Source organism: Lysinibacillus sp. UBA6686 (assembly GCF_002455205.1).
In the GTDB taxonomy this organism is placed as follows: domain Bacteria; phylum Bacillota; class Bacilli; order Bacillales_A; family Planococcaceae; genus Lysinibacillus; species Lysinibacillus pakistanensis.
In genome coordinates, this window is record NZ_DKJS01000085.1 from 60620 (window position 1) to 118290 (window position 57671).

General features: G+C 36.7%; 58 protein-coding genes and 2 pseudogenes (2 of these 60 running past the window's edge). 14 read left to right on the plus strand and 46 right to left on the minus strand.

The window, feature by feature from the left end; translation table 11 throughout:
- Nucleotides 1-567, minus strand: partial view of a potassium-transporting ATPase subunit KdpA gene (kdpA, locus tag B2R82_RS23180; protein ID WP_286927314.1) — the 5' end (the start) only. The gene continues 1131 nt to the left of window position 1, outside the view; the window shows 567 of its 1698 coding nt (coding positions 1-567); its start codon is at nt 565-567; its stop codon lies beyond the left edge, outside the window.
- A 368-nt stretch (nt 568-935) separates the two neighbouring features.
- Here kdpA and B2R82_RS23185 point away from each other — a divergent pair, with 368 nt between their 5' ends.
- Both B2R82_RS23185 and B2R82_RS23190 read left to right on the plus strand, forming a co-directional pair.
- Complete coding sequence (locus tag B2R82_RS23185; protein WP_286927315.1) at nt 936-3626, plus strand: sensor histidine kinase; 2691 nt, start codon at nt 936-938, stop codon at nt 3624-3626.
- A 9-nt stretch (nt 3627-3635) separates the two neighbouring features.
- Nucleotides 3636-4340: a response regulator transcription factor gene (locus tag B2R82_RS23190; RefSeq protein ID WP_283868723.1), complete on the plus strand. Its 705-nt coding sequence runs from the start codon at nt 3636-3638 to the stop codon at nt 4338-4340.
- A 111-nt stretch (nt 4341-4451) separates the two neighbouring features.
- Here B2R82_RS23190 and B2R82_RS23195 read toward each other — a convergent pair whose 3' ends face one another.
- On the minus strand, nt 4452-6140 hold the full coding sequence (locus B2R82_RS23195) for a methyl-accepting chemotaxis protein (RefSeq protein WP_286927316.1): 1689 nt from the start codon (nt 6138-6140) through the stop codon (nt 4452-4454).
- Nucleotides 6141-6450: 310 nt separating this feature from the next.
- Between B2R82_RS23195 and vrrA the strand changes: the two genes are divergently transcribed.
- Together vrrA and B2R82_RS23205 are read left to right on the plus strand one after the other, a co-directional pair.
- A complete protein-coding gene (gene vrrA / locus B2R82_RS23200; protein WP_286927317.1) occupies nt 6451-6963 on the plus strand; it encodes a VrrA/YqfQ family protein in 513 nt (170 codons plus the stop codon).
- A gap of 74 nt (nt 6964-7037) precedes the next feature.
- Nucleotides 7038-8006, plus strand: a complete 969-nt coding sequence (locus B2R82_RS23205; RefSeq protein ID WP_286927318.1) for a 4-hydroxy-3-methylbut-2-enyl diphosphate reductase — start codon at nt 7038-7040, stop codon at nt 8004-8006.
- Between the two features lie 45 nt (nt 8007-8051).
- Here the strand turns inward: B2R82_RS23205 and B2R82_RS23210 are convergent, their stop codons facing one another.
- Both B2R82_RS23210 and B2R82_RS23215 read right to left on the minus strand, forming a co-directional pair.
- Complete coding sequence (locus tag B2R82_RS23210; RefSeq protein ID WP_286927319.1) at nt 8052-8753, minus strand: response regulator; 702 nt, start codon at nt 8751-8753, stop codon at nt 8052-8054.
- A 58-nt stretch (nt 8754-8811) separates the two neighbouring features.
- Complete coding sequence (locus B2R82_RS23215) at nt 8812-10392, minus strand: ATP-binding protein (protein WP_422655563.1); 1581 nt, start codon at nt 10390-10392, stop codon at nt 8812-8814.
- A 114-nt stretch (nt 10393-10506) separates the two neighbouring features.
- Here B2R82_RS23215 and B2R82_RS23220 point away from each other — a divergent pair, with 114 nt between their 5' ends.
- The 4 genes from B2R82_RS23220 (at nt 10507) to B2R82_RS23235 (ending at nt 14380) form a co-directional block, all read left to right on the plus strand.
- Nucleotides 10507-11556 carry a TRAP transporter substrate-binding protein gene (locus B2R82_RS23220; protein ID WP_286927320.1) on the plus strand — a complete coding sequence of 350 codons (1050 nt, stop codon included), beginning with the start codon at nt 10507-10509 and terminating at the stop codon, nt 11554-11556.
- 264 nt (nt 11557-11820) lie between these two features.
- The gene (locus B2R82_RS23225; protein WP_286927321.1) at nt 11821-13083 is read left to right on the plus strand and encodes a dicarboxylate/amino acid:cation symporter; all 1263 of its coding nucleotides are present in this window, start codon (nt 11821-11823) and stop codon (nt 13081-13083) included.
- Nucleotides 13084-13604: 521 nt separating this feature from the next.
- On the plus strand, nt 13605-14141 hold the full coding sequence (locus B2R82_RS23230) for a tubby C-terminal domain-like protein (RefSeq protein WP_286927322.1): 537 nt from the start codon (nt 13605-13607) through the stop codon (nt 14139-14141).
- 68 nt (nt 14142-14209) lie between these two features.
- Nucleotides 14210-14380 carry a hypothetical protein gene (locus tag B2R82_RS23235; RefSeq protein ID WP_286927323.1) on the plus strand — a complete coding sequence of 57 codons (171 nt, stop codon included), beginning with the start codon at nt 14210-14212 and terminating at the stop codon, nt 14378-14380.
- 131 nt (nt 14381-14511) lie between these two features.
- Here B2R82_RS23235 and B2R82_RS23240 read toward each other — a convergent pair.
- The 13 genes and pseudogenes from B2R82_RS23240 to B2R82_RS23300 form a co-directional block, all read right to left on the minus strand.
- A pseudogene (locus tag B2R82_RS23240) lies at nt 14512-14670 on the minus strand (PhzF family phenazine biosynthesis protein); the annotation flags it as partial.
- Between the two features lie 20 nt (nt 14671-14690).
- Nucleotides 14691-15257: a signal peptidase I gene (lepB, locus tag B2R82_RS23245; RefSeq protein ID WP_286927324.1), complete on the minus strand. Its 567-nt coding sequence runs from the start codon at nt 15255-15257 to the stop codon at nt 14691-14693.
- Between the two features lie 235 nt (nt 15258-15492).
- Nucleotides 15493-15971, minus strand: a pseudogene (locus tag B2R82_RS23250) (NADPH-dependent FMN reductase); the annotation flags it as partial.
- A gap of 24 nt (nt 15972-15995) precedes the next feature.
- The gene (locus tag B2R82_RS23255) at nt 15996-16244 is read right to left on the minus strand and encodes a DUF2164 domain-containing protein (protein ID WP_286927326.1); all 249 of its coding nucleotides are present in this window, start codon (nt 16242-16244) and stop codon (nt 15996-15998) included.
- Between the two features lie 177 nt (nt 16245-16421).
- Nucleotides 16422-16643, minus strand: coding sequence for a hypothetical protein (locus B2R82_RS23260; RefSeq protein WP_286927328.1), 222 nt, complete (start codon nt 16641-16643; stop codon nt 16422-16424).
- Between the two features lie 15 nt (nt 16644-16658).
- Nucleotides 16659-17780: a Nif3-like dinuclear metal center hexameric protein gene (locus B2R82_RS23265; protein ID WP_286927330.1), complete on the minus strand. Its 1122-nt coding sequence runs from the start codon at nt 17778-17780 to the stop codon at nt 16659-16661.
- Nucleotides 17781-18473, minus strand: a complete 693-nt coding sequence (locus tag B2R82_RS23270) for a tRNA (adenine(22)-N(1))-methyltransferase (RefSeq protein ID WP_286927332.1) — start codon at nt 18471-18473, stop codon at nt 17781-17783.
- A gap of 164 nt (nt 18474-18637) precedes the next feature.
- On the minus strand, nt 18638-18991 hold the full coding sequence (locus B2R82_RS23275; protein WP_286927333.1) for a c-type cytochrome: 354 nt from the start codon (nt 18989-18991) through the stop codon (nt 18638-18640).
- A gap of 468 nt (nt 18992-19459) precedes the next feature.
- Complete coding sequence (locus tag B2R82_RS23280) at nt 19460-20023, minus strand: hypothetical protein (RefSeq protein WP_286927334.1); 564 nt, start codon at nt 20021-20023, stop codon at nt 19460-19462.
- 318 nt (nt 20024-20341) lie between these two features.
- Nucleotides 20342-21469, minus strand: coding sequence for an RNA polymerase sigma factor RpoD (gene rpoD / locus B2R82_RS23285; protein ID WP_283868738.1), 1128 nt, complete (start codon nt 21467-21469; stop codon nt 20342-20344).
- Between the two features lie 32 nt (nt 21470-21501).
- Nucleotides 21502-23331 (minus strand): DNA primase, encoded by a 1830-nt coding sequence (gene dnaG, locus B2R82_RS23290; RefSeq protein ID WP_286927335.1) that lies wholly within the window; start codon nt 23329-23331, stop codon nt 21502-21504.
- A 209-nt stretch (nt 23332-23540) separates the two neighbouring features.
- On the minus strand, nt 23541-24353 hold the full coding sequence (locus B2R82_RS23295; protein ID WP_283868739.1) for a pyruvate, water dikinase regulatory protein: 813 nt from the start codon (nt 24351-24353) through the stop codon (nt 23541-23543).
- A gap of 18 nt (nt 24354-24371) precedes the next feature.
- Nucleotides 24372-25004 carry a helix-turn-helix transcriptional regulator gene (locus B2R82_RS23300; RefSeq protein ID WP_054770938.1) on the minus strand — a complete coding sequence of 211 codons (633 nt, stop codon included), beginning with the start codon at nt 25002-25004 and terminating at the stop codon, nt 24372-24374.
- Between the two features lie 425 nt (nt 25005-25429).
- Here B2R82_RS23300 and B2R82_RS23305 point away from each other — a divergent pair, with 425 nt between their 5' ends.
- Nucleotides 25430-26815, plus strand: a complete 1386-nt coding sequence (locus B2R82_RS23305) for a glycine--tRNA ligase (protein WP_286927336.1) — start codon at nt 25430-25432, stop codon at nt 26813-26815.
- Between the two features lie 83 nt (nt 26816-26898).
- Here the strand turns inward: B2R82_RS23305 and B2R82_RS23310 are convergent, their stop codons facing one another.
- Complete coding sequence (locus B2R82_RS23310; protein ID WP_286927337.1) at nt 26899-28629, minus strand: HD-GYP domain-containing protein; 1731 nt, start codon at nt 28627-28629, stop codon at nt 26899-26901.
- A gap of 783 nt (nt 28630-29412) precedes the next feature.
- On the opposite strand from B2R82_RS23310, the gene B2R82_RS23315 reads away from it, so the two are divergent.
- Complete coding sequence (locus tag B2R82_RS23315; protein ID WP_286927338.1) at nt 29413-30825, plus strand: S-layer homology domain-containing protein; 1413 nt, start codon at nt 29413-29415, stop codon at nt 30823-30825.
- A gap of 25 nt (nt 30826-30850) precedes the next feature.
- Here the strand turns inward: B2R82_RS23315 and recO are convergent, their stop codons facing one another.
- The 13 genes from recO to rpsU all read right to left on the minus strand — a co-directional run bounded on the left by recO (nt 30851) and on the right by rpsU (nt 42136).
- Nucleotides 30851-31645, minus strand: coding sequence for a DNA repair protein RecO (recO, locus tag B2R82_RS23320; protein WP_286927339.1), 795 nt, complete (start codon nt 31643-31645; stop codon nt 30851-30853).
- 118 nt (nt 31646-31763) lie between these two features.
- Complete coding sequence (gene era / locus B2R82_RS23325) at nt 31764-32681, minus strand: GTPase Era (RefSeq protein ID WP_286927340.1); 918 nt, start codon at nt 32679-32681, stop codon at nt 31764-31766.
- Nucleotides 32668-33081, minus strand: coding sequence for a cytidine deaminase (locus B2R82_RS23330; protein WP_286927341.1), 414 nt, complete (start codon nt 33079-33081; stop codon nt 32668-32670). The genes era and B2R82_RS23330 overlap by 14 nt, the downstream gene beginning before the upstream one ends.
- A gap of 75 nt (nt 33082-33156) precedes the next feature.
- Entirely contained in the window at nt 33157-33507 is a 351-nt protein-coding gene (locus B2R82_RS23335) for a diacylglycerol kinase family protein (protein ID WP_286927342.1), read from the minus strand.
- A complete protein-coding gene (gene ybeY, locus B2R82_RS23340; RefSeq protein WP_054771148.1) occupies nt 33508-33981 on the minus strand; it encodes an rRNA maturation RNase YbeY in 474 nt (157 codons plus the stop codon).
- A gap of 8 nt (nt 33982-33989) precedes the next feature.
- A complete protein-coding gene (locus B2R82_RS23345) occupies nt 33990-36116 on the minus strand; it encodes an HD family phosphohydrolase (protein ID WP_286927343.1) in 2127 nt (708 codons plus the stop codon).
- Nucleotides 36117-36415: 299 nt separating this feature from the next.
- Nucleotides 36416-37372, minus strand: coding sequence for a PhoH family protein (locus tag B2R82_RS23350; RefSeq protein ID WP_283868748.1), 957 nt, complete (start codon nt 37370-37372; stop codon nt 36416-36418).
- Nucleotides 37373-37374: 2 nt separating this feature from the next.
- A complete protein-coding gene (locus tag B2R82_RS23355) occupies nt 37375-38487 on the minus strand; it encodes a sporulation protein YqfD (protein ID WP_286927344.1) in 1113 nt (370 codons plus the stop codon).
- Entirely contained in the window at nt 38477-38737 is a 261-nt protein-coding gene (locus B2R82_RS23360; RefSeq protein WP_283868750.1) for a hypothetical protein, read from the minus strand. The genes B2R82_RS23355 and B2R82_RS23360 overlap by 11 nt, the downstream gene beginning before the upstream one ends.
- Nucleotides 38738-38792: 55 nt before the next feature.
- Nucleotides 38793-39284 (minus strand): hypothetical protein, encoded by a 492-nt coding sequence (locus B2R82_RS23365; RefSeq protein WP_286927345.1) that lies wholly within the window; start codon nt 39282-39284, stop codon nt 38793-38795.
- Between the two features lie 27 nt (nt 39285-39311).
- Entirely contained in the window at nt 39312-40316 is a 1005-nt protein-coding gene (floA, locus tag B2R82_RS23370) for a flotillin-like protein FloA (protein ID WP_286927346.1), read from the minus strand.
- 3 nt (nt 40317-40319) lie between these two features.
- On the minus strand, nt 40320-41648 hold the full coding sequence (locus tag B2R82_RS23375) for an NfeD family protein (RefSeq protein ID WP_286927347.1): 1329 nt from the start codon (nt 41646-41648) through the stop codon (nt 40320-40322).
- Between the two features lie 314 nt (nt 41649-41962).
- Nucleotides 41963-42136: a 30S ribosomal protein S21 gene (rpsU, locus tag B2R82_RS23380; RefSeq protein ID WP_004227078.1), complete on the minus strand. Its 174-nt coding sequence runs from the start codon at nt 42134-42136 to the stop codon at nt 41963-41965.
- Nucleotides 42137-42356: 220 nt separating this feature from the next.
- On the opposite strand from rpsU, the gene B2R82_RS23385 reads away from it, so the two are divergent.
- Together B2R82_RS23385 and B2R82_RS23390 are read left to right on the plus strand one after the other, a co-directional pair.
- Nucleotides 42357-43694 (plus strand): TrkH family potassium uptake protein, encoded by a 1338-nt coding sequence (locus B2R82_RS23385; protein ID WP_286927353.1) that lies wholly within the window; start codon nt 42357-42359, stop codon nt 43692-43694.
- 25 nt (nt 43695-43719) lie between these two features.
- Nucleotides 43720-44376, plus strand: coding sequence for a potassium channel family protein (locus B2R82_RS23390; RefSeq protein WP_286927356.1), 657 nt, complete (start codon nt 43720-43722; stop codon nt 44374-44376).
- A 57-nt stretch (nt 44377-44433) separates the two neighbouring features.
- Here the strand turns inward: B2R82_RS23390 and B2R82_RS23395 are convergent, their stop codons facing one another.
- The 9 genes from B2R82_RS23395 to B2R82_RS23435 form a co-directional block, all read right to left on the minus strand.
- Nucleotides 44434-45003: a manganese catalase family protein gene (locus B2R82_RS23395; protein WP_286927358.1), complete on the minus strand. Its 570-nt coding sequence runs from the start codon at nt 45001-45003 to the stop codon at nt 44434-44436.
- 26 nt (nt 45004-45029) lie between these two features.
- Nucleotides 45030-45293, minus strand: a complete 264-nt coding sequence (locus B2R82_RS23400; protein WP_283868756.1) for a spore coat protein CotJB — start codon at nt 45291-45293, stop codon at nt 45030-45032.
- Entirely contained in the window at nt 45286-45513 is a 228-nt protein-coding gene (locus tag B2R82_RS23405) for a spore coat associated protein CotJA (RefSeq protein WP_283868757.1), read from the minus strand. Before B2R82_RS23405 ends, B2R82_RS23400 begins: the two co-directional genes overlap by 8 nt.
- 175 nt (nt 45514-45688) lie before the next feature.
- Entirely contained in the window at nt 45689-46873 is a 1185-nt protein-coding gene (locus tag B2R82_RS23410) for an MFS transporter (RefSeq protein WP_286927360.1), read from the minus strand.
- Nucleotides 46874-46963: 90 nt separating this feature from the next.
- Entirely contained in the window at nt 46964-47512 is a 549-nt protein-coding gene (locus B2R82_RS23415; RefSeq protein ID WP_286927361.1) for a MarR family winged helix-turn-helix transcriptional regulator, read from the minus strand.
- 299 nt (nt 47513-47811) lie between these two features.
- Complete coding sequence (gene speD / locus B2R82_RS23420) at nt 47812-49317, minus strand: adenosylmethionine decarboxylase (protein ID WP_286927362.1); 1506 nt, start codon at nt 49315-49317, stop codon at nt 47812-47814.
- A gap of 370 nt (nt 49318-49687) precedes the next feature.
- Nucleotides 49688-50359, minus strand: a complete 672-nt coding sequence (gene deoC / locus B2R82_RS23425; RefSeq protein ID WP_286927363.1) for a deoxyribose-phosphate aldolase — start codon at nt 50357-50359, stop codon at nt 49688-49690.
- Nucleotides 50360-50878: 519 nt separating this feature from the next.
- Nucleotides 50879-52228, minus strand: coding sequence for a tRNA (N(6)-L-threonylcarbamoyladenosine(37)-C(2))-methylthiotransferase MtaB (mtaB, locus tag B2R82_RS23430; protein ID WP_286927364.1), 1350 nt, complete (start codon nt 52226-52228; stop codon nt 50879-50881).
- A gap of 199 nt (nt 52229-52427) precedes the next feature.
- Nucleotides 52428-53129 (minus strand): hypothetical protein, encoded by a 702-nt coding sequence (locus B2R82_RS23435; protein ID WP_286927365.1) that lies wholly within the window; start codon nt 53127-53129, stop codon nt 52428-52430.
- 312 nt (nt 53130-53441) lie between these two features.
- Here B2R82_RS23435 and B2R82_RS23440 point away from each other — a divergent pair, with 312 nt between their 5' ends.
- Nucleotides 53442-53789: an IS110 family transposase gene (locus B2R82_RS23440; protein WP_286927366.1), complete on the plus strand. Its 348-nt coding sequence runs from the start codon at nt 53442-53444 to the stop codon at nt 53787-53789.
- A gap of 66 nt (nt 53790-53855) precedes the next feature.
- Entirely contained in the window at nt 53856-54050 is a 195-nt protein-coding gene (locus tag B2R82_RS23445) for a hypothetical protein (RefSeq protein WP_286927367.1), read from the plus strand.
- Between the two features lie 214 nt (nt 54051-54264).
- Here B2R82_RS23445 and B2R82_RS23450 read toward each other — a convergent pair whose 3' ends face one another.
- The 6 genes from B2R82_RS23450 to B2R82_RS23475 form a co-directional block, all read right to left on the minus strand.
- The gene (locus tag B2R82_RS23450; RefSeq protein ID WP_286927368.1) at nt 54265-54852 is read right to left on the minus strand and encodes a hypothetical protein; all 588 of its coding nucleotides are present in this window, start codon (nt 54850-54852) and stop codon (nt 54265-54267) included.
- Between the two features lie 104 nt (nt 54853-54956).
- Nucleotides 54957-55439, minus strand: coding sequence for a M15 family metallopeptidase (locus B2R82_RS23455; protein ID WP_286927369.1), 483 nt, complete (start codon nt 55437-55439; stop codon nt 54957-54959).
- A gap of 200 nt (nt 55440-55639) precedes the next feature.
- Nucleotides 55640-55900 (minus strand): phage holin, encoded by a 261-nt coding sequence (locus B2R82_RS23460; RefSeq protein WP_286927370.1) that lies wholly within the window; start codon nt 55898-55900, stop codon nt 55640-55642.
- A 14-nt stretch (nt 55901-55914) separates the two neighbouring features.
- Complete coding sequence (locus B2R82_RS23465; protein WP_286927371.1) at nt 55915-56160, minus strand: hemolysin XhlA family protein; 246 nt, start codon at nt 56158-56160, stop codon at nt 55915-55917.
- Nucleotides 56161-56242: 82 nt separating this feature from the next.
- Nucleotides 56243-57019 (minus strand): CsxC family protein, encoded by a 777-nt coding sequence (locus tag B2R82_RS23470; RefSeq protein WP_286927372.1) that lies wholly within the window; start codon nt 57017-57019, stop codon nt 56243-56245.
- A 142-nt stretch (nt 57020-57161) separates the two neighbouring features.
- A protein-coding gene (locus B2R82_RS23475) for a BC_2427 family protein (protein WP_286927373.1) crosses the window boundary here: on the minus strand, nt 57162-57671 show its end. Its footprint extends 825 nt past the window's final position; the window shows 510 of its 1335 coding nt (coding positions 826-1335); the start codon falls outside the window, past its right edge; the stop codon is at nt 57162-57164.

The window sequence follows — 57671 nt, forward strand, 5'->3', positions numbered from 1 at the left end:
CTGTGATACCAAAATAATAGAAACTACTATAGAAAGTGGTATTAATATCCTTGTAAGGATACGAACAAAATCTACAAAGAAGTTACCAATTGTATCCGTTTTAGCCACAATACGACGACAGAATGCCATACACGCTGCATAACCTGTAGCTGCTGATGTGAACATCATAAAAATAATGACGAGCATTTGTGATAAATAACTAAGCCCTGATTCACCACTATAATGCTGAAGATTTGTATTTGTCATAAATGAAATAATAGTATTAAAAGATAGTGATGCTTCCATATTGTCAATCTTATTGGGATTTAAAAACAAGATTGCCTGAATTCGTAATAGAATATAGCCAATTAACACCATACAGGCATTTGATAGGATTAAAGAAAGCACATATTGTTTTCCTGTCATATCCACTCTTTTAATACCACAAAGTTTATAAATAAACCCATCCAATCTATCCATGATTGGATCAATCCATGTTCCTTGTTGCATTGCCACCCGATATAAATAATGACCTGTAACGATAACGAGTGGTACATACATAATTAAAACAATGGCTATTTGCCACATAGTGCAACCTCCTAAAGCCTATTAATAATTTTCAGGATATAGTAATGCATGCCCTAGATAACCAAAAAGGAATACAAGTACAATTCCTATAAAAATCCACATTCAATTCCCCCCTTACTTTTCTTCCACTAGCTTAAAGCACCAAGCAGCTAACCCATAAAGACCTACAAAGCCGATAATTAGTAAACCAATCATAAATAAGTCCAACCATCAAAACCCCCTTCGTTATTAGGATGCTCTCATCATACTTACTTTCAGATTAATGTAGTGTTAGGAAATCGTTTTTTCTATTAAGAAACTATAAAGGGCGTAAATCTTAATACTTTCTTAATGGAAGATAACGCTATAATACAAATATGAGGTGAAGGATGATGGAACAAGAACGACCTGCTCCAGAGACATTTTTAGCGAGGCTTCAACAGGTGGAACACGTTATTGGAAAGCTCAAAATTTTTCTTGGCTATGCTGCTGGCGTAGGGAAAACCTATGCAATGCTAGATGCAGCACAACAGGCTCAAACGCTTGGTAAAGATGTGGTGGTTGGCTATGTAGAGCCTCATCCTCGTCCAGAAACATTAGCCTTACTCGAAGGGCTTGAGCAAATTCCTACAAAAAAAATAAGATATAAAGAGAAAGACTTTCAGGAATTAGATATTGATGCTGTATTAAGTCGTAAACCAGAAATTGTTCTTATTGATGAATTAGCGCATAGTAATGTACCAACAATGCGACACAAGAAGCGCTTTGGAGATATAGAGGAATTACTTGCAAAGGGAATTCATGTCTATACAACAGTAAATATTCAACATATTGAAAGTCTTCATGATTTGGTAGAAGAAATAACTGGTATCAAGGTTCGGGAACGTATACCAGATTACTTAATAGATCAGGCCGCACAAATAAAAATTGTAGATATTGAACCCGATGAGTTAATTCAACGTTTACAGGATGGCAAGATTTATAGCAAGCAACAAGCTGAGAAAGCCCTACAATCTTTCTTTTCTAAGCAAAATTTAATAGCTCTTCGAGAAATTGCACTACGTAGAGCTGCTGATACGATTACCTATAAACAAATTAACAGCAACGAATCGATGAAACATTCTGTACAGATTGAAGAGCATATTCTTGTCGGTATTAGTAGCTCTCCTACAAATGCTAAGGTTATTCGAAATGCCGCACGACTTTCGCAAGCTTTGCATGGCAAATTCACTGCCCTTTATGTACAAAAGGTACAGGAAAGCGATAGGACAACCGCAAACTCAGAGCGATTGCAGCAACATATAAAGCTTGTTGAACAGCTTGGTGGTCACGTGGTCATTGTTCAAGAGGATGATATTGCAGCAGCTCTTGCTAATTATGCTCAAATTAGCGGTGTGACAAAATTGGTCATCGGTAGAACAAGCATGAGAAAAAGATGGTGGCAACCAAGTACAAAAATTAGCGATCAACTGACTGAATTTGTACCAAATTTAGCTATTCATATAGTACCAGATCAGGAAAATGAACAATTCTATCTGCCTAAAATAAATATACAATGGTCATTTGACTGGCTTGACTTGTTAAAAATGATTTTCATATTTGGCTTTGTATCCATTATCAGCTTGTATTTATATTCACTTGGCATTAGTGAATCAAATGTTATTACGATTTATATTCTAGGTGTTTTAATGCTTGCTATCTGGTCTTCCGGTTGGATAATGAGCATTATTAGCTCCATCACTGCTGTACTACTCTTTAATTACTTATTTACTGAACCACGATTCTCATTTGATGCCTATCATCGAGATTATCCAATGACCTTTGTAATCATGTTCCTTTCAGGGCTCATCACAAGTAGCTTAACAAAAAAAATAAAAAAGCAGACGCTGATAGCTGTGCGTAAATCCTATAGAATGGAGGTGCTTCTTGATGTAAATCGGAGGCTCCAACATGCTAAAACGATTGATGATATTATTACGGAGGGTATGGTACAAATTGTTAAGCTAGTAGAAAAGCCCGTACAATTCTTTGAAATAGAAAATAACGCCATTGTTAAATCAATTTTTTTTCATACGGAAAGCATGTCAAATAGTGAAAATAAAAAAGCAGCCTCCCTTTTTGGAAATCCTAATGAGCATGGAGTGGTGAGTTGGGTTATTAATAATAAGCATGTAGCAGGTGTTTCCACTGATATATTTCCAGAAGTAAGTGCCTACTATTTACCTGTTATGTCAAATGGGTATGTGAAGGGTGTTATTGGCATTGCATTGTCAAAGGAATTACCATTACCTGCATTTGAGCGTAATATTTTGCATGCTATTATCAATGATTTTTCGTTTGCGCTCGATAAATGGTATTTACAGAAGCTCAATGAAGAAGTAGCCAGAGAGGCTGAAATGGAACAAATGCGTGCTAACCTTTTGCGTGCTATCTCACATGATTTAAGAACACCGCTAACAGCTATTTCTGGAAATGCAGATATTTTATTGACGAATGCAAGTTATATTCCAGATAATGAAAAAAACAAATTGTATGAAGATATTTATAAAAATTCAAAATGGCTTGTACAAATGGTTGAAAACTTACTCGCTGTTTCAAAATTAGAAAATGGACAATTCGCTTTAGAGATGCATTTGGAACTTGTAGAAGAAATAATACAAGAGGCACTTTGTCATGTCGTTCGTCTAAATAATACTCATAAAATATCCTATCAAATTGAACCAGAATTCTTATTTGCTTTTATGGATGCACGACTAATCATTCAGGTTCTGATTAATATCATTGATAATGCTTTGACCTACACACCTCCCGGTAGTGTGATTACGTTACAAGTAAAAGAATCTTCTGGTTTAGTAGATTTCATTATTTCTGATGATGGGCCAGGTATTGATGATGCTATAAAAGACACGCTTTTTGAGCCATTTACAACCGGAAAAAAACAGCGCAGCGATAGTCGAAGAGGTCTAGGATTAGGCTTAGCACTTTGTCAAACCATTTTAAAATTACATGGCAGCGTAATTCATGTATCAAATAATCAACCTCAGGGCACAGTCTTTCATTTTTCACTAAAAAAGGAGTAATGATGTTCCATGAATAAACGAATTCTTGTAGTCGAAGATGACCTAGCCATTGGCAATTTACTCAAGATGACATTAGCTACACAGCACTATGAATTCGACATCGCATACAACGGGAACGGTGCATTACAAAAGGCTCTTACTATGAAGCCAGATGTAATCATTCTGGATTTAGGACTACCAGACATGGATGGTGTAGAGCTTATTACAAAGATTAGAAGCTGGACCCAAACCCCTATTATTGTTGTCAGTGCGCGTGGGGAAGAACAAGATAAAATAAATGCATTGGATGCTGGTGCAGATGATTATGTCACTAAGCCTTTTAGTGTAGAGGAGTTACTAGCACGCATACGAGTAGCACTGCGAAGAATGATGTATGAGCATCAGCTCGAAAATGAACCCTCTATCTTTGAGAACGGCCATTTACAAATAAACTATTTAGCAAATACAGTGTTTGTCAATGGGAAAGAGGTGCATTTAACACCTATAGAATATAAGCTGTTGGTCATTTTATCTAAGCATGTTGGCAAAGTATTAACACATAATTTTATTTTAAAGGAGATTTGGCATAATGTTCTCCAATCGGATGTCCCTAGCCTTAGGGTTTTCATGGCAACACTTCGAAAAAAAATAGAGAACGATCCAACTAACCCAACATTAATACAGACCCATGTTCGTGTAGGGTACAGAATGCTACGTTGTTATGATGAAGAATAATGTGTGCCGAAGATATTTTCTAAAAAATATAGTGAGGAGGCTCCAAAATATTTGGAACCTCCTCGCTTGTATAAAAAGCAATAACAGACTTTTGTAGTCTACAATCCTCACTTAAATTTTAAATTTATTGATTTCTTCCTTCACTGTCAGAGCTTCTTCGCTTAATGATTTTGCAACGGCATTTATTTCTTCAATCGTTGCTGCTTGCTCTTCAATTGTTGAGGCAATTATTTCTGATTGCTGTGCAGCTTGAACGGCAGAGTTAGACATTTCATTGACCGATGCAGCCATTTCTTCAGTGCTTGCAGATATTTGCTGTGTGGAGGCTGAAACATCTTCAATTTGCCCTGTCATCTCACGAATGGCATGTAGAATTTCATCAAAAGACTTTTGCGCATTTTGAATAAATGTGACACCCTCATCCACATTTAATACCGTTACACCTACAGCTTTATCTACTTCCTTCATTTCCTGCTGAATATTTGCAATCAAATCAACAATTTGATTGGCAGATGCTTTCGATTCCTCTGCTAACTTTCGTACCTCATCTGCTACAATTGCAAAGCCTTTACCATGTTCACCAGCACGCGCTGCCTCAATAGCAGCATTTAATGCTAGAAGATTCGTTTGTTCAGTAATATCTGTTATTACTTTTGTAATATGAACGATTTCTGCTGATTGTCTATTTAACTGCTTAATACGCTCATTTGTCTTATTAGAAGATTCCTGAATGATTGCTATTTGATTTTCTGCGATATGTAATGTTTTTTCACCATCATTCGCAATAGTTTGGGTTTCTATAGCCTTTGAATGAAGCACTTGCGTAGCCTCCGCTATACGTTGCACCCCTTGGGCTGTTTCATCCATTGCAATTGAACTCTCACGACCAGTGGCTGCTGCTTGATGATCATTTGTTGCCATTCCCTCTACTAAATTTGCAACATCATTGGAGGAATGAGAAATGACATCTGTACTTGCAGCTAATTGTTCAGCTGCGGAAGTAGTATGCTCAACATTGGCAGTCATACTATGTATCAAAGAATGTAAATTAGTTTTCATTAAATTAAAGGAATCTGCTAAAATCCTAATTTCATCATTTGTTCTGACCTCTATATCCTTTTGACATAAATCACCTTTAGCAATTATTTCTGCAGCAGATGTTAATTTATGAACAGGAACAACAATGGAACGTACAAGAATAATGCCGACTACGATACAAATCAGGACAATAATGCCGAATATCCATAAAAACCACTGCTTATTATCATCTATAAGCTTTTCAATATCGACTAAAGATTTTTGCATTTGTGTAATGCTTTCTTGTTGGAACATCTCTACTTTTTCATTGATTTTAATAGATGTCGTATCAAATTCTAGCATTATCTTATTGCCCTGTTCAGGTCCCCCTTGAATATAGCTTTTAGCCATTTCTTGACCAGTGCTATAATAATGATCAAATGCTCTTTTAATCGCATCTAGTTTTTCCTGTTTTTGAGGATGCAAGCTTTTCAGCTGATCTAAATTTTGATTAAAAATTTTACTATATTTTTCTGCTTGCTCAAATCCATCATCTAAATTATCTAATGCTCTTGTAGCACTAATATCTGTCAAGTATTGCTGAACCTGAACCACTGCTAGCTTCATCTCATCTGCTAGTAGTGCTGATTGCAATGTCTTTTCCTTCATTAAGTATATTTGCTCTAATTGGGATTTGGCATTTTGTTGCTGAAAAAACCCCATCATTAGCACTAATAATACAATAATACCAAAGGACACCATACTCCTCACTTTAATTGACACAAAATACCCCCTATACAAGATTCCTCTATAATATTCTAACAAAAATACCTTTTCGTAATATCTACATAATAAATTCAAAACACAGGTATTAATAATCCATTATACCCCTGCATGCAGCAGAAAAAGTGTAAAAACTGTGACGTTTTAAGAAATTTTCCTATTTATTGGTACGTACTAGGTAAAACGAACAAAGCCAATTCCTGATCACGTGTTTTCTTTGTCTTTATCGAACGCTAGCATAACCATCTGCATATCATATCTATAATCAGGTATGTCATCAATGATAAACAAGTATTGAAAGGAGATCATTATGGTATTTCGACCACCCTATCAGTTTCCAATGTATCCCGGCGGCATGAGAATGCCCATGCAAATGCAAATGCCAATGCCAATGCCACCACAACAGATGTCACCGCAGTCCTTTTTTCCTCCTGGAGGCTTCCCAATTCAACCACGAATTCCGGGTGGCCTTCCAATGTCTAGTGGAATAGGGACTTTTGGAGGGCAAATGCCGATGCCACCAGTTCAGGGAGCCTCTAAAATCGGCTCATTTTTAGAACAAGCAAATAGCTTGTTTAACTCGGCCAAAACCTATACACCCTATATACAGCAAGCGATGCCTATGGTTAAAAATATTCCTTCCCTATTAAAATTGTATAAAGGGTTTCAAGGTCTTCCGTCTGCAAAGGATGGGGCCTCTAAAGCGACAGCAAGTGAAGGAACAGGTTCTGCAAAAAGTGCAAGGTCTTCTCGGCAAAATGCATCGTTCACTGCGCCAGATCCAATTCCATCCAAACCACGTATTTTCCAGCCACCTATGTAGATGAACGTTTCTTTGTATTCATCGTCCCCGTCCGTTATAATGTAGGTAGGTAAAGCTTGAAAGGAGTCACAACCATGCAAGTATTAAAAATTAATCCACGTGGCTATTGCTACGGTGTTGTTGATGCGATGGTTATCGCGCGTAACGCCGCACTCGATAAAACATTACCAAGACCTATCTACATTTTAGGGATGATAGTGCATAATAAACATGTCACAGATGCCTTTGCAGAGGATGGCATCATCACATTAGATGGTGATAATCGTTTAGAAATCATAAAACAGGTTGAAACTGGCACAGTTATTTTCACAGCGCATGGCGTTTCACCTGAAATTCGTGAAATTGCGAAGCAAAAAGGTTTAGTATCCATTGATGCTACATGTCCTGACGTAACCGTTACCCACGATTTAATTCGTGAAAAATCAGCAGAAGGCTATGATATTATTTATATTGGTAAAAAAGGACATCCCGAACCTGAAGGAGCAATCGGCGTTGCACCAGAGCATGTACATTTAGTGCAATCTTCCAACGATATTGATGCATTACATTTATCAAATGATAAATTACTGGTAACCAATCAAACTACTATGAGTCAATGGGATGTTGCTCATTTAATGGATAGTTTAAAAGAAAAATTCCCACATATTGAAGTGCATAAAGAAATTTGTTTAGCAACACAGGTGCGTCAAGAAGCAGTCGCTAAACAAGCAGGGGAAGCCGATTTACTTATTGTTGTTGGTGACCCAAAATCCAATAACTCAAATCGTTTAACGCAGGTGTCTGTTGAAATCGCAGGGACACCATCCTATCGAATTGCAGATGTTTCTGAGCTAAAAGTTGAATGGTTATCAGGCATTAATACCGTTGCTGTCACAGCAGGTGCTTCAACGCCTACACCGATTGTCAAAGAGGTCATTTCATTCCTTGAGCAGTTCGATGAACATGATGAAACTACACACATCATTAAACGTACAGTTACATTAGATAAAATTTTACCAAAAATCAAGACACCAAAGCCTGTAGAAAAAATTATGCCCTACTAAAATACTTAAAACCTGATTGCTTAAACACAATCAGGTTTTTTTCAATTACTTACTAAAATAATAATTGATCGGTCGACCAATGCCTCCATAATGCACATCCATCGTAATCTCTTCTTGCTTCTCTAAATAATCTAAATATCTCCGAGCTGTAACCCGTGCAATGCCCACACCACTTGCAACTTCTTCAGCCGAGGCTCCCTCTACAGTATGCAAATAGTGCACAACTTTTTCGAGTGTTGCTCGATTAAAACCCTTTGGTAAGTTTTTTTCAACATGTATCATAGATGGTTGCTCAGCCTCTTTTTGTCCACCCTGATAATGGAATAATTGATCAAGTTCTCCCTGTGTTAGCTCACGCTCTTTTTGCATTTGTTTTTTAAAACGCAAATAATTTTCAAGTGTTCCTTGCACGCGTTCAAACGAAAAGGGCTTCATTATATAATCGAAAACTCCTAAATGCAAGATCTGTTTCACCGTTTTCATATCATTTGCAGCAGTTACAGTAATAACATCCACTGGCAATTTAAGTTCACGTATTTTTCGCAAACTTGTAATCCCATCCTGCTCTGGCATAAAAATATCCATGAATACTAAATCAGGTACAAGCTTACGTATTTGAGTTATTCCCTCGATACCGTTTGAGGCTTGACCTATCACCTCAAACCCCGCTACCTTTTCAATAAATTGACGATTCACCTCCCGCACCATCGGATCATCCTCTATTAAAAGCACTCTTATCTGTGTCACTGTCAACCCTCCATATACTGAAATTATATTTTCATTCACTACTTTTTCACAGGCGACTTTAAGAATAATAAAATGTTATCAAAAAGCTGGTTCCTTTATGAGGCTCACTAGTAACCTCAATATCCCCCTGCCCCTTGTGTACAATTTCTTGAATTAAATACAGGCCAATTCCTCGCCCCTTTTTCTCTTTTGTCGAAAAGCCATTATCAAAAATATGTGCCCTTACCTCTTCTGTCATGCCAATACCATTATCTGTGACTAAAATTGCCAATACATCTTCATCCTCATCAACAGATACATGCACAATTTTTTCATCAAGTTGTGTATCTTTTAATGCATCAAAGGCATTTTCGATTAAATTGCCAAATAAAATGACAAAATCATGATGATCTAAATTTTTTGGAAATACTGTCAGATGACTTTCTCGATCTATCTCCAACCGAATTCCCTGCTCTTTTGCATAAGAAATTTTACTAAGTAGTAAGCCTGAGATATTTTCATTTTTAATTCGTTCATTTAAGAAATTTGTAATTTCATCATGTTCTTCCTTCACTTGTGTTAAATAAGAAAGTGCCTGTTCATGATGTCCTAGCTGTAAAAGTCCTGCAATGGTGTGTAATTTATTTTTATGCTCATGGGTTTGTACACGCAATGCTTGTACAAATGCCTTTACACCTGTTAACTCCTCCGCAAGCTTTTTCACTTCTGTACGATCCTTAAACATGGCCACAGCTCCAACTGTTTTTTCATTGACTTGTATTGGGATACGATTACTCATAATACTGTGTCCATTAATATAAAGCTCACGATTGAAAAGTGGCTGATCAAGCTCCAGAATTTCTGGTAAGCGTGTGTCAGGTAATACCTCATAAATTTTCTTTCCAATTAATGTTGACGGTTGTTCATAAACCCCTAATATATCACATGCTTTTTCATTAAATATGGTAATCGTTAAATCGTTATCTATCGCAATAATTCCTTCATGCATGGCATTAAAGGTTTCTGTTCGCTCCACATACATTTTAGCTATTTCATGCGGCTCTAACCCAAACATTTGCTTTTTCATATGAAGCCCTAAATTATGGGCACCCCATGCACTAAATAGAAGGGACAAGAAAATTGTAATAATTAACTCCTTTTGGATAGATTGTAGTAATTCTGCAATCGTTAAAACACTATACCCTACAATTACAACACCTACTTGCTTACCCTCACTACTCATAATAGGTACAAATGCTCGTACCATATCACCATGCTCTCCATGTGCAATTGATGTATAATAATGTTCAGAAAAGGCGGCATTTAAATCTCCAGATTGCGAAATTTGACCAATTTCTGCTGAAATCGGATGTGAATATTTGCGTCTTTGCATATCTAGAACAACTATATATTGTGCACCATTTATATCACGGATTTCCTCTACAATAGGATTAATATGTGTTGTTGCTTCATTAAAATCACGGCTAGTAATATACGTTTTTAATTCAGGAAGCTGTGATACGGTTTTTGCCACAAGCAATGCCTGATTTCCAAGCTTATCCTTCTGCTCATTCATCACGAATCCTAGCAAAAATGTACCACCAATACTAAAGGAAAGCATGAGAATAAAAAAAGTCAGAGACATGATTTTTCTTCTCATTGACAGCTTTTGAAATTTCAAGATGTAAACGCCTCCCTCTACCTATATTTTAGCTTACTTCATATGTTAGAATAACAAAAACATCAGAAAATACGAATTAATTGGGTGTAATAGATGAAAAAATTTATTATTGGAACAATAACAACCGTTTTACTATTAACAATCACGATTGGTGTACAACAAGGTCTACTATTCGCTACCCCTCTTCCCTACGACGATGAACAAAAAGGCTTGGATACACAAATTACTATCCATTTAAGTCATGTAGTAGCAGAAAATACGCCAAAGGGACAAGCTGCAAGTAAATTTGCAGAACTTGTGGAGGAAAAAACAAATGGTGAGGTTAAGGTACACGTCTACCCAAACTCCTCCTTGTTTAATGATGAAAATGAATTTCAAGCATTACAAAATGGAGAAGTAGAAATGATTATCCCCACTTTCTCTAAAATGACAACCTATGTACCTAACTGGCAGGTTCTAGATTTACCCTATCTTTTTAATACGGATGAAGAAGTCCATGAAGTTCTTACTGGCTCAATTGGTGAGCAACTTCTAAATGAGCTTGAACCCTTTCAAATAAAGGGGCTTGGCTTTTGGCATAATGGCTTCAAGCATCTAACCTCTGTTGATTATCCTATTCATACATTCGAGGATTTAAAAGGCTTACGTGTCCGAACAATGCCAAGTAAAACACTTGAGAAACAATTTGAGGCAGTTGGAGCAACACCTATTCCAATTTCCTTTAGCGAGGTTTTTACGGATCTAGAATCACATGCCATTGATGCACAGGAAAATACAGCGTCTAATATTTATTCTAAAGGCTTTTATAAGGTACAAAAACATATGACTTTAACAAAGCATGGGATTTTAGGGTATGCTGTTCTCATGAATGAAAACTTTTGGAAGTCACTGCCTGTAAAGTTTCAAAAGCAGATTATGGAGGCTATGAAGGAAACAACAGACTGGCAATTTGAACAAGCCGTTATGATGAATGAAAAGGATTTACGAAAGCTAGAGCAGCAAGAAGGCTTTGAAATTTTCACGATGAGTAGTGAGGAACGTCAACGATTTAAAGAAAAGCTTGCACCTGTCTATGATTTTTATAAAACCAATATACAAAATGACGATGTATTATCGAGAATCGAGAAAATCGTTTCTCCTTAAATACTTTTGTTCATTTATGATAGATCCTCACAAATCGTGAGGTTTTTTTCTTTTGTATTATAATAGATTCTTCAATTTCAAATCTACTATAAAACAGCTATTAATCCTTGCAAACACTGGTTTCATACCCTCTTCAACTAAGAATGAACAAAATGAACAATAGAAACATTACGGACATAAAAGCTATTGTCGGAAAATTTCAGCTATGATAACCACATGAAAGCGTTCACACAATATTCACTAATGTTGTAGGGGGAGAACTTAATGCGTATAAATTTTAAAAACTTAACCGTACAAGTATTGATAGCTATTGTACTTGGTATTATTGTCGGTGCAACGTTCCCAGAGTTTGGAGCGAAGTTGAAAATACTAGCCGATATTTTTATTAAATTAATTAAAATGCTAATAGCTCCTATTATTTTCTTAACAGTTGTTATTGGAATTGGTAGTATGGGTGATGTAAAAAAGGTTGGGAAAATCGGCGGTAAAGCCTTAATTTATTTTGAAATCGTCTCTACTTTTGCACTTGCGATTGGCTTACTCGTTGTCAATATTGTACAACCTGGTAAGGGCTTTAATACTGCTGCTGCAAACGCCGCAGATGTGTCTCAATATACACAACAGGCAGCTGCTGCGGAGCATGGCTTCGGTGCATTTATTATGCAAATTATTCCTGATAATGTTGTTGGTGCCCTTGCAAACGGTGAATTACTACCAGTCCTGTTCTCAGCAGTTTTATTTGGGCTAGCTGCTGCTGCGATTGGTGAGCCAGCAAAACCTGTTATTAAATTTTTTGAACAAGTCGCAGATATTTTCTTTAAAATTGTCAATATGGTCATGAAAATTTCCCCTATTGGTGCATTTGGTGCCATGAGCTATACTATCGGAAATTTCGGTATTAAATCACTTGGAAACTTAGGTTTTTTAATGCTGTCTGTTTATATCACGATGTTTATTTTTATCGTTGTCATTATCGGTCTAATTACACATTATTTTGGCTTTAATATTTTTAAATTTATCAAATATCTTAAAGATGAAATTTTTATTGTTATTGGAACATCCTCATCAGAGTCAGCCTTACCTTCAATGATGCGTAAGCTAGAAAACTATGGCTGCTCCAAACAAGTAGTTGGTCTTGTTGTACCAACAGGGTATTCCTTTAATTTAGATGGTACGTCTATTTACTTATCCATGGCAGCAATATTTATCGCTCAAGCTTATGGCGTCGAATTAGATATTTGGCATCAAATTACACTATTAGCCATTTTAATGCTGACATCTAAAGGTGCAGCTGGTGTAACGGGCTCTGGCTTCATTACGCTCGCAGCAACTCTAGCAGCATTCCCTATGATCCCAGTAGAAGGGATTGCATTGTTAATCGGGGTTGATCGTTTTATGTCAGAGGCTCGTGCCGTAACAAACTTAATTGGGAATGGTGTTGCAACAGTTGTTGTTTCAAAAATGGAAAAAGAATTCGATCCAGAGCAAGAAAAACGCGCTCTTGCAGGTGAAGTAACTATTCAATAAGATCAATGATGCCTCGGCATAATTGCGTCTGGAATCGGCTTTGTGCTTAGGCCTGCGTGAGGGCCGACACGATGTCGGTCATTTCGGTAAAGCCACAGGACGTGGCGTTTTTTACCGATGCAGGTCAGTTAGCCGTTATCGCATGGATGCGATGATTTTAGGCTAACATCCTTTATTAACTCCTTTCCAATTCCGTGACATCCGCCGGAGGCTTTGGGCCAACAAGATGTTGGTCACTCAGTCATTGCCACAGGACGTGGCGTTATTTGACTGAGTTCCTCTATTTCAGTAGTTGTTGGATACCCACTAAAAAGGAACCAAAGCCACGTTCATCTCTCCATCTGTAGAGGTGAGAGTCTTCTGCTGAATGAAGATAAAAAGCTGACCATCGATGTAATTTTCACTTCAATGGTCAGCTATTTTTTTCATTGTTCTTACCTGTTATGTCAAAATAATTTTTATAAAATAATGAAACCTTGGATTTGGCTTCCCCGTATAATCTAGTAGATTGGAGGCTTTTTATGGCTACATTTACACTTACCTTTCCGAAAGCATTTGAAAGCTTTACATATATCCCTATTATTAATGAACAAAATGAAACAGTATGTGTATTGCAAAAGGTTGACCGTTCATCCGTTGGAAAAGTTATCAATGCTGTTATGCTAGTAGCTGCACAGCAATCTTTACCACATCATTATGAAACACGCACTACCTTAGGAGCACCTCTTTTTCAAGTGCAATCAACTCTCTTAACGAAGGGGGTTAGCCATCAACTGGTGATGCCAGATGGAACAACCCTACCAATTCAACGTAAGACCGTGCAGTTACTTGAATCCTCCTATTCATTTACAATGGACGGACTCGTTTTCCGCTTTGAAAAGGATTTTACATCAACTGCCTACCTATATTGCAATGATGAAAAAATAGCAAGCGCCAGTAATATAGAAACGGAACTCGTGCGTACTGGGATAGCTTTTAAACTTTTTGACTCAGATGATACGCTATTTGTCGCTTTACTAGCAACCCTTTATCAGACATTGTTCTTATTAAATAATTAAAGTAGATAAGGGAGCATACAGTCCCTCGAAAATAGGAGTACACTTGAAGAGTAGTTTTACTTTACTTTTTGAGGAGTTTCATATGGATTCAAAGGCAGTTAAATCTTCTTGTTCAAATCTTAGAGGAACGTGGCATTATGACAGATCGCGAGTTAAAAGAACGTCTTACAAATAACGTTAAGCTTTCTTCTATGGATGCCGATTTAAAAGAAAAAGTCATTGAAGAAATCAAACATTAATGGGTAATAAGTCAAAGGGAGTAGCTCTAAGCACTAAGAATACTTAAGCTACTCTCTCATTTAATCAATTTTAACCAATATTTTACGTTATTCTATTTTGAATATAGAATGATTAAAACGAATTAAATTCATTTTAGGGCAAATGCGGTTTCATTAAAGCCTACTTGCTTCGCAATCGCCTGCATCTCATCATCGCTATATGAATCTCCCTCTACCACAACACCTGCTGGATTTCCCTTATTAGGGATTGTACTAAATGCATCATAATGATAGACCGTCACCATTTTTATCATTTCCTCTTTTCTACTAGCTAGTGTGTACTACCAATTCGATCAAATGGCCATAATACAAAACCTGCTGTCCCCAAAATTTCATTTTGTGAAACAAATCCGACAGTTTGATCTCGACTATCAATACTTCTTCGACGATTATCACCAAGAACGAAAAAATGCCCTTCTGGCACAATCATTTCACCTAATTGCTCCTCTAAAGTGAAATCATATGTAAAATCGCCTTTATCCAGCAATGCTTCTTTATACTTTGTTAAATAAGGTTCTTCATAGGCCTTGCCATTTATGTACAGAACATCATCTTTATAGGCAATATGATCTCCCGGTAACCCGATAATTCTCTTAATATAATTTTCTTCTTCATTCGCTTTAAAGACAATCACATCAAAGCGTTGATAACTTGAAATTTTCGGTCCTACTTTATTTATGATAACTTTATCACCATTTTCAAAAGTTGGCATCATGGAGGCTCCTTCTACAACTACAGGAGAAAAAATGAAATAACGGATCCCCATTGTAAAAATAATGGCAAATCCAATTGCTTTAATCCATGCCCAAAGTTCATTTTGATTTTGTTTTTGCGCCACATCTAACACTCCATTTTCATCTGATTATCTTACACTAATGAATACGAATCCACTACGGGGAAAGTTCCATGAATTTCTAAAAAAACTAAAATTCAGCGTTATTTGCGCTAAATTCTAGTTTCTCAATCCTTCTATACAGCCATATTTTTCAAATAACTGTTTATAAAAAATCATTTCTAAAGTTCATTGTATTTAAAAGCATTAAGTATGCGTCCAGTACAATCTACTTATGTGCTTAACGAATTGTTTTTAATGCCGTTGCCCAAGGAATTAATTGATCTAGCATTTGATTTACAGAGTCTACCTGTACCTCTTTTGGTTTATATGTTGTGCCATTTTCAAAATCTGTAAATAATGAAAGTGCAGGATGAACCTGAACATCTGCTACTAATAATTCACCTAGAATGCCTCGTAAATGCTCTGTGGCCCAGCAGCTTTGTTATTCCATTCCTTACGTAAAAAATCTAACGCATTTTTTAATGCCCCCGTAATGGAGTGATTATATTCTGCAACAACAAATACAAAGCCATCCTGCAACTCTTTGAGACCATGCAGCTACTCAGATGCATCTCCTCCTGGCTCACCTAGAAATGGTAGCTTAAAATCTGCAATATCCATATTTTCATATTCTACGTCACTGTGTTTTTCAGCCACATTCTTAACCCATTCTCCTACCTATGGATTTAAACGCCCCCCACGCGTACTACCTAAAAGACGAAATCAACAAAAGATCTCCATTTATTTTATCTTGATGGGTCTTTCTAATACTGCAAGCTCATCCTCCATCGATGCATATTGTCTTTCTATCACATATTTTGCATCAGAAATAGCGGCATTATAAATATGCGGAGCGATGTATTCCTTTATAAAATCCAAAACTCTTTCCGCCTCAAATTCTGAAATATCCTCATCTCGATTGTTATAGAAGAATCGTTGTATATCTGTTATAACTAATTCTTGCTGCTCTTTAGTCAATCGAATAAACATATCAAACACTCCTCTATTGTTTTCTCACATATCATATCACTAAGGACTTTATCTGTAATATACACAAAAAAACTGAATTAAATAGTTTCTAATTCAGCCTTTTTAAATTTTGAAAAAAGATTATATATATAGCATTAGCTAGTCATTCGTCTTGCTTAATACATCTTAACGATATTACTATTCACATTTAAAAGAATAGCTTGTTGATAGAAAATTCTTTTCCTTGGAGACAATAGCTTCTCCACCCTCTTTTTCACACTGCTCTGTCATGGCATCCATTTTTTTGGCATTTATCGTATTTGTCATAAATGTCATCCCAACACCAAATACAGCAATCAGTAAACCAATCATTATCCACAGCTTTCCAGCCTTATTGCCTGCAGGTCTTTCACTTGCCACATTTATTCCCCTCTCTTATACGAATAGAAATGGTTCTGTATGAATAGTAGATTGTACAAATTCGACCGTATATTTTTTATCTTCACACATTTTCGCCATCTTTTTCGCTACGCCCGCAATCATCACTTTTTCAACATGATGACCAGGATCTACAATCTGCAAGCCCAATGCCTGTGCATCTTGTGCTGTATGGAAATACATATCTCCCGTTAAAAAAACATCTGCGCCCGCACGCTTAGCAGCATAAATATATTTATTGCCATCCCCGCCAACAAGCGCTACTTTTTTTACTTTCGATTGTAAATCACCGACAACACGAACAGCGGGTACATCTAGCTGCTGCTTCACAAATTGTGCAAAATCGTGAAGGGATAGTTCCTGTCGCAAGTTGCCTACTCGTCCTAATCCCATGACATTTGTCTGCTGGTCTAAGCGAATAATATCATAGGCTGGTTCCTCATATGGATGTACATGTAACATAGCTTTCAATACACGGTTTTTAATAGATTCCGGCAATACTACTTCTACCTTTACTTCTTCTTCCACATGGGTTTCTCCAATTGAGCCTACATACGGATTGGCATGTGTTAGTGCACGAAAACGCCCTTCTCCCATAGTTGTGTAGCTACACGCTTCATAATCACCTATACGACCTGCTCCCGCCTTCGCTAATGCTTCACGCAAATCTTCGGCATTGGCTGTTGGAATAAAAACTGCTAGCTTTAACAAATCTTCCGCATACGTTTCCTCTAAAATGGAACGGTTTTCAAGCTGCAGCGCATCTGCTAATAAATCGTTGACACCGCCCTCAGCTACATCTAGATTGGTATGGGCTGCGTATACAGCAATATCGTTTTTTAGGAGCTTCTCATATAAACGTCCAGCCGGGTGATCTGTACGAATATTCGCTAAACGTCTAAAAATAGGAGGATGATGGGCTATTATAAGCTCGCAGCCTTGTGCAATGGCTTCGTCTGCTACATCTTCATTCACATCTAGTGTAACTAATACTTTATTTACAGGTTTGTTTAAGGTGCCGATCGCAAGCCCAATAGGATCATTGTCCATACAAGCAAGCTTTTTAGGTGACCATGATTCAAATAATTGAATAATCTCTTGTCCATTTACCATTTTCATCTACAGAACTCCCTCCACTAAATGAATTAAAGTTTCTAGCTCTGCACGCTTTTCGTCGATTTCAGGCGTTTGATCTGCCCCTTCAATAGACTGTAATACACGCTGCCAATTTTCCTTTTCACGCGTCCATTTTTTTATAAAAGTTGCTGATTTTCGCTGCATTAATTTGGGTCCAACTAAAATTTCCAGCTCCGTTAGCTCCATTTGACTTCTTTGCAAAACAAGTATTTCATAAATTTTATCATCTTCCTCTAAAATCTCTTCGTCAAGAATTGCCCAATTATGCGCTAAAGCCCATTCCCGAATGACCTTTGCATGAATATTTGGTTGTAATATAAGACGAGTAATTCCCTGTAGCTTTTCTGGATGTTTTTCCAAAATAGATACAATGAGAGGACCACCCATTCCTGCAATTGTGACAGTGTCAACGTGATCTTCTTTTTCTACTGCCGCTAAGCCATTAGCAAGTCGTACTTTAACTTTTTCTGATAATCCTTCTTTTTGTACCTGTCCAACTGCTGATTCAAAGGGTCCTTTTACAACTTCTCCTGCTACGACATAAGAGGCTATTCCCTTATGAATTAAGTAGCATGGTAAATAGGCATGGTCACTGCCAATATCAGCAACAACCGCACCTGTTGGAACAAATTTCGCTACTGTTTCTAATCGTTTTGATAACTTTTGTGCATTCATGTTTTCCCGCCTACCTTAAATAGAGTCCTTTAATAGTATGTATGAAATCAAGCAAAAAAACAAATGGAGTTGTCTCTTTTATGAGCAACTCCATTGTTTATTTACAAAAATAAATATAGCTGTACCAATTACGTTAAACGCTTTCAGTACAGCTACTTTTCAAATTATTTTAGAGTTGAAATGTACTCAGCGATTGCTTTTGCTTCCGCTTCGTTTTTCATTCCAGGTGTCATTGGTGTACCTTCAATACCGTTTGTTAAAACGTCTACGATACGAGCCTCATCTAAGCCATGTAGGTTTGGACCCACTGCACCACCAGATAAGTCACCACCATGACAGCTAACACAAGATTGTACTAATGCAGAACCATCATCAGTAGCCTCTGTTGCTTCGCCACCGCCTTCTTTTTCAGCAGCAATTTCTTTTTTGTTCTCTGCGCCTGTTAAAGACATGAAGAAAATAAGACCAATACCAAATGCCAAAATTAAAATGTAAGGAACGACTGGATTGTTTTTCATATGTTTCCCCTCCTCATTGTAAATCTACTTCTATTATAATATAGAATCAGTCAACATCTAATATTGTACTGCATTAACTAAGAAACGAAAAGCCCTATTCGCTAAGTTTTCCTTTGTTTGTAACAAATTCGACATTTCTGTATCTATTGGATAAAATATGTCTTGCTATCGCCAATTTTTGGTCTATTTAAAACCATTTAACAATGTTAATTTTGCTCTCCATTCTCGTAGTTAGCTTTCCACTATGTGCTCTTACCTATACTAAAAAATATATTTTTCTTCAACGAACATTTCTTTATTTGTCCTAAAATTCATCAAAATGAATAAGCCATACTATTATCTTAATATATTTTAAATTCTCCTATTTTAAAAAAGTCATACTACTTTTTTAGAAATATCAACTACATCACTTATAAATCTACATAAAAAAAGAATCTATCGCTAAAAGCGTATAGATTCTTAAATAGTTCATAATAAATTTATGATATAATAACCAATCAATGCTAATAGTCCTAAAACTCCAGAGACTGTATAATACAGTAGCTTCATTTTAATGCCAGACCAAAGCCAAACTCCACAATTTGCTGCAATTAAGCAAAATAAAGCTATATTATTCCCATTGAAATATGTAGTGTAAATTCGAATAGACATACTAAATAATAAAATAGCTGCTAACAAGTGAAAAATGGGTGTTAATAAATTATTTTTTTGTGCCATTCGAAATGCCGTAATGAATAAGATAAGTGCAGCTATTCCTACAATAACCGATAAAACGAACGTTAAAGAGGAGATTGTAAAATAGATCGATAGAAGAGCAATTATGGCAATACATATACCCACTATTAAAAGATACATTTTTCTCTTTTCTGAGGGTAACACTGCTTGCTTATGATGTACAGGATCTAACTCCTCTACATCCGCTCCCTCTGCATAAAGAGCTGCTAAAAAGTCACAGTAATGCTCTGGTAATAGCTTATTCTGCTTCCAAAACAAAATCTCATTTAAGATTATTTTTTTCCGTGGATTTGTCATAGTATTTGCTCCAAACATTGCTTAATAATGGTTGTTATTACAATTTTATCTCACAATTCTTGAAAACACATCTGTAGAAAGTAACAAAAATAGTTGATTTAACTCATGCTAATTATGTATTTTTAAACGCGCTTGATTTATCAATTTATTATTACTTTCATACAAGCTTAAACGCCCCAGCGTAAAAGCTCCCCTTCAAAATCCATAACCTCCAGATGATTTGAAAAAACTCAAAAGTAATGTGTACCTACCGCTTCGCAAAATAAAAAGAAGCTAGCCAAATAGTTATCACTAATCAGCTAGCTCCTTTTTTCAAGTTTATTCTAAGAAATCTTTTAAACGTTTACTGCGAGAAGGGTGGCGTAATTTTCTAAGCGCCTTTGCTTCGATTTGGCGAATACGTTCACGTGTTACACCAAATACTTTCCCTACTTCCTCTAATGTACGTGTGCGGCCATCATCTAAACCGAAACGTAAACGAAGAACATTTTCTTCACGATCAGTTAATGTATCCAACACATCCTCTAATTGCTCTTTTAATAATTCATATGCTGCATGGTCAGATGGAGATTGAGCTTCAGAATCCTCAATAAAGTCGCCTAAATGTGAATCATCTTCTTCTCCAATTGGTGTCTCTAGAGATACTGGTTCTTGTGCAATTTTTAAAATTTCACGTACTTTTTCAGGTGTTAAATCCATTTCTTCTCCAATTTCTTCTGGAGATGGTTCACGACCTAAATCCTGTAATAATTGGCGTTGTACACGAATTAATTTATTAATTGTTTCTACCATATGCACTGGTATACGAATTGTACGTGCTTGGTCAGCAATTGCACGAGTGATTGCTTGACGAATCCACCATGTAGCATATGTGGAGAATTTAAAGCCTTTACGGTAGTCGAATTTCTCAACTGCCTTAATAAGACCCATATTCCCCTCCTGAATTAAGTCCAGAAATAGCATACCTCGGCCTACATAACGCTTTGCAATCGAAACAACAAGACGTAAGTTTGCTTCCGCCAGTCGTTTACGAGCTTCCTCGTCTCCTTGCTCAATACGTTCCGCTAATGCAATTTCTTGCTCTGCGGACAGTAAATCAACACGACCAATTTCTTTTAAATACATTCGAACAGGGTCATTTATTTTTACACCTGGTGGTACGCTCAAATCATTTAAATCAAAAGTCTCTTCATTTGCTTCTTCTTTCATTAAGCTTTCTTCTTCAAATTCTTCTTTTCCAATAATTTGAATGTCTTTATGCTTTTCAAGATCTTCAGCAAAATGAAAAACCTCTTCATTTTCTAGTTCATATTGCGCTAACTTCTCTGAAATTTCTTTCATTGAAATTTCACCGTCTGTTTTCGCTTTTTCCTGTAGTAATTTTTTGGCTTCATCTAATGTGATTTCTACTTCTATCTCTTTTGAACGTTCTGACTTGTCCGCCATAAACCTTCCTCCTTCTAAACAACCGAATCGGGTTAAATCGCCGATAACGATTTTCTTAAATGAATAATCTGTTGGGCGATTTCAAGTGCACGTGCATACTCATGCATCTTCTCCGCTTCCTTTGACTCATGCATCTTTTGTTGAATTTCTTGCTCAATTCTATATTTTTGCAACTGGCGTATAGAGTCTGTAACCTCTGCGTCAGCTTGGTCTGGATCTCTCTCTACTAAAGCTGCTTCCATGACAATTTTGCGTAATTCAGCGTCATCTAGTATCTCAACAAACCGCTGATAATCGGGATGACCGTATTCCTCATAAAAGCCTACTAGGCGAACAAAAACAGCCATATAGGCATCTCGGACAAATGGCTCCTTTTGCTCACTGCGTAATAACCTGTCCACTACATCTATATTATGAAGCATATGAGCGAGTAATAAACGTTCGGCACGTTCGGCTGCGTCCATAGGCTTTTGCTGCTGCGTGACTGGCATTGAAGGTAGAACGGGCATTTCTACTTTTGCAGAACGTACCTGACTAGCCTCTAACTTTCGGAATTGCGCATATATCGCTTCTTCCGAGATATTTGTTTCAGTAGATAGCTGCCGTATATACAAATCTCGTTCAACTGGGGAGGATCTACCAATCAGTTGTTCAAGGACCTCTTGAATATATTGAAGCGTATCATTTTCAAATTGAAAGTTCTTATTTCGTCTAGCATGCATCATCATAAAAGCAATATACGCATGTGGGTTTTCCAAAATTTGTTCCTTAAATGCTTGTCCACCTAAACTACGAATGTATTCATCAGGATCTAGCTTATCTGGTAACACCGCAATATTTACTTTCATTCGTTCTGCCTGTAGTAACTGTGCCGCTCTTTTTGCTGCGTCAAAACCAGCATTATCACCGTCATAGCAAATCGTAATCTGCTCTACTAAGCGCTTTAGCTTTGTGATATGCTGATTCGTCAGCGAGGTACCCATTGTAGCTACAGCATTCGCTACACCAACAGAAGTTGCTGCTAAAACATCCATAAATCCTTCCATCAATACTACTTGACGATTTTTTCTGATTGAGGTTCGTGCTTTATCTAGGTTATATAGCACTTCGCTCTTTTGAAAAATTGGTGATTCTGGACTATTTAAATATTTTGCCTCCTCACCAGTCGATGAAAGTATTCGTCCAGAGAAGGCAATAATTTTACCGTTCTCATCTCGAATGGGAAACATAATACGTCCTCTAAATCGATCAAAATAGCGTTCCTCCCCTTCTCGCTTGATGACTAAACCACTTTCTGCGATTTCTTGTAAGTTATAACCTTTCCTTTCAAGCAATATCGTTAATGCATCAAAGCTTGGGAGAGACCATCCAATGCTATTAGATTCGATAAGTTCCCTTGTAAATCCTCTTTCTAGCAAATAATTTAAAGGTTCTTCACCATCTTCTGTGTTCAATAGTAAATGATGGAAAAAATCAGCTGCAAAAGCGTGTGCTTCTTTCATCCTTTCTTCCGCTTTAGATATCTTTTTTGTTACGTCAGGTAAGGTTGGTCCAACATCTAAATGTATGCCGGCACGTTCACCAAGTTTCACGACTGCGTCAGGGAACGAAATCCCTTCCATATCCATGATAAAGGTAATAGCATTACCACCTGCACCACAACCAAAGCAATGAAAAATTTGTTTGTCTGATGACACAGAAAAAGACGGTGTTTGTTCTCCATGAAAAGGACAGAGACCAAACCAATTGCGCCCACGTTTTGTAAGCTGCATGTATTCGCTTATGACATCAACAATATCCGATTGTGTACGAATCTGTTCAATCACTTCTTCTGGAATCTTCCCTGCCAAATTCATCACCATCTTTAATTTACGTTCTAAAACACAATTCGCTATCCGTTTTAAAAATCCTTTAATTCTCGACAAAAAAATAGGATTTTTCTCTTTTTAAATATTTTTACCACAATTTTATTATTATAAAACAAAAATTAGTTTTTATCTATACTATTTTCTAAAAGCGACTCAAAAAAACCGCCCCATACTACCGAGGTGGTTTTATCTAAGATCCATGCTTATTTACAGGTCGAGATATGTTCAATAATAACATTTGCTGTTTCTTCTACAGCCTTGTTCGTTACATCAATAACCTTACAGCCAATTTTCCCGACAATTTTTTCAAAATGCTGGATTTCTTCTAATATACGATTATGCTGTGCATAGATAGCATCATCATTCAAGCCAAGAGTCATTAATCTTTCTTTTCTAATCGAGTTTAATTTTTCAGGAGAAATAATTAAACCGAAACATCTTTTGGCATCAATTTGGAATAGTTCTTCAGGTGGTTCCACTTCTGGTACTAATGGAACATTCGCCACCTTATAGCGTTTATGTGCTAAATATTGTGATAAGGGTGTTTTAGAGGTACGTGAAACACCTACAAGTACAATATCCGCCTGTAATAATCCACGTGGATCTCTGCCATCATCATATTTTACTGCAAATTCAATAGCCTCGATTTTTTTAAAATAATCATCATCCAACTGGTGAACTATCCCTGGTGCCTCTAACGGGAATTCTTCCATAAAGGTAGCCATTGTTTTTAATGCAGGTCCTAAAATATCAACAGCATGTATTTTTTCCTGCTCACACAGCTCCTGCATCAGTAAACGCATTTCCTGTCGAACTAGCGTGTAAACAATAAATGCCTGTTGTTTTGCTGCAAGACAAACAATTTTTTGGATAAGCTCCTCTGATTGAATATATGGAAAACGTCTAATAACTGTGTTCTCCAAACCAGGCCGAAACTGGCTAATAACTGCTTTCGCTACTTGATCACCAGTTTCACCGACTGAATCAGATACAACAAAAACGCGTAATCTTTTCATGCTGCACTCCTTCAAAATTTAGACATTCTGTGCGAGTGATAAGAAAGCACGTGTAATCGTCGTTTTTGTAAGACGGCCTACAATTGTTAAGCCACCTTCCTGTGGTTCTACTACAGGTAGCGAATCAACTTCTCGCTCAATTAACTTATTTGCCGCCACAACTAAAGAATCTGATCGCTGACAGTACGAAATATTGGGCATGCGCGTCATAATAATATGTACAGGAATTTTGTTTAGATCCTGCGTGCCAATACTTGTACGTAGTAAATCCTTACGCGATAGTACACCTGTCAGAAACTCATTCTTATCCACGACAAAGAGTGTACCAACATCCTCCGAAAACATAAAGCAAATCGCATCATAAACAGTCATTGTTTCCGGTACAACTACGGGTCCTGAATGAAAATCTTTCACTTTTAAATTGTTAATACTATCCGTTAATGTAACGGATGCTTTTTTTCCTGAATAGAAATAACCAACTCTTGGTCGTGCATCTAAAAAGCCCGCCATTGTGAGAATAGCCAAATCTGGTCTTAAAGTCGCTCTTGTCAGATTGAGACGCTCTGCAATATGTTCGCCTGTAATTGGCCCATTTTCTTTCACAATTTGTAAAATGTCTTCCTGACGCTTATTGAGTTCGATTGGACTCACCGCCTCAAATCTAATAGTGTTATACTTATGCTCAATTATTATATACTATTTTAATAATTATTGCGAATTAAAGAACTACATGCTACAATATTGACACATACGCTTGCTCTATATGTATTTTCGAGCATTATTGCGTTCTATACAGGCGATGATGGGAAAAAAGTATCTGTTCCATTTAATAGCGAGTAGAAGATGGTGAAAGTCTACACAGCGACAGAGAAAAGGCACTCCCTGAGCTAACTTTTTAAAAAGAGGTTTTAAACAGTTTGTTTAAAACAATCAGGGTGGAACCGCGGGTATTAGCACTCGTCCCTGGGCATCTATTGTGCCCGGAGACGGGTGCTATTTTCATTTAGGCTTAGTCTAAATGAAAGAGACTTTGGCGTTTTAAAAGACAAAGTGAAAAATTTGAAGGAGGCTATATTATGGCTAACAAATCAATGGAAACAATCGTATCATTAGCAAAGCACCGGGGTTTTGTGTTCCCAGGGTCTGAAATCTACGGAGGCTTAGCTAACACTTGGGATTATGGTCCATTAGGTGTAGAACTAAAAAATAATATTAAAAAAGCATGGTGGCAAAAATTTGTTCAAGAATCTGAGCACAATGTCGGACTAGACGCTGCCATCTTAATGAATCCTAAAGCTTGGGTGGCTTCTGGTCATGTTGGTAACTTTAATGATCCAATGATAGATTGTAAAGCGTGTAAGGCACGTCATCGAGCAGATAAAATCATCGAGGACGCTGCGTTAGCAAAGGGCGATGAAATCGTTGTCGATGGTATGACATTTGATCAAATGAAAGAAACAATGATTAAGTATGATGTGGTATGTCCTGATTGTGGTAAGACTGATTTCACAGATATTCGTCAATTCAATTTAATGTTTAAAACATTCCAAGGTGTTACAGAGTCTTCTACAAACGAAATTTATTTACGTCCTGAAACGGCACAAGGTATTTTCGTGAACTTTAAAAATGTTCAACGCTCTATGCGTAAGCGCACTCCGTTTGGTATTGCACAAATCGGTAAATCATTCCGTAACGAAATTACTCCAGGTAACTTTACTTTCCGTACTCGTGAATTTGAGCAAATGGAGCTTGAGTTTTTCTGTAAGCCTGGCGAAGACCTTGAGTGGCACGCATACTGGAAAGAATTTTGTAAAAACTGGTTATTGAATTTAGGAATGAAAGAAGAGTCTATGCGCCTTCGCGATCATGAGGAAGATGAATTATCACACTATTCGAATGCTACTACAGATATTGAATTTAAATTCCCATTTGGTTGGGGTGAGCTTTGGGGTGTAGCTGATCGTACAGATTACGATTTAAAACAGCATATGGAGCACTCTGGTGAGGATTTTACTTACATTGACCCAGCCACAAACGAACGCTATGTTCCATACTGTATTGAACCTTCTTTAGGTGCTGACCGTGTGACATTAGCATTCCTATGTGATGCATATGACGAGGAGGAGCTTGAAGGTGACGATAAGCGTACCGTTTTACGCTTCCACCCTGCTCTTGCACCATTTAAAGCAGCTGTCCTTCCACTTTCTAAGAAGTTATCTGACGAGGCTACAAATATATGGGCAGAACTTCGTAAGGCATTCCCAGTTGACTTTGATGAATCCCAATCAATCGGTAAACGTTACCGTCGTCAGGACGAGATTGGTACACCATTCTGTATCACATATGACTTTGACTCACAAGAAGATGGTCAAGTAACAGTACGTCATCGCGATTCTATGTCTCAAGTTCGTATGCCAATTGCTGATGTGAAAGCATACATTGAAAAACAACTACAATTCTAATATCAATTTTTCCTTGGCGTAATAACGTCTGGATTTTGATAAAAGCCTTATAAAAGGGAGCTGAAATTTCAGCTCCCTTTTGGCTATGCCTTTAATTTAAAAAACAAGCGCTCCTGCATCTTCTCCTCAAAGGAGAACCGTTTCATGCTCATTCCCACCAAACTTACTAATAATTCCTCAATATCCGAAAGAGAATAATAAAGGAATGTACCCTCTCGCATAGGACGAACTCGTTTTTCTACCGTGAGCTCATCTTCAATAAAATAAGCTACATTTACATCACAATGTTCCATTAATTGCGTAATTCGCTGATCGTCCCCTGGATTTATGAAAAATGGAACGATTTTATCAATATACAAAATACTCTGTACAAGTTTTATGAAAAAGTTTTCACGAAGCGAGGTTTCTACAACTAAAATAGTTGTTTGCTCATGATGATAATCCATGTATAAAACATTTAATTGTTCTTCCAATAATTTTTTAAGAATACTAATAGAGTTTCTATATTTTGTCATATCCGTCTGAATTTCTCTAGTCAATAAACGTAGAATTCGAAAGGCAGGTAAGAAGATTTTTAAGACTATCTCTTTTGGATGTAAGTGATCAATTAGTTTTTTGAAGTGTATTCTTAAGTTAGTCTCGTCGCAGCGGATTAATTGCTCAACAAATAAATTAAATATTTCCTCAAAGCTATCTGCACGATAATCAATCATTTTCACAATTTTCACACTATAATTTAAAGGTAGATTCATAGATGTTTGCTCATCCAATAATTTAACTTTCGGCAATGTGGGGAATAAATCATAGACGAGCTCAACTTGAGCACTTCGATTATCTGATAATAAGACTACTGAGTTAACAGGATAGATCCCTAAACATTCCACGAATTTATGCATGAACTTTTCGTTATATAATTGCCGATCGCGATATAAAACGGCTAATGCATCCGTTGCTGCATACCCTGTATGATAAACACGTTTTGATGTCATTGCTGAATATACGTCAATGATTTGCAATAATTGAACCCCTTCACTCATTTCATCTGCGCATAGTTTATTTGGATAGCCTTTACCAGCAAAGCGCTCATGGTGATCTCGTGCCAAATAGGCAATCTCTTCTTCTCCATTTTCAACAAGTAATTCATACCCTTTAGTTGTGTGTGTTTTAACAACCTCAAATTCATCTTCTGATAACTTTCTTTTTAGATTTAGAATTTCTTGAGGAATAAAGACTTTGCCAATATCATGGAACAAATACCCCCGTGCTAATGTTTCGATATCTGCTAACCCTAGGTATCGTGCAAAGATAGTGCCTAAAACAAATACATCAAATGAATGGACAAAGGAATACTCATCCCATTCTCTTAATCGCATAAGTAAATCGTAGCGATGTTTCTCTTCTAAAATTTTTTCAAAAACACCCCGTACATAAGCCGTGTCCTGCATACTTTTTAAAATTTGACCATAGCGTAATTCATGGACAACATTCTCCAATGTCGTCATAAATAGCGTACTTACTTTTTCTTTATACTCATCTACTTCATTTTCTTTAGCCATTAGTGGGGCAAAGACATCCTCATACTCCCTTGTTCGCTGAACACTTAAATCATGGACAATCCGAACTGAATCTGATGGTAAATAGACTGCTAATTCATCTACTTTTCTAAGTTTAAGTAAAGCAATAATCCGATCCGTTAAAACTAACTCTTTTTTAGCTAATAATTGATACTCGGAAAAAATATCCTCAGCCAAAATATCATTTGCTTCAACTTCATCAATACTTAATGTTACTTTTCTTAGCATATTTTTTGCCACATACGCAATGTTCTAGCATTATGTGACTCCCTCCTTCTTCCATAGGACTGCGTTGTTCTAAAAAACATCTTTGCTGATAGAGGCATGTTTTACATTTTATATGCATGTCAGATCTATATGAATTGGACTAGTTTTATATGGATATTAAATGTATAAATTATACCGAAATAGTTTTAATGTCATAACCTATATTTATTACAATATCATAGGTTAAAATGCCTTTTCAACTAGTATATGGGTCTTGAATGATTAGTTAATACTATGACTATATTAAAAACGATTCAAAAAATAAATCTTTAAACCTAATACCTCCATCTAATATCTGCTATTAATGACATGGTTATAATGCTAAAAGAACTATAAAAGTCGAATTGTAAATACATTTATATAAAGTTTAAATAAAAATATCTCAAAAATTTTATTTCTTAAAAAAACTAAATTTTTGTTTTTTTATGCTATTTAAGCTAGCATATTACTCAATTTATCCTACTATTTTCTGTCAAATATTTCATATGACAAAATAATTACAAATTATCCCCTTTTATAAGTGATTGAGTATTCACTTAAAGGATAACATTTCCTCTATTCTCACTACATACATTTTGATATAAATAAAGTATTATAGTTAATCTTAATTGTTAATGAACAAGAATTTAACATTGCACGATCATTCCAGCTTAAAATTATTCACTCGTCCGGAAGTTTGAATTTATAATGGAAGGTTTTTCAAAAAATAAGATAATACTATAAAAATTTTATTTTCACTATTTTGGAGGAAATCACTTGAAGACCCATCGTTTCTATCAAATTGCAATGGCCTCAGCATTAGTCACAAGTGCCATTGTCATTACACCCTCAGTAAATGCTGCGACTATTTTCCCTGACATCAATGCTTCAACAGAAGAAGGCCAAGCCATCATCAATTTAGCACAGCGTGGCATTATTTCAGGTTACCCAGACGGCACTTTCAAACCTGCCAACCCAATCACACGTACTCAAGCCGCAAAAATTTTAGCCGGTATGCTAAAGTTAGACACCATCCATGTAAAAAATCCTCAATTTAAGGATATCAAACCTGGTGATGAGAATTATGGAGCCATTGCAGCTTTAGCTAATGCAGGCATCATTAGTGGCTCGAATGGTTATTTTCACCCAGCTAATAATATTACACGCGGGCAAATGTCAAAAATGATTGTAAAGGGCTTCAATCTACCCATCACTGATGACATCGACATTCCATTTTCCGATGTAAAGGCAGGTAGTGAATATGAACCGTTTATCAAAACACTTTTTGCCAATAGCATCACAAAAGGTACAACGTCTACTACCTTTAGTCCACAAAGCCATGTGAAACGCTCCCAATTAGCATCGTTTGTAGTTCGTGCAGAACATGTACAGGGGAACGCAACTGTTTTTGCTAGTCAATACAGTCAGGACTATATCTTTGCTTCTTACGGCGGTATTGAGCCTGCAGAGGATATTTTCACATGGGATGAAGAAGAGGACATGACGGAGTCCATCACTATAAAACCGTTAAAAGAGGGAACAGGAAAATTAGTCATAACAGGCTTTAATGAAAAAACAGAGGAATTTATAGATATCTTTTACATTGTGCATGTGAACAATGTAAATGGAAAACTACAAACAACTTTACAAGAAGTAGAGGAAGAAGATTATGTAGAGAGCTTACCACTTAACTTAATGGAAAGCGATTTGAATTTTATCCCTACTGAAGTTAGTATTCAAACTACAGATGGACAAGCTTTATCACCAGCAGCCTATGAATTCAAAACAAACAACCAATCGGCCTCCCTTTCCATCTTTAAAAATGGGCAATATTTATTAACATTTTCCAACGGCACTCAACAACAAGTGATGGCAGCTGAAGTTACTACGTATGATTTTGTACGAAGTATCGATTTGTATCAAATGGCAGATGAATTAGTTTTTTCAAGCGATCAACTATCGTTTGAGCCAAAAAATGTTGCTTTAGAAAAGTTAGATTTAGAGTCTTCAGCAGTAAAAGCGACCGTAGAGGATAATCAAGTAAAGGTTACACCATTAGCTGAAGGCACCGCTATTTTACATATTACAGGTAAAAACGGTGAAACAGTCTACCTCTATATAGAATTTACCAAAATTGCTGATAAATGGGCAACCTATTATGAGTTCAATCATGATGAAGAAGAAATTTAATCTATAAAAATGCCACAAGATCCAATTATGGGTCTTCTGGCATTTTTTTTGCATCCACATTAGTTCTCAATTGTAATTCTGGCGTTCTTTCAAGCTGCTCGATAAATTTTTTAGTCTTAAAGCGAATACCTGTTTGTTCCTCATAAATGGTTGTAATAATTTTTTTGATAAAATATTTTGTTTCCTTTTTTAAGTCTAGCTTCCCAATCTGATCAATAGGTACAGTGTAGAACATTCGAATGAGCTTCAATTGTGTTGGTGTTAGACGGATAATGTAAGGATCATGCTGATAACATCGATGACATAAAAAGCCCCCCTGTGCAAAGGAAAAAGCAAATTCTCCATCTACTGCCCCACAAGTAGAGCAAGCATGTAAGATAGGCTGTACACCTGTATACGGTAACATTTTCCATTCAACGAACAATGTAATAGCTTCAGGATCATAGCCTTCCTCAATTGCTTGCAATGCGTGTAAAAGGACTTCAAATGCATATGGTTCAGCCTTTCCTTCTTCCACTACTCGCTCAACAAGCTCCATGATATAACTTGCATAGGCTGTTGCCATGATATCTTCACGTATATGTCGCATTGAATTGAGATGCTCACCTTGTTGCAATGTTCCCATACCTGTATGATGCTGAACCATAAACATACCGTATGTAAACGGTTGTGTCACAGATGCCAGTCTACTCGAAGGCTTTTTGGCACCTCTTGCCATTGTTGCCACCTTACCTGCTTCTCTTGTTAGTAAAGTTACAATTTTATTGGATTCTCCGTAAGCACGTACCTTTAAAACAATCCCTTCCCATTTATGTAACACCAGCCTTCCTCCTTTCAACAAATTTCCATGAAAATAGAGCTCTCCAAAAACACTTTTTTGGACAGCTCCATTCAAACGATCAATGGGTTATATTGTTATTTCGCTAACAGCATAACCTTTAATATTCATCATCACGGAAACCAAAATCACGTAAATGCGTGGATTTGTTTCGCCAATCCTTTTGCACCTTTACCCAAAGCTCTAAATACACTTTCGAACCAAGAAGCATCTCAATATCTTTTCGTGCACGTATGCCTACTTCTTTTAATAGTGCCCCGCGTTTACCGATCACAATGCCTTTTTGAGAATCTCTTTCCACGATAATCGTAGCTGCAACATGAATTTTATCTTCATTTTCCTCATCTCGGCGAATTTTATCAATAACGACTGCAATAGAATGTGGCACTTCCTCGCGTGTTAAATGTAATACTTTTTCACGAATTAACTCTGAAATAATAAATCGTTCAGGATGGTCTGTTACTTGGTCTGCTGGATAGTACTGTGGACCTTCTGGTAAATATTTCGTTAATGTTGCCAGCAGATTTTCCACATTATTTCCTTGTAATGCTGAAATTGGTACAATCTCTGCAAAGTTATAGCGTTCTTTGTAGCTCTCAATGATTCCTATTAATTCATCAGGATGGACTTGATCAATTTTATTGATGACTAGAAAGACAGGTGTTGGATTCCCCGCTAACATTTCAAGGATGAATTCATCACCTTTTCCTAGTTTCTGCTCTGCATTGACCATGAACATAATAACATCCACTTCTCGCAATGTATTTTTAGAAACTTTAAGCATGAAATCACCAAGTTTATGCTTTGGTTTGTGAATTCCCGGTGTATCAATAAAAATCATTTGGCTATCATTAGTTGTTAGTACACCTTGTACTTTATTTCGTGTTGTTTGTGGCTTATCACTCATAATCGCAATTTTTTGACCAATAACACGGTTTAAGAATGTTGATTTCCCAACATTTGGTCGACCGATAATGGAGATAAAGCCTGACTTATAGCCAGTATTAGTTTCCAGCATTCTCTAAATCCTCCGTTGTAAATGCAAATGGTAGTAATTCGCCAACTGACGTTACTGTTACATCACCTTTTAAGTTTGTTAAATAGACAGGCATGGAAGGCTCGCAAAACTCTATCATTACTTGACGACAAGCTCCACACGGCGCACATGGACCGTCTGTATCAGCAACAATAGCAATTGCCTGAAAGTCATAAATTCCTTCTGACACGGCCTTGAAAAATGCTGTTCGTTCAGCACAATTAGTCATACTATAGCCAGCATTTTCAATATTACAACCATGGATAACCTCGCCGTTTTTTGTTAAAAGGGCTGCACCTACTTTAAATTTTGAATAAGGGACATATGCCTTTTCGCGCGCCTTTTTTGATTCTTCTAGTAATGCATGCATATCAATTGTCATCAAAGTTCTCCTTTTGCTAAATAAATCATAATACTTCAGCTTGCTAATCCTGTATGGTCGAAAAAATGAGTAAAGCTAAAACCATTTCGGCATAAAGATGAGTAATCCGATTATAGCACTGAATATCGCAAATACAAGTACTGCGCCCGCCGCAAGATCTTTCGCTTGCTTTGCTAGTGGATGAATATTCGGTGATGCCAAATCCACAACACGTTCAATTGCAGTGTTCACCATTTCAAGCGCAAACATAAGTGCTATTAGCAAAAGTACAATATACCATTCCATACGTGATAGCCCCGTAAAATAGCCAGCAATCAATACAGCACCTGCACTAAGCAAATGTGACTTAAAGTTTTGCTCTACACAAGCCGTCTTTATCCCCGTAAACGCATAGCTAAAAGAGCGTACATATTTGCGAACATTCATTTAATCCCGTCCTAAGCCAAAAGATTGTAAAATCTCGTCCTGCTTACCAAACATAATCTTTTCATCTTCAGGCACCATGTGATCGTATCCTAATAAATGTAGAAATCCATGGACCGCTAAAAATCCTAATTCCCTTTCAAATGAATGACCATATTCCTGTGCTTGTTCTTTTGTACGATCCGTTGAAATAATGATATCTCCCAAAATACGAGGCATTCCTTCAAAGGTAACTTCTATTTCACCTTCGCCTAATTCCTCTAGAGCAAATGAAATTACATCTGTTGGTTGATCCTTATCACGGTATTCCCGATTTATTTCTTGAATCGCTTCATTTGTAACAAAGGTCACCGACACCTCTGTTTCGGGCTCAATATTTTCTATCTTTGCAGCCTGCTGTAACAGCTGCTCAACAAGCTCCATATGCTCTTTTGCCACTTCATTTGTTTCATCTGTAAAATCAATTGTTAAAATCATAGATCCTCCTACTTATCTGCCTTTGGATATTCAATACGCGAGTGGAAAATTCCATTCAGCGTTTCACAAAGTACTCGCTCTATACATTTTAACTCTTTTATTGAAATATCGCATTCATCAAACTGATGATCCTGTACGCGGTCATCAATAATAGCTCGTACAAGCTTATGAATTTTTTCTGCATTAGGTTCCTTCATTGAGCGCACTGCCGCTTCAACACTATCCGCCACACTAATCACAGCAGCTTCCTTTGTTTGAGGTTTTGGACCAGGATAGCGGAACTTTGCTTCATCAAAATCTTTTCCTTCTTCCTTTGCTTTGTATAAGAAGAATTTTAACAAACTTGTTCCGTGGTGCTGCAAGGCAATATCAATGATTTCCTGAGGCATTTTATAGCGTTTTAACATTTCAGCACCATCAGTGGTATGTGCAATAATAATTTCTGCACTCGTCTCTGGTGGCAACGAATCATGTGGATTATTCCCTGACATCTGATTTTCAATAAAAAATGCTGGACGCTTTGTTTTCCCAATATCATGATAATAGCACCCAACTCGTGCTAATAAACCGTCTGCCCCAATTTCCTCANNCTCACATGCTGCTTCTGCTAAATTTGCAACCATTACACTATGATGATATGTTCCGGGTGCTTCCATTAATAACTTTTTCAACAACGGGTGGTTAGGATTAGAAAGCTCAATTAAACGCAACGATGATAATAGACCAAATGCTGATTCAAAGAATGGTAAAAGACCCATTGTCAGAGCTCCTGAAAGTAAGGCTGATAACATGGCTGCGATAAAATAAAATAGCAACTCAGACAAACCATAGGATGATTGTGTCATCAGTAAATAGAAAGCAATAAATGCTATATTGACTAAACCAATGACACCTACAGCATGTAAAATATGCGAACGTTTTTCCACACTACGCATAAAGAAGATGCTCGCAAAGCCTCCAAAAATAATATATAGTGTAATTTCCATCTGCATAACAGATGAATACCCTTCTTGAAAAATCACTCCCGCTGATGCAGCCGTCATGACTGTAATCAAAACTGCGGCACGCTCATTCGCTAATAATCTGACCAGCATTGTCGCCAGGGCTGTTGGAAATAGAAATGCAACAGTAACGTCAAAGCCTCCTGAGACTAGGCTAATAAATTTCATCAACACGACAGAGAGGGTATACACAATACCTGTTACCAATAAGGCATTCCTTTTTTTATGCTCGTCTGCCTCCCAGCGTTCAAACAGAATAAACATAAACATCATTTGCAGGAAGATTAAAATCATAAGACCCGCAATCGGTTTTAGGGATGCCTTATTACTCACCATACCTAAAAGCTCTAATTGACGAAACGCCTCGTTATCTATGATTTGACCTTCCTGTACAATAATTTGGCCTTGAAGAATTCGAGTTGGCTCAATCGATTCTTTTGCCTGCTCCTTACGAATTTTCGTTTGTTCCTCATTAATTGTTTCATTTTCGATAATACTTGTACGCCCAATTAAAACGACAGTATTGTAAATTCTATCTGGATAGCCTCGCTGTCCTCGAATTTTCGTTTCAAAATCATTTTGTGCTGCGTATACATTTTCAGCACGAATGGATTTCTGTAAATATTCTTGGACTAGCTTAGAAAGTTGAGTACTTGTTCTTGTTAAATCTGCCTCACTTTGTATGAGCAACCCTTCTAACTGCGAATCCGTAAAGATGATAGGCATTTGATCTGAATCAATGGATTCAAATTTTTTGCGAAGCTGTGCCACTTGGTCCACATTCGGAACCGGTTCTTTGCTTTTCTCAACATCTTTCTTCACTTCAAGTACATAGTCAAATAAAGATGTAACAATGGCAGCACGTTGCTTTGCGACATCCTCTGAAAATTGATAGACTGGCGCAACTGCATTGGCTGCTTTCTCTCGTTCTTGCTGTGTTTTATAAGTGTCTTCAATCGTTTTTGTTGATCGTACTGTTTCAGGCGCTAATTGTAGTGGCTTGAAATCATATGTAACACCTTTAACATTGCCATACATAAAGGCAAATTGCAGGGACCCTGTTAAGATGAGAACGACAATTAAAAAATAGCGAAAACCAATTAGTTCAGTAAGTTTTCGAAGTTGTTTCTCCATTCGGCACCTCCTCTATCTACTTACTATCATACCAATTCAAAAAACATTTTTCTCGAAAAATGTATAAGAAAGCAAAAAACAGCTATACAATTTAGTATAGCTGTCACATTATTTCCCATTTTACAACCAAATTCGCGCTAAAACCATAAATTCGTGTGTATTATTTTAAGCATGAGCATTTCTAATACTACATGACACACGTAGAATTTAGGGCATCATCTGTCGTTTCATTTGCCTGCCGTTACGTTTCTCTTCACTTTCGGTGCTTCTTTAGAATGGTCGCTTAAAAAGAGACCCTTCTAAAGCTGTTGATCTTCGTAAGCTTGGATGATTTTTGCAACGACTGGATGACGTACTACATCACCTTGCTCTAGTATTTGGAAATGAATTGGTTTAACATATTTTAATGTACGTTCTGCTACAATCAATCCAGATTCTGTATTTTTAGGTAGGTCAATTTGCGTTTTATCGCCAGTAATGACCATTTTCGAGCCAAAGCCCAAACGCGTTAAAAACATTTTCATTTGCGGGTGTGTCGTATTTTGAGCTTCGTCTAAAATGACAAAGGCATCATCTAATGTTCGCCCACGCATATAAGCTAATGGTGCAATTTCGATTGTGCCTCGTTCAATTAGACGCTGTGTTTGCTCTGCTCCATAGATATCATTTAAAGCGTCATAGAGTGGTCGTAAATATGGATCCACCTTTTCCTTCAAATCTCCTGGAAGAAAGCCTAAGGACTCTCCTGCTTCTACTGCAGGACGTGTTAAAATAATACGTTTTACGTGTCCATTTTTTAGTGCTTGTGTTGCCATGACTACCGCTAAATACGTTTTCCCAGTACCCGCTGGACCAATACCGAAAACAACGTCTTTATGACGGATTGCTTGTATGTATTCTCGTTGACCAATTGTTTTTGCGCGAATCGGTTTTCCCTTTGTTGTACGTGCTATTTCCTCATCATAAAGTTCTGCAAAATATTCGATTGTTCCTTTTTGTGTCATTTCAATAGCTGTTGCAACATCACGTTGATCAATATTAATTCCCTTGCGGATGACTTTTAAAAGTGCATGTAAAAGAAATGTCGCTTGTTCCTTTGCATCCTCTTCACCAGCTAGCTGAATTTGCTCTCCACGTGTAATAATATGAACTTGAAGGGCTTCTTCGATTAATTTCATATTGGCATCGGAAATTCCAAGTAGCATTACCGCTTCATTAGGATTATCCACTTGTAAAACAGTTAAATGTTCTGACATAATCATTCTCCTTGTTGGCCTTGTATTGGATTTGCAATGTTTTCATTGACTAAAAATAGAACTTTCCCTTCAACTGTACCATTCCCCCACTTTACCTGTAAAAGGTTTTCTTTTTTAATGACCGTTTTCGCAGGTAATGAACGGATAACCTTTTCATGTAATAATGGTAAAAGTAATGAATCAACTTTGGATTTATCAAGCTCCACCTGCATTTTTTTAGTATTCTGCTCTTCCACAATTGAAACATATGGATCAAGCCAGTTCGGTAAATCCTTCTTTTGCACATAGTCAATTTTTTCTTGATGGATGCCCTTCACTAATACACGCCATTCCTTCTGTTGCAGTGTTTCTAATGTTATTTTTGTTGGAATTTTAAAAGAACACTCCAGCCAATAATCAGCATAGACTTCACCTTTTGCACCCACAAACACTTGATCAGTACCACTTTCAATTACACCACTTACAAGAACGTCACCTTCGTAGGCAGTATCATTCACTGAAATTTTCCGTTCACCATTTTGAATATTAAAATGTGTAATAACACCACTTTTCGTTGCAACTAAATGTGAGGCAAGCTTTTCATTCGTTATTTTTGTTTGTTTAGGTGATTCCTGAGGTCGTAAAATAACACGTCCTCCATGCTTTTCAATGTGCACCCATGATAGATCTCGATGCGTTTCTAGTAGCTTCTGACGAATAACAGCATCAGATGGTAAAATTTTTTTAGACATAGGCGTTTCTAATTGAAAGGTTTCTTGAAAGGTGTTGCCAATACGTTGCTCTAATTCTGGTGACGCTGCTTCAATGTCAACACGCCAAATAACTTGTGCACATAGCAATGGAATGGCAATCATCATTGCCAAACCAAGTAAGGTCCAAAGCTGTGCCCGAAAAACTTGAAGCTCATCCGCATAATAGACAGCCATCTTCAGTCGGAAATGCCTACGTACACGACGAATCTTTGGCAAATAATGCATCGTCGTTTCAAAGGTAACCTCTTGCTCGCGAAAAACAACACGCTTTAATGGCACATGCTGTACGTGCAATGCTTGAATAAAAGGATGAACATTTTCATGGCGCTTTATACGTATGATAATTGGTCGGTTATTCCACATTATCCCTCACACCCATATCCTTTGTCATTTTCACATGAAGTTCTTGTAAATCCTCTACAGAAAGATGAAGCATTTCTTCCTTAAGAGCATGAATGTCCAATGATTTTCCTCGCACCATTATATGAAAGTCAGCATAAATAAAGGAGCATGATGAAGCGTCTGCATGAAGAAAACGATATGGGCCAATAATTTTTAATGTTTCATATTGTGATAATTCAAGCAGCGGCGTCAACTGAAATAATTTTTTCATAAAAAAATGCCTCCTTCTTCGGCAATATATGCTTCGAAAAAGGAGGACATGCTAGTTATTTTCTTTTTGCTTTGGGAGGACCTAAAACCTCTGCCATGACAACCGCTTGCATCAAAGAATTTTTTGAATTTGGGTATTGAAAAGCAGATTGCGAGTGAGCCCCTGCTTTATTATTTTTCCCAGCTTCTAAGCGAACATTACTTTGTCGATTTGAGGAACGACTCACTGACTCACTTGGAACGATTGGTGGTGCCACGTAGCTAGGCACTTCCTCCTTGCCTTTTTCTTCGACAATGTTCTTCGTCCGTTCTGCCTTAGGCTCATTGTTCTTCCACTCGCCTAAAAACTCGCGTGCAAAATCCTCAAAGTTTTGTGGTTTAACAACAGGTCGTTGGGAAGGAACCTCTTCAGCTTTTGCCAAAGTGGGTGGATCAACATGGGAATCCTTATTAAAAGGCGGCATTTGCTTGTGTTCTTTTTTTGTTTTTGATTTACCGAAAATAGAGCTGACTATGGCAATTATCGCAAATATAATTAATTGTTCCATATATTAGTACCGCTCCTTTCCGTTTTTTTAGACGTTAGGTTCATTTGTTTCTGGTTTATCTGAGCTCACTTTAGAAATTGAGTCTCGCATAGCTGTATCTGCTTGAATATTACGATAGTTCATGTAATCCATTATACCAAGATTTCCTGAACGAAGTGCCTCTGCCATCGCTTGTGGTACCTCAGCCTCTGCTTCTACTACTTTGGCTTTCATCTCTTGAACACGGGCAATCATTTCCTGCTCATTTGCGACCGCCATAGCACGACGTTCCTCAGCCTTCGCTTGAGCAATATTTTTATCTGCCTGAGCTTGTTCAATTTGTAATTCTGCACCGATATTTTTACCGATATCAACATCCGCAATATCAATCGATAAGATTTCAAATGCTGTACCAGAATCTAAGCCCTTAGAAAGAACTGTTTGAGAAATCATATCTGGATTTTCCAGAACTGTTGTATGACTAGAAGCACTACCGATTGTTGAAACGATCCCCTCACCTACACGGGCAATAACTGTTTCTTCACCAGCACCACCTACTAAACGTTCGATGTTTGCACGCACAGTAATACGTGCCTTCGCTTTTACTTCAATCCCGTTCATCGCAACACCTGCGATAAATGGTGTTTCAATTACTTTAGGGTTTACAGACATTTGCACAGCTTCTAAAACGTCACGTCCTGCTAAATCAATAGCTGCACAGCGTTCAAATGTTAACTCGATATTTGCACGATGGGCTGCGATTAACGCATTGACAACTCTGTCAACATTACCACCTGCTAAGTAGTGACTCTCAAGTTGATTAATTGTTACAGGTAAACCTGCTTTATGCGCCTTAATTAAAGGATTCACAATTCGTGATGGAATTACTCGACGTAAACGCATTCCGATTAAAGTGAAAATACTAACACGGACACCTGCCGCAAGTGCAGAAATCCACAGTGCTACTGGTACAAAGGTAAAGAATACCGCAACCACAATAAATAATAAGACTAGCCCGACAATTGGACCTATTAAGGCTAAATCAAATCCCATTTATTATTCCTCCATCTCTTTTACTGATGGTCTCACAACAATACGTGAGCCCTCTACTTTAATAATTTCTACATGTTTCCCAGCATCAACATAGCCACCTTCTGATACCACATCAATGCGCTCATTTCCAAATAGTATCGTACCTGCAGGACGTAGGGGGGTAATCGTTTTTCCTACTTTTCCAAGCAACTCCGTGCGGTTAATATTAGACACATAGCCCTCTTCCGTCGTCGTCGCATCCATCAACACTAATTTGTTTAAGACATGCAATTTTTTACCGAAAAATTTCATCAGGATCACCATTCCTATTATAGCAACAACAAGCGCAATGAAAATCGCTATAATCATTTGCATTATGCTTGCACCTGCCAGTATGAGACTTAGTAATATTAGCACGCCACCTAAAATACCAACAATACCACCGGGGACAAAAAACTCTGCAATGACAAGCGCTAAGCCTAAAACGAATAACAGTAAAGATTCATAACCAGCTAAGCCTGCCACCATATGCCCAAAGAAAAATAATCCAAGTGCTGACAATCCCATTATACCCGGAACACCGAAACCTGGCGAATATAGCTCCATCACAAGTCCTAAGCTAGCAATTGATAATAAAATTGGTACAATAATTGGATTTGTTATAAATCGAGCAAGTTTTTCAGAAAAAGTAGGTTCGATCGATACGATTTCACTACCCTTTAACTTTGTTTTCTCTAGTAGCTCTTGGAAATTCGAAGCCGTTCCTTCTGAATACTTAACTTTTTCTGCTTCTGAAGCTGATAACGTTAATAAATTTCCCTTCCCTGCTCGAAATTCTGATAAATCCTCAGATACATCTGCCATTGCTCGCGCATATAATGGGTTTCGATTTTTCGCCTCTGCAGCTGCTTCCATTTGAGCAACCCATGCACTATGAGCCTTTAAATCCGCGGCCTTTCCTACTGAGTCAATCACCGCAGCCGCACCGATTGTTCCATTTGGGACCATGTAGATTTCATCTGCATGTAAGGCTAAAAAGGCACCTGCTGAATGGGCATCTTTGTTAATAAACGCAATTTTTTTTATAGGCGTCGCATCCATTAACATAGCGATATCCCCTGCTACATTCACGAAACCACCTGGCGTATGAATGTCTAAAATAATTGCCTCAGCATGATTTTCCTCCGCCTCTTTAAAAGCTCGTTCTAAAAATGCGTGAAGTCCTCGTTCTACTTCATTATGAATCGGTATGTGATAGACCTTACTACTTGCAAAAGCAGATGTTAGTGGAAACGCTAACAAAAAAGTCATCCAAATAACCAAAAGATAGCTGAGGATTCTCCATCTTCGCATCTTTTTCCCTCCCTTCTTACATGCTTCTCTCTTGTATATACGACTGACCTTGTAAAAAGTTTCACATGTTTTTAATATACAGCGAATAAATCCTTTGTATGGCATAATCTTTAGTATTTCATCATCATTATATGTGTAAAAAGCCGAATAAATCTGAAAGATTACATTCGGCCTTTTATATGTACGCAAATTTGAGCACAATGTAAAATACCTGAAATTAATCAAAAAAGATTAACTTCAGGTATATTTTTGTCTGCTCAGTGAATCATACAATTGCGTGTTATGAACGTAGGGATTTTTAATGGGAAATTAAATTACCACTTACGTTTACGTGCAGCTTCTGATTTCTTTTTACGTTTTACGCTAGGTTTTTCGTAGAACTCGCGCTTTCTAACTTCTTGAATTGTACCACTTTTTGATACAGTACGTTTGAAGCGGCGAAGAGCATCTTCAAGCGATTCGTTTTTGCGAACGACAGTTTTTGACATCTCTCTTTCCCTCCCTCCGAACACACGTCAATACACAAATAGGCAAATAACCAACAGTTGTGTACTAAAGAATTATACCGTATTGTCTAATAATGGTCAATAGAAAGTGTACGAATAATTTAGACGAATTTTTGGTTCAATTCCCTTAAGAATTTTACAGTTATTTTTGGACAACATTATAAATAGATAAATACCATACAGTTGAGGAGAACATTATGAAATGAAATTCCTTAAAAATAAATTAAATCCTCCAAAAATTCTCGTGATTGGCTTTGCCATTATTATTTTGTTTGGATCTTTTTTGTTGACACTACCCATAGCAACGAAAGATGGCATAGGACTGGCGCTGATTGACGCTTTATTTACAGCCACATCCGCTACCTGTGTAACAGGATTGATAGTTGTAGATACCGGTGACACCTTTTCACTGTTCGGTCAATTAGTTATTTTATTTCTAATTCAAATTGGCGGACTGGGCTTTATGACCTTTGCCACTTTATTATTTTTGCTAGTGGGAAAAAAAATATCTTTAAAAGAAAGGCTTTTATTAAAAGAGGCTTTTAATAATCTAACAATGGCTGGGCTAGTAAAATTCGTGAGGAGAATTCTGCTATTTACAGCATGTATTGAAATAATAGGTGGTATTATTTTATCCATTCGCTTTTCATTTGATATGCCAGTAGGTAAAGCTGTTTACTTTGGTTTTTTTCATGCCATATCAAATTTCAATAACGCTGGCTTTGATATCATGGGAGACTTTCAGAGCTTAACAGGCTATGTAGATGACCCTTTCGTTGTATTAACAATATGTGCTCTTATTACAATTGGAGGTTTAGGGTTTATAGTGCTGAACGAACTGTTTGAATACCGAAATACCAAACGCCTTTCTGTTCATTCAAAAATTGTATTATCAACAACATTTATTTTAACAATAGGTTCAACAATTCTTATTTTTTTATTTGAATACGGAAATAGTAAAACCCTTGGACCTTTGTCAGATTGGGGGAAAATTCTAGGTTCAATCTATCAGGCTGTGACGCCCAGAACTGCTGGCTCAAATACTCTCCCTATCGGTGATTTAACGCACTCAACGCTCTTTTTAATGATTTGGCTCATGTTTATTGGAGGAGGCTCTGGTTCCACTGCTGGAGGAATCAAAATCACAACGTTCGCGGTTTTAACGGCTACGATGTGGTCTCAATTAAAAGGGAAAACAGATGTTGTGTTATTCAGTCGCAGAATGGTGCATGAAACAATTCTAAAAGCTTTAACGGTCACCATGTGTGGCATGCTTATTGTTGTGTCTGTGACTATTATTTTGAGCATCATCGAACATCGGCATCCATTTATGATGTATTTTTTTGAGGCTACTTCTGCATTTGGCACAACTGGACTTTCCATGGGACTTACACCTGAGCTATCCGTTGGAGGGCGTATACTGATCATATTGACAATGTTTGCAGGTAGATTAGGTCCATTAACGATTGCTTTTGCCATTACTAGACGTCGCCAACAGGAATCTTACCACCATCCTAAGGGAAATATTATGATTGGATAGCAATAATAAAGGAGCATCGCGTAAAATGACTATCAAACAATATGCTGTTATTGGTCTAGGCAGATTTGGGGTAAGCGTAGCCCGCCGATTAAACGAAGCTGGACACGAAGTCTTAGGAATCGATATTAACGAGGAACGAGTTGAAGATGCAGAGTCCTATGTAACACATGCTGTCATTGCGGATACAACCGAAGTAAAGGCGCTTACCTCAATAGGAATCACAAATTTTGATTGTGTGATTGTCGCAATAGGTATTGATATGCAGTCAAGCATTCTAACCGTCTCTTTATTAAAGGAGCTTGGAATAAAAAAGATAATAGCAAAAGCACTTGGTAAAAGACACGGTCAAGTATTAGATAAGGTTGGGGCAGATTGGATTATTTATCCTGAGAGAGATATGGGTGAACGAGTAGCCAATCAACTCCTCTCCCCAAATATGCTGAATTATATTGAGTTATCAAAAGAGTACAGTATTGAGGAAATGATGATTCCATCGAAAATGGCAGGGCAAAATCTTCGAGATTTAGATATCCGTGCCAAATATAATGTCAGTGTCATCGCCATTGTTCGAGATGGCAATATAACCATTTCACCCTCACCTGAGCAAATAATTGAAGATAAAGACATCCTAGTAATGATTGGTCACCGAAAGGATCTAACTTTATTTTCAAATATAGAATAATGGGCAATAGGCTGTGACAAAAGGAACTTATCTTTTGAAACAGCCACTAAGTATTTATTAAAAGACTTTTTTTCGATCCTTATCGTCCTTAAGAATTTCTACAGCTTCTCTAAAGCGTTGAGAATGAACAATTTCCCGTTCCCGTAAAAATTTCAGACTATCATTTAAATCCGTGTCATCCGATAAATCAATAATCCACTGGTATGTGGCACGAGCTTTTTCTTCAGCCGCAATATCCTCATAAAGGTCAGCAATTGGGTCGCCTTTCGCCTGGATATAGGTTGCCGTAAACGGTGCCCCAGCGGCATTCTGATAAAATAGGGCTTTGTCATGATTCACATAATGGTCGCCTAGTCCAGCTTCCTTTAGCATCTCTGGTGTCGCATCTTTTGTTAGCTTGTAAATCATCGTGGCAATCATTTCTAAATGTGAAAATTCCTCTGTCGCTATATCCGTTAATAACCCTACCACTTTATCTGGAATTGTGTAGCGCTGGTTCATATAACGAAGGGCAGCTGCTAATTCACCATCAGCACCTCCATACTGCTCAATTAAAAATTTTGCCAGCATGGGGTTACATGTACTCACTCTGACAGGATATTGGAGTTTCTTTTCATAATACCACAAAAATAAATTCCTCCTAATCACTCATGTTAGACTTGCCATGGCCACGGTGTATCAATCCAATTAAACGGATAATTAGAATAGCTTCTTCCAAAATTCATAAGGGGACCAAACTTCTTTTCAAAATCTCTTTTTAGCTTCATACTGATTTCAGTTTTTTCATTAAATTGCTGAATGGCATCATAATCATGAGGATGGGTATCTAAATAAAGATTTAACTCCACAATGACAAAATCAATGGCTTGAATTTCTTCAAGTAATGTATAAAATTCGGGCGGCATCTCTTTATTCATTTTTTACCCCTCCTTTTTCAGGATTTGGATAGGGACTGAATAATTGCGGCCATAATGTTCCAGCCATAAGAGCTTCTCTTGGCGATTGAAATTGAGGTAATCCAGGTGGTTGAAATCCCATATACAATTGTGGGGGTGTGGCAAAGCTTTTCACTCTAATAGGCGGACATGGATCAAATGGGCTAATATAAGGCTTCCAATACTTATATTGCGTAAACATTGCTTCCTCCCTTCTGTATTCAATTACATCAGTGGAGTATATGAGGTAGAAAAAACTTTTATTCTGAATAAAAGTCGAAGGGAGATTAGTTGTTCAATGCAAATAGGTAAGAAAACTCCTCATTAGACGAACGGACTTATTAATCCATGTAGCCAAAGTGGAGCTAACGTACATGCTATTTACTTTCGATTCTAATCATCATAGCAGAAATTAATCCAATGCAAAGTGTTGTAGCAAGAAGGATAAATGCAAATGTAAAGCTACCAGTTTTCATAAAATAAACAGATATCATAGGCGCAATACTTGTTCCAGCAAATAAAATGACAGTATACATAGATACTGCAATCCCTCCTATGTTCCAACCTAATTGACCCACAAGAGACACTAATGAAGGGACCGCAAGTGCAATTCCACTAACAAATAGAATACTAATTAAGGATAAACCAACGATGTTAGAGATAAAGCCCATCATTAATAAGGAGATAATAGAAAGAGTCAAAGCTCCTTTTAGTACTGACAGGACATTCAAACGCTTTGATAATTTCCCCGCAATAGGGGACAGGATCATTCCAAATACACCAATAGATCGAATATAAATCAACTTTTGACTACTCATTCCAAAAGATTTACTTGTAAGGTACTCCCCCAAAATAATATACATACTTACAAAGGACAATAATAGAACGAAAGCAATCAAATAACTAAATATCAAATTTCCATTAGTAAAAATAATACCTATCCTTTTCATTGGCTCCCATATATTCTTTGCTTTATTAACAGCTCCACCTTTTGGTAATAACCAAAACACCAGCAAGGCAGTAGCAAGATAAACTAATGACAGAACATAAAAAGTGACATGCCAAGAAGTATGTTCACTCACATACCCACTAAATACCTGACCCACAATACCGGCTAAGAGAAAACCTGTGCTTATAAAACCTACTGCTCCCACTTTTTTATCATTTGGAAATACTTCAAGCGTATAAGCAAGTGCTACTGGTGAAAATGTAGCCGCTGCAAGTCCCTGTAATCCTCTTAGTAATAAAATGACAGAATAATCATTAGTCAAACCTAATAGCAACGTTATACAGCTTAATGAAAAAAGACCCGTAACAATTACATTTTTTCGTCCATATTTTTCTGATATTGCTCCATAGAAAAAGCATCCTATAGCAAATCCAAGTGAAAAAACACTTGAACTGAGGCCTGCCCTAGACAACGAAATATGAAAATATTCACTGAATAGACTGAGAAGCGGTATTGTCAAATACAAACTAGACATAACTACCATCCCTGTCCAAGATAAAATAAAGGTCATCAGAGAATAATTTGCTTGGTTTTCTATAATTGCTTTATTCATAAAATAAACCCCCTTTTTAATTTGATTAGCTTATAGTTAGATAATCTAATTATATGTTTAAAAATTAAACTGTATCAACCTAGCTACAGTTTAACGTTCCACCTTTAGTTTTCTCTGCATAGATTTTAATAGTTTATTCACCAACTTTTCAAATACCTTTCGTTCTTCGGGCTCCAAATCGACCATACTAGAAGCACACGAAGCCCAATAAGTTGGCAAAATGTTAGCCACGAAAGCACGGCCTTCATCTGTTAAACTCACATAAATTTTTCTGCGATCTTCTTTGCTATGATTGCGTATAACAAGATTTCTCTTTTCTAACCAATCAATCATTGAAGTTGCTGATGCCCTCGTAATCCCCAAACGTTCAGCTATTGCAGATGGAGTCGCTCTTCTCACATCATGCAGTGTCAACAATAATAGTAGATCTAATTTACTTTCCGTAATTCCAAAAGGAGCCAGTTCAATATCCATTGCATCTAAAACGTAGTCACTTAACCATAACAACATTAATCCTAATTTTGCTTCTTCTTGATCTAAATTACTTGAAGAAGATGCTTGAATCAGCTCAATATATGGATCTAAACCTAATACTGGCAAATCATCTTCATGCGTAAACATTTTTTTAGATTTTGTCATTTCATCACCTTTTAATTAGATTATCTAACTATTTAATATTCTAACTATAGTCAAAGATAAATGCAAGTAGTTTTCTTGAACCCCTATGCCAAATAAATGGAATGATTATTTAAAAAAGAAAGGGCTAGTTCATAACGAAAAGCCCTGTAATCCTTGCTATAAAAGTTTTTTTCATTAGGCTTAATTAATATTATTTATTCCCTTAACAAATGTTAACACTTTTTAACAATGCAGCTATTTAAGGAGCTGTCAGAAACACCCCCTGTTTCATTTTAAGGATGACTTCTAGGACAGCCCATCTATTTGCCCCGATACTGGTAGTACTGCGTGACATTTCCAGCATTAAATTGCTCAGTAATATATTGAACAGCCTCTTGTAGAGATAATTTACTGCTACAAGTAAAAACATCTATTGCCGCATATCCGTATTCTGGCCAAGTATGAATCGTTAAATGTGATTCTTGAATAATAACTACACCACTAACCCCATAAGGTGAAAAATGATGGAAATGTTCAGTCACAATCGTTGCTTTTGCTATTAGGGCGGCTTGACACATAATCTTTTTAATTTGTTGAATGTCATTCAGTAATGCACCGTCACACTCATGCAATTCTAATAAAATATGATGGCCTAATGCATGTTGGGTTTGTGCTTTCTTTACTGTTCTCTTAATTTGTGAAAACTTTTTATTTTTGCAACTCGGACAACCACTGGATTGAAGCTGATTAATTGTAACATATTGATTGCCAGTACCAACTGTAAGTGCATGTTGACAATGCATACACTGATAAACAACAGATTTCCGCTCAATCTCACCTGTATAAATTGGCCTTGTAAATTTACGGTGATTAGGGATATTGGGAGTCATTTGCTCTGTTGTTTGTAATACAAATAATTGACTTGTAGCCCCTAATATCTGCGCACCTTCATAGGTATTAATATCATATTGAATACTGTTAATCACAAAGCCCATGGCATGTAAGCCTTGCTGCAATTGCCACTGCTTCCGGTAACTACGTTTCGCGTAGGAAAAAAACACATGCCGCATTGCTTCTGGTTTTAGAGCATTAATTGCACGTGATAAAAAAAGCTGGGCGCCAATTAAAGTATATGGTGTATCTGTGTATACACAATCAAACTGATGGGCATATCGATTTGGCAAGGGCTCCTGAACATTATAATAATCTGTTCTAATCGGAAGCTCATAATCTTTAGCTATTTTACTAATTATGCTCAAAACCCGCCTATCAATATCTAACACAACAATTTTAGTTGTAGAATGTGGAGCAATTTTCTTAAGTAAAAACGCTAGAGCAATACTGATGAAATCGTCATCACCTAAACACAAAATACGCTTATTGAATAGCATCGAATAATCTAATGCAAGCAATGCCCGTTTTAATGCTGTCTCAACTGTACATTTGGCTTGATCAATTGCCACATCAGCTGTAGGTCTAGCATCATAAATATAGCTTAATTCACTTGTATTTTGTGTAATCCACTCTATTCGAAATGCATCATCTGTCGTTAATTGAAGGTAGAGATCCGTATCGGCACCTGAAAGTTGAAAATATTGCGAAATAGCTAGCTGGCCCTTTTTCGTTAAGCTGTGTTTCCCCCAGCCCTTTTTAGCAAATTCATTTTTCATTGCTGAAACGATAGGTATCGGTAAGTCTGTCATATAAGCTAAAGATTTAGTTGTACAATTATTATGGAAATATAAAGCAAGCAAAGCTTTCTCTAATGTGTGATAGTGTTCTTCAAGCTGCATGTCAGCTGTAATTTGTTGTAATTGTTTTTGCATTGTAGATTCGTCCTCTCAATTTTAATAAGAAAAAAAGATTAAAATTGTCTAAATCAACGAATAGAAAAACGCGACTAAAATTAGTCGCGTTAAATGTTTATACAAAGCTAACTAATTCTAATCTTGCTTTTTTTGCACAACAAATAACACCCAAAACGGGCGATTTATTCGACAAAATTAAGCTATTACGTTGATTCAGATTAGAATTCTACAATTAACAAAAAGTTCACCCTTTAATGAAATAGTACTTCTATTATAGAATAAGGAAAAAAAATTCTCAACCCTATTGGAAGGGCAAAATAAATGCAAGCAGGGCTAGTTCATAAAGAACAGCCCCGTATCCCTGACTATATAAGGATTTTCAGTAGTATTAATAATTAGAATCTGAAATTAAGCCATTCATAATTGCTACACCCGAGCTTGCTCCAATACGAGTAGCCCCTGCCTCAATCATCTTTTTCATATCCTCTAAGCTTCGTACACCACCAGAAGCTTTTACACCTAGCTCTGGACCTACTGTTTTACGCATTAAAGCAATATCCTCTGCTGTTGCGCCACCAGTAGAAAAACCTGTTGACGTTTTCACATAATCTGCACCTGCTGCCACCGATAATTCACATGCCTTCACTTTCTCTTCCTCTGTCAGTAAGCATGCTTCAATAATAACCTTCACAAGTGCACTACCCTTTGCCGCTTCCACCACTGCTGCAATATCAGCTTGTACTACATCATATTTTTTATCCTTTAACGCACCGATATTAATGACCATATCCACTTCTTTTGCACCATTCGCAATTGCATCTTTTACCTCAAATGCTTTGACCGCTGATGTACTAGCGCCCAGCGGGAAACCAATAACTGTACATACTAAAACGTCCGATCCTTGTAATAATTCACTGCTGTACTTAACCCATGTCGGATTTACACATACTGAAGCAAAGCTAAATTGTTTTGCCTCAGCACAAAGTTTTTCAATTTGTTCTTGCGTAGCCTCAGCCTTTAATAAAGTATGATCAATCATACGTGCAAAATTTTGTCCCATTTTAAAACTCTCCTTCGCATTCCAAGTTGTACGTACCTCTTGGAATCATATCATTTTTTAACGATAACGTCTAATTTCTTTTATTTAATCAATGGTTAGACTTGCTTACATTCATTCTAAATAGAGATTCTTACTTTAACTCTACTTCTTTTAATCAATTGGCTCTGCTTTATTCCATTTTCGCTCTGCTTGTTCCTATTTTCGCTCTGCTTTATTCTCTTTTCGATCAGCTTGCTCTCATTTTCGCTCTGCTTCATTTCTTTTTGATCAGCTTGTTCCGATTTCTGCTCTGCTTCATTCCCTTTTCGATCAGCCTGCTCTCATTTCCGCTCTGCTTCATTCCCTTTTCGATCAGCTTGCTCTCATTTTCGCTCCGCTTCATTTCTTTTTGATCAGCTTTATCCCATTTCCGCTCTGCTTCATACTTTTTCGATCAACTTACTGTAATTCTCGCTCTGGGCTTTTTACCCTTTACAAAACAAAAAGGATTGCCCTATCAAAAAAAGGCAATCCTTTTATTTATTTAACTGCTTCTAACACACGCACAAATTGTCCATTAGAATGAGGGTATCCTGCTTGTGTAATTTTCACCTTCACAAGCTGTCCAATTAGACTCTCAGGGCCTTCAAAGACTACTTTTAAGTAATTATCTGTATAACCTGTTAATAGTCCTTCTTCCTCACTACCATCATGAACAAACTCTTCTGGAATTAACTCCAAAACTTGATCTTCAAAGCGAGAGGCATATTCCTTCGCCAATTGGTCATTTAATGCAATTAAGCGGTGAACACGTTCGTTTTTAATTTCCTCATCAATTTGATCCTCCATACGTGCAGCTGGTGTTCCTGTACGAGGAGAGAATGGAAATACATGCAGCTCAGAAAATTTATGATCCCGGATAAAGTTATACGTTTCCATAAATTCTTCTTCCGTCTCACCTGGGAAACCTACAATGACGTCAGATGTAACAGCTAAGTCTGGCAATGCCTCATGTAATTTTGTTAAGCGCTCACCAAAGAATTCCATTGTATATTTACGACGCATGCGTTTTAAAACTGTGTCTGAGCCTGATTGGATTGGAATGTGTAAGTGATTAACAACAATATTTGATTCACGTAAAACTTCAATGACTTCGTCTGTTAATTGACTAGCCTCAATTGAAGAAATACGTAAGCGTTTTAAGCCTTTCACATTTGCTTCTACATCACGTAGTAACTGCGCTAAGTTATAATCTTTTAAGTCTTGTCCATAGCCACCTGTATGAATGCCTGTTAGTACAATTTCAAGATAGCCTGCGTCCACTAATTGTTGTGCTTGGTGCAATACTTCCTTAGGATCTCGGGAGCGCATTAACCCACGAGCCCATGGAATAATACAAAAAGTACAGAAGTTATTACAGCCCTCTTGAATTTTTAAAGAAGCACGTGTACGGTCAGTAAATGCGGGTACATCTAATTCCTCATAGACACGATTTTTCATAATGTTGCGTACAGCATTAATTGGTTGTCGTTCAGTACGATATTGATCGATATAGCCAAGTAACTTTGTACGATCCTGTGTTCCTACAACAATATCTACACCAGGAATCGCCATTATTTCTGCTGGAGACGTTTGAGCGTAGCAACCTGTAACACAAATGACAGCATCAGGATTTTGACGAATAGCTCGACGAATTACCTGACGTGATTTTTTATCTCCAGTATTTGTTACGGTACATGTATTTATGACATAAACGTCTGCTTGGTGATCAAATTCAGTACGCTCATAGCCTTGTTCCTTAAACAGCTGCCAAATAGCTTCAGTTTCATAATGGTTTACTTTACAACCTAGAGTATATAGAGATACGGTTTTCGGAAGCTCGTAGCTCATAAAATATATCATCCTTTCAACATCACATTACACTGTGTTTCTTAACTTTTTATTTTTTAATGTACTTAATTTAGATACGTGAACTATAATAACACAATCCTTTTAAAATCAATACTTTTAAGATTTAAAAGATCACTCAATCACGGAGTGGTCTTTCATGGATTATTGAACTAAAGCATTACGTTTGTTGAACAATACATTATTCATTTGGATTAAATTCAATTGATTTTGCTTGATACATTTTATCCTTAAACATATACGTAATTTGAATATCCCCTATACTCCCACCTACTGGAGAAATTTGACCTCCAATTTTCGCAATAAGTTGATTGTCATTTATTTCAAAGTTGATAAGATTGCCAAAGTATATATCAGGAAATAAATGTTCAGGTTCAATTTTTAAAGGTTTGATATTAATTGTAAATTTCTTTTTTCCAATATTAATAATGGCTTTGTTAGGTAATAACTCTGTCTTTACGTTTTTTAATACAATAGCAATCGGGTCATCAACCAGCACTTCAACTGGTACTTCAACAAACTCCTTATTTATTCTTTGATTTTGGATATGAAAAACGTGAACTTCTCGTTCTAATATTCCAGTACCAGTATCCTTGGTCAAAATTATGATTAACTCATTTTTTCTATCTTTATTGATGTCCTCATAGATAATTTGCGGTGACCAAGTCGGACTTGTTGTATTTATCCAATAAGGTTTTGTAAGGACACCACCTTTAAAAACAATTTTAAAATCTGTATATACTCCATTCATCTTTTTAGCAAAAAGGGTTACATCTGCTTTATCAGATTTTGTAATTTCCTCATATTCATTTATCATTGCTTTAGTTTTTGATAAAACGGTAAAAAAAGAAATGGCAATAATTAAAATAAGAACTTTTTTCATAAGAAAACACCTCATATTTAAGTGTTCTCTATAACTGACTGTTTATTCCACTAAACTACAGTTCTCTTTCATTATATCTCATCATTTACTCTACCACTCCAGCCAATTATCTAATGATGGTTCACCACGCACTATTGAATGTGGAAGGCTATCCCTTTCATTTAATCAATTATAGAAAGGCACCGGACGTTCTGTATAAGGAGCATTCCTGTTAGAAGGATTTTCAGGGGCTTGAAAAAGAAAAAGCCCTCTTGTATGATGCATGAGTGTCAACGGGAAATTGACTCATCATCACATAGGAGGACTCCATTTATGAATTCTAATACGAACCAAAAGATTAATCAAGTCTCTGAAAAAACACTCGTCATCGGTATCGATATTGCCAAGCGTACACATTATGCATGTGCGGTTGATGAAAGAGGACGCGTGCTCCAAAAATCGTTCCCTTTCTCGCAAACAAGAGAAGGTTTCGATACTTTTTATGAAAGAATAATAGCTTTACGTGCTACGCATGAAAAAAGCGATGTGTTAGTTGGTTTTGAACCTACCAGTCATTACTGGATGAATCTAGCTGCCTATCTTTGTGCACATGGAATTCCATTTATCATGGTGAATCCTCATCATACTGGACAGAGCCTAAATTTTTTGATTTCTCTATGATTGTTATTTATGCATTAACTTTAATTTTATATTGTTGTATACTTCATGAAAAGGAGAGGTTAAACGTTGACTGACAGAAAAACATCTGAAGCTCAAAAGCGTGCTACACAAGCTTATCGAGAAAAAAATCGTGAAAAAACACGTAAACAATCAGCTAATAGTGCAGCTAAAACTTATATTAATAAATATTGTGAGTTAGAAGATTTAACGGAATTAAAGCAGCTAATAGATGCTAGAGAAAAGGAATTACAAGGTGAATAATAAACAAAGACCAGGCACTCAATCTAATGTGAGTCCTGGTCATTTGTTTGAAGTTTAGGTTTAAGTAAAGATATTAAAACTTTACATTGGATAAGATAACACAACAATCTATACAAAATCTGAACAATTCAAGTGTAATTTTTGGAAATAAAAAAGACCAAGCCACTACTAAATAGAGCTTGGCATTTTTCACTATGTTTATTAAGCTTAAAACTTATCTCCAAAATTGCCTAAATAATCTATCATCAGCTAAAGTTTTAAGTGTCTTAAAATCTTCATGAGAAAAATAATTAGACACATCTAATTCATATCCCCAGATAATAACAGGAGCAATCATAATATGACTTTTCCCCTGTGGTTTACGTTGTGATCTAGCTCTTACCCATATTTTCACACGTGTTCCATCATTATTTATCTCAATCTTTTCTCCACCATCGGTATCACCTTGTTCTACAATTTTGTTTGGTATAACATCAATACATACCATATCATCTGGAGCTGAAAATTCCTCACTATCAGTTGTAGCTGGTGGTCTTGGTTTTCCAGGATCTACACTATTTGCTTCAGCTTGTATTACCCTTGACGTTGTATTCGCTCTTACGGATTCATAGTCCTCTATTCTTATAGAAACAAATCTGTTCTCTAAATCATTCATGTTTTGGTTGTAATCCCCCATTACTTCATTGGGATCATCACCAGTTTTGATTCTATCTGCTAATATTTTTGTGAATCTTCTTATTTCATCCACATAATCCTCATATTCAGTTAAAGGTTTTAATGGTACATCTTCATTATCAAACACATAAATCACTTCTTATAAGAACATATAATTATTCTTTCCAGAAAGAGCATATATATGCATGTTTGATAGCCAAAAAATTACTTAAATTAAATATGATGGCACTCTTATCGATAAGTGATTAGGTTATTTCCTCGTCTTTGTTGAATCGTAATATACAACCCAATTAAACGATCAGTGGTCATTGTACCATTCTGTAAATCCTTTAAGTGTGATTCCTGAATAATGCCATCTTTAAACGCCTGTGCAATAAAATTCTCCGTTTCAGTTTTCATAGCTGGGGAACCGGGATTCCATGTTTGAGTCAATTTGATTTCCTCCTTTTTATCCTCTACGATTAGTTGTACTTGTCCTTTACTATTAGTAGGCACGTTCAATTTGCCCTCTAGCTTATAGCCTGTAGGCATCTTCCAAGTTGATTTAACTTCGAAATGTGGTCGGTCAATGCTACCAACCCAATCACCACCCCATGTAATACCAAGCTTTCGTGCAATAGCCCTTACTCGAGTAAGTGTTGTTACATCATATAAAGAATAAGGAGGACCAACAGCAATATCCCAAGCTAGTCGTGATTTGTGATTGCTGTCCAATGTCCAGGTAACAATTTGCCCAGGTCTAGTACGCCTCTGAGCATAAAGGTAATTTTGGCGTTCCTGTGAGCGATATGTTTCTGTAATGAAGATATTTTTAATTCCGGCTTTAAAACACTACTGGAATAATAACCAGCAAGCTGTTTTTGCAGCTGGTAATAGCTCGGCAAGATCTCGACATGTTGTTGTTATGCTTGTACTCATTTTTCATCATCCTTTGGTTTGTCGTATTTCAATGCCTGAGAGCTGTCATTTGTACCTTCTGTCGTCGGATCAACAACTACTCCAACAAGCACTAAAAAAGCGAGCACAGTGTTAAATAACTCTGTTACTCGCTCATTATAGATTGTTGTATCATAGCCGAATAATGCGCCAATTTGTTGGACTAAAAGCAGTATTAGTGCAAAGGCAGCCACTAAAAATGGCTTATGCTTTAAACGTACTTTCCAATTAATTTTCATTGTAATTTTTCCTCCTAATTTGTTTTAATAACAAGTGCTAATAATGCTAAAATGACAGCCCCAATAATAGTTGTAGAAGCCCACCACACGATTTTATCGATTTTATTTAATCGATGATGAGCACTTTTCGTACTTGCCAAGGCTTCATCAGCTTTGTCTTCAGCACGGTTTGCTGTATCACGAATATGGTTAATGCCATCTAATTTTTCACCTATCGCACCTAAACGTTCATAAACATCTCTTACTAAATCATCACCCATAAAAAAATAGTAGTACAAACCTTGGCCATGATTTGCACTACTAATATTTTTATTTGTTGTGTTTCTCAAAAATTTAAAACTATTAAGGGCTAGTAGGAGGAGTAAGTCCTAGAAGAACAGGAGTTATTACACTACTGCCAGCACCAAGGCGGACTTGTTGAACTTGTAGTACTTTTACAGTCAATTCCAATACAATTTTTTCACGCAAAGTGCTGAACGTTCCCTCTGGTGATGTCAAGATTGGCGAAAAATCAAGTTCAAAGAAGTTTGCCGCTACTAATTCTCCAAATGGTTGTTCATTGTATTTAACAAGGTTTTGGAAGAAAGCTTTATCCAATCGAGCGTCCATTTGCGTCGCTTCATTCAGGAAGTTCGCTTCAGCAAACTCGGAAATGCCTAAGATTGGAGTAGGTCCCCCAGTCGTTTGTGGGAATGTAAGGTCTGTAAAACCAGAAAACGCAACATCGGCAATTCTATCTCGAAGTGCTCCACTACATGCTGATGAAGCATATTCGATATTTTTACGAATATGTCCTGCTACAAATAATTTAGCTCTTGTTACTCTAAAAAAGTCAGTGCCCGCAATACGCGCAAAGCTCACTGGAACCAATTTAACTTGATTTAGGAATACATTTTTTTTCACTCTTTTGATTTCAGTTGCTGCAGGAGAAAGCGTAATATCTGACTCCACAACGATTTGAAGTGTTGGTTCTGCAAGTACAACTGGAACTTTAATTGTTGGAGTCGTAAGTGGCGTAGCAACTACTGGAGTAATTTCACTAGTTAATGGAATTTGTTCAGTTGATGCTACCGGACAAGGTTCGAATTGACTAACTTGATTATCTAATTGTTCACTCAAAAAAATTCCCTCTTTTCATTTTTTTAGTATTAAAGAGCGCTCTTTATATAACTAGAATATGTAGCGGTTATATCTATACATGGACGTATATACTAGTATTTTACTGATTTTTAAAAAGGGTTTTGAGCTAACATATAAGATTTCAATTATCCTCTAGACTCTTGTTTGCCATACTAACTTGTATTTTCTGTACTTGAAACATATGAATGATTAAATCTAATACTATATTTTGGCACAATTGATTCGAATGAATAAATTCTTTATTTTGTACAGGTATTTCATCCCCGAAATGAGAACTTATATACTCAATATTCTGATGAATATAACCTTCTATAAATAAATTCCCCTTTAATGCTGTACATGTACCATTACCTAATGATTTGGAAAAACGATTAGGTACGAATCTACAATTGGATAGTACTACCTCACTCGAGATATCTTTAACCTCCACAATTCCTTTTTCAAATATCATAAATTCTTCGAGACATATTTCGATTTTATATTCCCCAACTACAACTGGAACTCTAATATGCATAAAATCTTCGGTACTGTACGAATGATTATTTACTCCACCTTTGTTAATTGATTGTGAATTATGTAAGGGGACTACAACTGATTTAAGCAGATTATTTTTCTGATTATTTTTAGGATG

Excerpts from the sequence above, each read along its gene's own strand:
- B2R82_RS23365 (WP_286927345.1), bottom strand. The coding sequence starts at position 39,284 with ATGGAACAATTAATTATATTTGCGATAATTGCCATAGTCAGCTCTATT.
- B2R82_RS23255 (WP_286927326.1), bottom strand. The coding sequence starts at position 16,244 with ATGTTTATTCGATTGACTAAAGAGCAGCAAGAATTAGTTATAACAGAT.
- dnaG (WP_286927335.1), bottom strand. The coding sequence starts at position 23,331 with ATGGTGATGAATTTGGCAGGGAAGATTCCAGAAGAAGTGATTGAACAG.
- B2R82_RS23465 (WP_286927371.1), bottom strand. The coding sequence starts at position 56,160 with ATGGGTGATGATTTAGTAAGAGATGTTTATGAACGTTTAGGTGCGATA.
- B2R82_RS23305 (WP_286927336.1), top strand. The coding sequence starts at position 25,430 with ATGGCTAACAAATCAATGGAAACAATCGTATCATTAGCAAAGCACCGG.
- B2R82_RS23225 (WP_286927321.1), top strand. The coding sequence starts at position 11,821 with ATGCGTATAAATTTTAAAAACTTAACCGTACAAGTATTGATAGCTATT.
- B2R82_RS23230 (WP_286927322.1), top strand. The coding sequence starts at position 13,605 with ATGGCTACATTTACACTTACCTTTCCGAAAGCATTTGAAAGCTTTACA.
- B2R82_RS23435 (WP_286927365.1), bottom strand. The coding sequence starts at position 53,129 with ATGAAAAAAGTTCTTATTTTAATTATTGCCATTTCTTTTTTTACCGTT.
- deoC (WP_286927363.1), bottom strand. The coding sequence starts at position 50,359 with ATGGGACAAAATTTTGCACGTATGATTGATCATACTTTATTAAAGGCT.
- floA (WP_286927346.1), bottom strand. The coding sequence starts at position 40,316 with ATGGGATTTGATTTAGCCTTAATAGGTCCAATTGTCGGGCTAGTCTTA.
- ybeY (WP_054771148.1), bottom strand. The coding sequence starts at position 33,981 with ATGATTTTAACAATTGATTTTACAGATGAAACAAATGAAGTGGCAAAA.
- B2R82_RS23460 (WP_286927370.1), bottom strand. The coding sequence starts at position 55,900 with ATGAAAATTAATTGGAAAGTACGTTTAAAGCATAAGCCATTTTTAGTG.
- B2R82_RS23220 (WP_286927320.1), top strand. The coding sequence starts at position 10,507 with ATGAAAAAATTTATTATTGGAACAATAACAACCGTTTTACTATTAACA.
- B2R82_RS23385 (WP_286927353.1), top strand. The coding sequence starts at position 42,357 with ATGAAATTCCTTAAAAATAAATTAAATCCTCCAAAAATTCTCGTGATT.
- B2R82_RS23280 (WP_286927334.1), bottom strand. The coding sequence starts at position 20,023 with ATGACAAATCCACGGAAAAAAATAATCTTAAATGAGATTTTGTTTTGG.
- B2R82_RS23190 (WP_283868723.1), top strand. The coding sequence starts at position 3,636 with ATGAATAAACGAATTCTTGTAGTCGAAGATGACCTAGCCATTGGCAAT.
- B2R82_RS23360 (WP_283868750.1), bottom strand. The coding sequence starts at position 38,737 with ATGAAAAAATTATTTCAGTTGACGCCGCTGCTTGAATTATCACAATAT.
- mtaB (WP_286927364.1), bottom strand. The coding sequence starts at position 52,228 with ATGAGCTACGAGCTTCCGAAAACCGTATCTCTATATACTCTAGGTTGT.
- B2R82_RS23405 (WP_283868757.1), bottom strand. The coding sequence starts at position 45,513 with ATGTTTACGCAATATAAGTATTGGAAGCCTTATATTAGCCCATTTGAT.
- B2R82_RS23350 (WP_283868748.1), bottom strand. The coding sequence starts at position 37,372 with ATGTCAGAACATTTAACTGTTTTACAAGTGGATAATCCTAATGAAGCG.
- B2R82_RS23375 (WP_286927347.1), bottom strand. The coding sequence starts at position 41,648 with ATGCGAAGATGGAGAATCCTCAGCTATCTTTTGGTTATTTGGATGACT.
- era (WP_286927340.1), bottom strand. The coding sequence starts at position 32,681 with ATGCTGGAAACTAATACTGGCTATAAGTCAGGCTTTATCTCCATTATC.
- B2R82_RS23410 (WP_286927360.1), bottom strand. The coding sequence starts at position 46,873 with ATGAATAAAGCAATTATAGAAAACCAAGCAAATTATTCTCTGATGACC.
- B2R82_RS23185 (WP_286927315.1), top strand. The coding sequence starts at position 936 with ATGATGGAACAAGAACGACCTGCTCCAGAGACATTTTTAGCGAGGCTT.
- B2R82_RS23215 (WP_422655563.1), bottom strand. The coding sequence starts at position 10,392 with ATGAGAAGAAAAATCATGTCTCTGACTTTTTTTATTCTCATGCTTTCC.
- B2R82_RS23440 (WP_286927366.1), top strand. The coding sequence starts at position 53,442 with ATGAATTCTAATACGAACCAAAAGATTAATCAAGTCTCTGAAAAAACA.
- rpoD (WP_283868738.1), bottom strand. The coding sequence starts at position 21,469 with ATGGCGGACAAGTCAGAACGTTCAAAAGAGATAGAAGTAGAAATCACA.
- speD (WP_286927362.1), bottom strand. The coding sequence starts at position 49,317 with ATGCAAAAACAATTACAACAAATTACAGCTGACATGCAGCTTGAAGAA.
- B2R82_RS23275 (WP_286927333.1), bottom strand. The coding sequence starts at position 18,991 with ATGAAAAACAATCCAGTCGTTCCTTACATTTTAATTTTGGCATTTGGT.
- rpsU (WP_004227078.1), bottom strand. The coding sequence starts at position 42,136 with ATGTCAAAAACTGTCGTTCGCAAAAACGAATCGCTTGAAGATGCTCTT.
- B2R82_RS23265 (WP_286927330.1), bottom strand. The coding sequence starts at position 17,780 with ATGAAAATGGTAAATGGACAAGAGATTATTCAATTATTTGAATCATGG.
- B2R82_RS23390 (WP_286927356.1), top strand. The coding sequence starts at position 43,720 with ATGACTATCAAACAATATGCTGTTATTGGTCTAGGCAGATTTGGGGTA.
- B2R82_RS23330 (WP_286927341.1), bottom strand. The coding sequence starts at position 33,081 with ATGACAATTGATATGCATGCATTACTAGAAGAATCAAAAAAGGCGCGC.
- B2R82_RS23335 (WP_286927342.1), bottom strand. The coding sequence starts at position 33,507 with ATGAATGTTCGCAAATATGTACGCTCTTTTAGCTATGCGTTTACGGGG.
- B2R82_RS23270 (WP_286927332.1), bottom strand. The coding sequence starts at position 18,473 with ATGAATGCACAAAAGTTATCAAAACGATTAGAAACAGTAGCGAAATTT.
- B2R82_RS23400 (WP_283868756.1), bottom strand. The coding sequence starts at position 45,293 with ATGAATAAAGAGATGCCGCCCGAATTTTATACATTACTTGAAGAAATT.
- vrrA (WP_286927317.1), top strand. The coding sequence starts at position 6,451 with ATGGTATTTCGACCACCCTATCAGTTTCCAATGTATCCCGGCGGCATG.
- B2R82_RS23355 (WP_286927344.1), bottom strand. The coding sequence starts at position 38,487 with ATGTGGAATAACCGACCAATTATCATACGTATAAAGCGCCATGAAAAT.
- B2R82_RS23205 (WP_286927318.1), top strand. The coding sequence starts at position 7,038 with ATGCAAGTATTAAAAATTAATCCACGTGGCTATTGCTACGGTGTTGTT.
- B2R82_RS23415 (WP_286927361.1), bottom strand. The coding sequence starts at position 47,512 with ATGACAAAATCTAAAAAAATGTTTACGCATGAAGATGATTTGCCAGTA.
- B2R82_RS23295 (WP_283868739.1), bottom strand. The coding sequence starts at position 24,353 with ATGAAAAGATTACGCGTTTTTGTTGTATCTGATTCAGTCGGTGAAACT.